The sequence below is a fragment of the Brachybacterium halotolerans subsp. kimchii genome (genome assembly GCF_020792675.1).
Classification (GTDB): domain Bacteria; phylum Actinomycetota; class Actinomycetes; order Actinomycetales; family Dermabacteraceae; genus Brachybacterium; species Brachybacterium halotolerans.
Genome location: NZ_CP086254.1, coordinates 3,572,496 through 3,629,543 on the forward strand (window position 1 = coordinate 3,572,496; position 57,048 = coordinate 3,629,543).

At 72.7% G+C, this 57,048-nt stretch carries 50 protein-coding genes (2 of these 50 running past the window's edge); 30 read left to right on the forward strand and 20 right to left on the reverse strand.

The window, feature by feature from the left end:
• From rplE to Bra3105_RS16040, 18 genes are all read left to right on the forward strand, one after another.
• Positions 1-183, forward strand: the 3' portion of a protein-coding gene (rplE, locus tag Bra3105_RS15955) for a 50S ribosomal protein L5 (RefSeq protein WP_200501865.1). It extends 387 nt beyond the left edge of the window; the window shows 183 of its 570 coding nt (coding positions 388-570); the start codon falls outside the window, past its left edge; its stop codon occupies positions 181-183.
• 1 nt (position 184) lies between these two features.
• Positions 185-370 (forward strand): type Z 30S ribosomal protein S14, encoded by a 186-nt coding sequence (locus Bra3105_RS15960; protein ID WP_152351790.1) that lies wholly within the window; start codon positions 185-187, stop codon positions 368-370.
• A 76-nt stretch (positions 371-446) separates the two neighbouring features.
• Complete coding sequence (rpsH, locus tag Bra3105_RS15965; RefSeq protein ID WP_200501864.1) at positions 447-845, forward strand: 30S ribosomal protein S8; 399 nt, start codon at positions 447-449, stop codon at positions 843-845.
• Positions 846-866: 21 nt separating this feature from the next.
• Entirely contained in the window at positions 867-1,409 is a 543-nt protein-coding gene (gene rplF, locus Bra3105_RS15970) for a 50S ribosomal protein L6 (protein ID WP_152351792.1), read from the forward strand.
• Positions 1,410-1,411: 2 nt separating this feature from the next.
• A complete protein-coding gene (gene rplR / locus Bra3105_RS15975) occupies positions 1,412-1,798 on the forward strand; it encodes a 50S ribosomal protein L18 (RefSeq protein WP_152351793.1) in 387 nt (128 codons plus the stop codon).
• A 36-nt stretch (positions 1,799-1,834) separates the two neighbouring features.
• Entirely contained in the window at positions 1,835-2,533 is a 699-nt protein-coding gene (gene rpsE / locus Bra3105_RS15980) for a 30S ribosomal protein S5 (protein ID WP_152351794.1), read from the forward strand.
• Positions 2,530-2,712, forward strand: coding sequence for a 50S ribosomal protein L30 (gene rpmD, locus Bra3105_RS15985; RefSeq protein ID WP_152351795.1), 183 nt, complete (start codon positions 2,530-2,532; stop codon positions 2,710-2,712). The genes rpsE and rpmD overlap by 4 nt, the downstream gene beginning before the upstream one ends.
• A 3-nt stretch (positions 2,713-2,715) precedes the next feature.
• Positions 2,716-3,171: a 50S ribosomal protein L15 gene (rplO, locus tag Bra3105_RS15990; protein WP_214651121.1), complete on the forward strand. Its 456-nt coding sequence runs from the start codon at positions 2,716-2,718 to the stop codon at positions 3,169-3,171.
• A 107-nt stretch (positions 3,172-3,278) separates the two neighbouring features.
• A complete protein-coding gene (gene secY / locus Bra3105_RS15995) occupies positions 3,279-4,580 on the forward strand; it encodes a preprotein translocase subunit SecY (RefSeq protein ID WP_200501863.1) in 1,302 nt (433 codons plus the stop codon).
• Positions 4,577-5,215 carry an adenylate kinase gene (locus Bra3105_RS16000; RefSeq protein WP_228357671.1) on the forward strand — a complete coding sequence of 213 codons (639 nt, stop codon included), beginning with the start codon at positions 4,577-4,579 and terminating at the stop codon, positions 5,213-5,215. The genes secY and Bra3105_RS16000 overlap by 4 nt, the downstream gene beginning before the upstream one ends.
• A gap of 27 nt (positions 5,216-5,242) precedes the next feature.
• Positions 5,243-6,085, forward strand: coding sequence for a type I methionyl aminopeptidase (gene map, locus Bra3105_RS16005; protein ID WP_228357672.1), 843 nt, complete (start codon positions 5,243-5,245; stop codon positions 6,083-6,085).
• Positions 6,086-6,300: 215 nt separating this feature from the next.
• Complete coding sequence (gene infA, locus Bra3105_RS16010; protein WP_109274698.1) at positions 6,301-6,522, forward strand: translation initiation factor IF-1; 222 nt, start codon at positions 6,301-6,303, stop codon at positions 6,520-6,522.
• 73 nt (positions 6,523-6,595) lie between these two features.
• Positions 6,596-6,709: a 50S ribosomal protein L36 gene (rpmJ, locus tag Bra3105_RS16015; protein WP_087105259.1), complete on the forward strand. Its 114-nt coding sequence runs from the start codon at positions 6,596-6,598 to the stop codon at positions 6,707-6,709.
• A 275-nt stretch (positions 6,710-6,984) separates the two neighbouring features.
• A complete protein-coding gene (gene rpsM / locus Bra3105_RS16020; protein ID WP_200501860.1) occupies positions 6,985-7,359 on the forward strand; it encodes a 30S ribosomal protein S13 in 375 nt (124 codons plus the stop codon).
• A gap of 86 nt (positions 7,360-7,445) precedes the next feature.
• Positions 7,446-7,850, forward strand: coding sequence for a 30S ribosomal protein S11 (gene rpsK, locus Bra3105_RS16025; protein WP_109274700.1), 405 nt, complete (start codon positions 7,446-7,448; stop codon positions 7,848-7,850).
• Between the two features lie 112 nt (positions 7,851-7,962).
• Positions 7,963-8,958, forward strand: coding sequence for a DNA-directed RNA polymerase subunit alpha (locus Bra3105_RS16030; RefSeq protein ID WP_200501859.1), 996 nt, complete (start codon positions 7,963-7,965; stop codon positions 8,956-8,958).
• Positions 8,959-8,991: 33 nt separating this feature from the next.
• A complete protein-coding gene (gene rplQ / locus Bra3105_RS16035) occupies positions 8,992-9,684 on the forward strand; it encodes a 50S ribosomal protein L17, sunset domain variant (RefSeq protein ID WP_228357673.1) in 693 nt (230 codons plus the stop codon).
• 178 nt (positions 9,685-9,862) lie between these two features.
• Positions 9,863-11,365, forward strand: a complete 1,503-nt coding sequence (locus tag Bra3105_RS16040) for a peptidoglycan recognition protein family protein (RefSeq protein ID WP_228357674.1) — start codon at positions 9,863-9,865, stop codon at positions 11,363-11,365.
• A 90-nt stretch (positions 11,366-11,455) separates the two neighbouring features.
• On the opposite strand, the gene rbsK is transcribed toward Bra3105_RS16040, so the two are convergent.
• The 6 genes from rbsK to Bra3105_RS16070 all read right to left on the reverse strand — a co-directional run bounded on the left by rbsK (position 11,456) and on the right by Bra3105_RS16070 (position 20,245).
• Entirely contained in the window at positions 11,456-12,352 is an 897-nt protein-coding gene (rbsK, locus tag Bra3105_RS16045; RefSeq protein ID WP_228357675.1) for a ribokinase, read from the reverse strand.
• Between the two features lies 1 nt (position 12,353).
• A complete protein-coding gene (gene fucP, locus Bra3105_RS16050; RefSeq protein WP_228357676.1) occupies positions 12,354-13,739 on the reverse strand; it encodes an L-fucose:H+ symporter permease in 1,386 nt (461 codons plus the stop codon).
• A 96-nt stretch (positions 13,740-13,835) separates the two neighbouring features.
• Positions 13,836-14,828, reverse strand: a complete 993-nt coding sequence (locus Bra3105_RS16055; RefSeq protein WP_228357677.1) for a sugar-binding domain-containing protein — start codon at positions 14,826-14,828, stop codon at positions 13,836-13,838.
• A 5-nt stretch (positions 14,829-14,833) separates the two neighbouring features.
• On the reverse strand, positions 14,834-17,188 hold the full coding sequence (purL, locus tag Bra3105_RS16060) for a phosphoribosylformylglycinamidine synthase subunit PurL (RefSeq protein ID WP_228357678.1): 2,355 nt from the start codon (positions 17,186-17,188) through the stop codon (positions 14,834-14,836).
• Positions 17,189-17,306: 118 nt separating this feature from the next.
• A complete protein-coding gene (locus Bra3105_RS16065) occupies positions 17,307-19,556 on the reverse strand; it encodes an acyl-CoA dehydrogenase family protein (protein WP_228357679.1) in 2,250 nt (749 codons plus the stop codon).
• A complete protein-coding gene (locus Bra3105_RS16070; protein WP_228357680.1) occupies positions 19,553-20,245 on the reverse strand; it encodes a TetR/AcrR family transcriptional regulator in 693 nt (230 codons plus the stop codon). The genes Bra3105_RS16065 and Bra3105_RS16070 overlap by 4 nt, the downstream gene beginning before the upstream one ends.
• A gap of 256 nt (positions 20,246-20,501) precedes the next feature.
• Between Bra3105_RS16070 and Bra3105_RS16075 the strand changes: the two genes are divergently transcribed.
• From Bra3105_RS16075 to Bra3105_RS16090, 4 genes are all read left to right on the forward strand, one after another.
• Positions 20,502-21,773, forward strand: a complete 1,272-nt coding sequence (locus Bra3105_RS16075) for an acetyl-CoA C-acetyltransferase (RefSeq protein ID WP_267062429.1) — start codon at positions 20,502-20,504, stop codon at positions 21,771-21,773.
• 28 nt (positions 21,774-21,801) lie between these two features.
• A complete protein-coding gene (locus Bra3105_RS16080; protein WP_228357682.1) occupies positions 21,802-23,142 on the forward strand; it encodes a 3-oxoacyl-ACP reductase in 1,341 nt (446 codons plus the stop codon).
• Positions 23,139-24,185, forward strand: a complete 1,047-nt coding sequence (locus tag Bra3105_RS16085; protein WP_228357683.1) for a MaoC/PaaZ C-terminal domain-containing protein — start codon at positions 23,139-23,141, stop codon at positions 24,183-24,185. Before Bra3105_RS16080 ends, Bra3105_RS16085 begins: the two co-directional genes overlap by 4 nt.
• Positions 24,186-24,259: 74 nt before the next feature.
• Positions 24,260-25,522 carry a class I SAM-dependent methyltransferase gene (locus Bra3105_RS16090; RefSeq protein ID WP_228357684.1) on the forward strand — a complete coding sequence of 421 codons (1,263 nt, stop codon included), beginning with the start codon at positions 24,260-24,262 and terminating at the stop codon, positions 25,520-25,522.
• Between the two features lie 86 nt (positions 25,523-25,608).
• Here Bra3105_RS16090 and Bra3105_RS16095 read toward each other — a convergent pair whose 3' ends face one another.
• Positions 25,609-26,571 carry a nucleoside hydrolase gene (locus Bra3105_RS16095; RefSeq protein WP_228357685.1) on the reverse strand — a complete coding sequence of 321 codons (963 nt, stop codon included), beginning with the start codon at positions 26,569-26,571 and terminating at the stop codon, positions 25,609-25,611.
• A gap of 199 nt (positions 26,572-26,770) precedes the next feature.
• On the opposite strand from Bra3105_RS16095, the gene Bra3105_RS16100 reads away from it, so the two are divergent.
• Both Bra3105_RS16100 and Bra3105_RS16105 read left to right on the forward strand, forming a co-directional pair.
• The gene (locus Bra3105_RS16100; RefSeq protein ID WP_228357686.1) at positions 26,771-27,292 is read left to right on the forward strand and encodes a hypothetical protein; all 522 of its coding nucleotides are present in this window, start codon (positions 26,771-26,773) and stop codon (positions 27,290-27,292) included.
• Complete coding sequence (locus Bra3105_RS16105) at positions 27,289-27,606, forward strand: winged helix-turn-helix domain-containing protein (RefSeq protein WP_200501845.1); 318 nt, start codon at positions 27,289-27,291, stop codon at positions 27,604-27,606. Before Bra3105_RS16100 ends, Bra3105_RS16105 begins: the two co-directional genes overlap by 4 nt.
• A 119-nt stretch (positions 27,607-27,725) precedes the next feature.
• Here Bra3105_RS16105 and purQ read toward each other — a convergent pair whose 3' ends face one another.
• Complete coding sequence (gene purQ, locus Bra3105_RS16110) at positions 27,726-28,451, reverse strand: phosphoribosylformylglycinamidine synthase subunit PurQ (RefSeq protein WP_228357687.1); 726 nt, start codon at positions 28,449-28,451, stop codon at positions 27,726-27,728.
• Positions 28,451-28,708, reverse strand: a complete 258-nt coding sequence (purS, locus tag Bra3105_RS16115; protein ID WP_152351815.1) for a phosphoribosylformylglycinamidine synthase subunit PurS — start codon at positions 28,706-28,708, stop codon at positions 28,451-28,453. Before purS ends, purQ begins: the two co-directional genes overlap by 1 nt.
• Before the next feature lie 154 nt (positions 28,709-28,862).
• Between purS and Bra3105_RS16120 the strand changes: the two genes are divergently transcribed.
• Complete coding sequence (locus Bra3105_RS16120; protein WP_228357688.1) at positions 28,863-29,582, forward strand: MBL fold metallo-hydrolase; 720 nt, start codon at positions 28,863-28,865, stop codon at positions 29,580-29,582.
• Positions 29,583-29,716: 134 nt separating this feature from the next.
• On the opposite strand, the gene Bra3105_RS16125 is transcribed toward Bra3105_RS16120, so the two are convergent.
• From Bra3105_RS16125 to purD, 3 genes are all read right to left on the reverse strand, one after another.
• A complete protein-coding gene (locus Bra3105_RS16125; RefSeq protein ID WP_228357689.1) occupies positions 29,717-31,870 on the reverse strand; it encodes an HNH endonuclease in 2,154 nt (717 codons plus the stop codon).
• A gap of 312 nt (positions 31,871-32,182) precedes the next feature.
• Positions 32,183-33,148 carry a phosphoribosylaminoimidazolesuccinocarboxamide synthase gene (locus tag Bra3105_RS16130; protein ID WP_228357690.1) on the reverse strand — a complete coding sequence of 322 codons (966 nt, stop codon included), beginning with the start codon at positions 33,146-33,148 and terminating at the stop codon, positions 32,183-32,185.
• Positions 33,145-34,473, reverse strand: a complete 1,329-nt coding sequence (purD, locus tag Bra3105_RS16135) for a phosphoribosylamine--glycine ligase (RefSeq protein ID WP_228357691.1) — start codon at positions 34,471-34,473, stop codon at positions 33,145-33,147. Before purD ends, Bra3105_RS16130 begins: the two co-directional genes overlap by 4 nt.
• Before the next feature lie 74 nt (positions 34,474-34,547).
• Between purD and truA the strand changes: the two genes are divergently transcribed.
• The 3 genes from truA (at position 34,548) to rpsI (ending at position 36,805) form a co-directional block, all read left to right on the forward strand.
• Entirely contained in the window at positions 34,548-35,402 is an 855-nt protein-coding gene (truA, locus tag Bra3105_RS16140; RefSeq protein WP_228357692.1) for a tRNA pseudouridine(38-40) synthase TruA, read from the forward strand.
• Positions 35,403-35,818: 416 nt separating this feature from the next.
• The gene (gene rplM / locus Bra3105_RS16145) at positions 35,819-36,262 is read left to right on the forward strand and encodes a 50S ribosomal protein L13 (protein WP_200501839.1); all 444 of its coding nucleotides are present in this window, start codon (positions 35,819-35,821) and stop codon (positions 36,260-36,262) included.
• A gap of 51 nt (positions 36,263-36,313) precedes the next feature.
• Positions 36,314-36,805: a 30S ribosomal protein S9 gene (rpsI, locus tag Bra3105_RS16150; RefSeq protein WP_152351821.1), complete on the forward strand. Its 492-nt coding sequence runs from the start codon at positions 36,314-36,316 to the stop codon at positions 36,803-36,805.
• A gap of 131 nt (positions 36,806-36,936) precedes the next feature.
• On the opposite strand, the gene Bra3105_RS16155 is transcribed toward rpsI, so the two are convergent.
• The 7 genes from Bra3105_RS16155 to Bra3105_RS16185 form a co-directional block, all read right to left on the reverse strand.
• Positions 36,937-37,662, reverse strand: a complete 726-nt coding sequence (locus Bra3105_RS16155; protein ID WP_228357693.1) for a 4'-phosphopantetheinyl transferase family protein — start codon at positions 37,660-37,662, stop codon at positions 36,937-36,939.
• The gene (locus Bra3105_RS16160; RefSeq protein WP_152351823.1) at positions 37,659-38,456 is read right to left on the reverse strand and encodes an ABC transporter permease; all 798 of its coding nucleotides are present in this window, start codon (positions 38,454-38,456) and stop codon (positions 37,659-37,661) included. Before Bra3105_RS16160 ends, Bra3105_RS16155 begins: the two co-directional genes overlap by 4 nt.
• Complete coding sequence (locus Bra3105_RS16165; RefSeq protein ID WP_228357694.1) at positions 38,453-39,436, reverse strand: ATP-binding cassette domain-containing protein; 984 nt, start codon at positions 39,434-39,436, stop codon at positions 38,453-38,455. Before Bra3105_RS16165 ends, Bra3105_RS16160 begins: the two co-directional genes overlap by 4 nt.
• Entirely contained in the window at positions 39,433-39,648 is a 216-nt protein-coding gene (locus Bra3105_RS16170) for an MbtH family protein (RefSeq protein ID WP_152351825.1), read from the reverse strand. The genes Bra3105_RS16165 and Bra3105_RS16170 overlap by 4 nt, the downstream gene beginning before the upstream one ends.
• Positions 39,645-50,234 carry a non-ribosomal peptide synthetase gene (locus Bra3105_RS16175; protein ID WP_228359678.1) on the reverse strand — a complete coding sequence of 3,530 codons (10,590 nt, stop codon included), beginning with the start codon at positions 50,232-50,234 and terminating at the stop codon, positions 39,645-39,647. Before Bra3105_RS16175 ends, Bra3105_RS16170 begins: the two co-directional genes overlap by 4 nt.
• Positions 50,235-50,295: 61 nt before the next feature.
• Positions 50,296-50,508 carry a hypothetical protein gene (locus Bra3105_RS16180; RefSeq protein ID WP_228357695.1) on the reverse strand — a complete coding sequence of 71 codons (213 nt, stop codon included), beginning with the start codon at positions 50,506-50,508 and terminating at the stop codon, positions 50,296-50,298.
• 186 nt (positions 50,509-50,694) lie between these two features.
• Complete coding sequence (locus Bra3105_RS16185; protein WP_228357696.1) at positions 50,695-54,060, reverse strand: DEAD/DEAH box helicase; 3,366 nt, start codon at positions 54,058-54,060, stop codon at positions 50,695-50,697.
• A gap of 166 nt (positions 54,061-54,226) precedes the next feature.
• Between Bra3105_RS16185 and glmM the strand changes: the two genes are divergently transcribed.
• Positions 54,227-55,573 (forward strand): phosphoglucosamine mutase, encoded by a 1,347-nt coding sequence (glmM, locus tag Bra3105_RS16190; RefSeq protein ID WP_228357697.1) that lies wholly within the window; start codon positions 54,227-54,229, stop codon positions 55,571-55,573.
• Between the two features lie 76 nt (positions 55,574-55,649).
• On the opposite strand, the gene coaA is transcribed toward glmM, so the two are convergent.
• The gene (coaA, locus tag Bra3105_RS16195; RefSeq protein ID WP_228357698.1) at positions 55,650-56,606 is read right to left on the reverse strand and encodes a type I pantothenate kinase; all 957 of its coding nucleotides are present in this window, start codon (positions 56,604-56,606) and stop codon (positions 55,650-55,652) included.
• 274 nt (positions 56,607-56,880) lie between these two features.
• Between coaA and glmS the strand changes: the two genes are divergently transcribed.
• On the forward strand, positions 56,881-57,048 hold the 5' portion of the coding sequence (gene glmS, locus Bra3105_RS16200) for a glutamine--fructose-6-phosphate transaminase (isomerizing) (protein ID WP_228357699.1). 1,701 nt of this gene lie beyond the right edge of the window; only the first 168 of its 1,869 coding nucleotides appear in the window; it begins with the start codon at positions 56,881-56,883; its stop codon lies beyond the right edge, outside the window.

Consider the following 57,048-nt stretch of genomic DNA (forward strand, 5'->3'; position numbering starts at 1 on the left):
CAGTTCGACGGCAGCGGCAACTACACCTTCGGTCTCACGGAGCAGGTCATGTTCCACGAGATCGACCAGGACGAGATCGACCGGGTCCGCGGCATGGACATCACGGTCGTGACCACCGCGAAGACCGACGACGAGGGACGCGCCCTGCTCAAGCTGCTCGGCTTCCCCTTCAAGGAGAACTGACATGGCAAAGACAGCGCTGATCAAGAAGCAGGAGCGCAAGCCGAAGTTCGGCGTGCGCGCCTACACCCGGTGCCAGCGGTGCGGTCGTCCGCACTCGGTGTACCGCAAGTTCGGGCTCTGCCGCGTGTGCCTGCGCGAGATGGCTCACCGCGGTGAGCTCCCCGGCGTCACGAAGAGCAGCTGGTAAGGACTATCACCACAGGTCCTGCGAAGAGCGCCACGGCGCCGCTGCAGGAAACCAGGTGAGGAAGAAGCACTAAGACATGACCATGACCGACCCGATCGCGGACATGCTGACGCGTGTCAGGAACGCCTCCGGCGCCTACCACGACACCGTCACCATGCCGTACTCGAAGCTGAAGAGCGGCATCGCGAACATCCTGAAGTCCGAGGGCTACATCCTCGGCTGGCACGAGGAAGAGGCCGAGGTGGGCAAGAACCTCGTCCTCGAGCTCAAGTACGGCCAGAGCCGCGAGCGCGCCATCTCCGGCGTCCGCCGCATCTCGAAGCCGGGCCTTCGCGTGTACGCCAAGTCCACCAATCTGCCCAAGGTCCTCGGCGGCCTGGGCGTGGCGATCCTGTCCACGTCCTCCGGCCTCCTGACCGACAAGCAGGCTGCCAAGAAGGGTGTGGGTGGGGAAGTCCTCGCCTACATCTGGTGAGCGGGAGAGGAGCACACCGATATGTCCCGCATCGGATTCCGACCGGTCCCCGTGCCGGCAGCCGTCCAGAACGTCACCATCGATGGCCGCACCGTCACCGCGACGGGCCCCAAGGGCGAGCTCTCGCACACCGTGCCTGAGCCCCTGACCATCGAGCGCAACGACGCCGGCGAGCTCGTCGTGCGCCGTCCCGACGACGAGCAGGAGAACCGTGCGCTGCACGGCCTCACCCGCACGCTCGTCAACAACATCCTCCTCGGCGTGACCGAGGGGTACGAGAAGAAGCTGGAGATCGTGGGCACGGGCTACCGTGTGACCGCGAAGGGCACCGACCTCGAGTTCGCGCTCGGCTTCTCCCACCCCGTCATCGTGAAGGCTCCCCAGGGGATCTCCTTCTCCGTCGAGTCGCCCACCAAGTTCGCGGTGGCCGGCATCGACAAGCAGCAGGTGGGCCAGGTCGCAGCGAAGATCCGCGGCATCCGCCCGCCCGAGCCGTACAAGGGCAAGGGCGTGCGCTACGCGGACGAGGTCGTGCTGCGCAAGGCCGGAAAGGCTGGTAAGTGATCATGGGTTACGCAGAGAAGCACACGACCGGCTCCCGCGGCAGCCGGCTGCGCGCCCGGGGCCGTCGCCACCTGCGCGTGCGCCGCCGCATCGTCGGCTCCGCCGAGCGCCCCCGTCTGGTGGTCACCCGCTCGCAGCGCCACATGTTCGTCCAGGTCGTGGACGACGCCAAGGGCATCACCCTGGCGTCGGCCTCCACCATGGAGCAGGACCTGCGCGGGGCCGAGGGCACCAAGTCGGACAAGGCCCGCACCGTCGGGACCCTCGTCGCCGAGCGCGCCAAGGCCGCCGGCATCGACGCGGTCGTCTTCGACCGCGGTGGCAACAAGTACCACGGCCGCGTGGCCGCCGTCGCGGACGGCGCTCGCGAGGCCGGCCTGGCACTGTGATCGCCCCCCGGACACAGGACGAGAAGAGGAACTGATATGGCTGCACAGCAGCGGAACAGCGGTCCCGCGGCCTCCGGCCGTCGGGGCGAGAACTCCAACAACGATTCGCGCAGCGGCGGCAACGACCGCGGGCGCGGTGGGCGTCGCGGCGAGGGCCGCGGTCGCCAGCAGGACGCGGAGAAGTCCGCGTTCCTCGAGCGCGTGGTGAACATCAACCGCGTCTCGAAGGTCGTCAAGGGCGGCCGTCGCTTCTCCTTCACCGCTCTCGTGGTGGTGGGCGATGGCGACGGCACCGTCGGCGTCGGCTACGGCAAGGCCAAGGAGGTCCCCTCGGCGATCTCCAAGGGTGTCGAGGAGGCGAAGAAGAACTTCTTCCGCGTCCCGCGCATCCAGGGCACCGTCGTGCACCAGGTCCAGGGCCACGACGCGGCGGGCACCGTCCTGCTGCGTCCCGCCGCCCCCGGCACCGGTGTGATCGCCGGCGGCCCGGTCCGCGCCGTCCTCGAGTGCGCGGGAGTGAACGACGTGCTCTCGAAGTCGCTCGGGTCGAGCAACCAGATCAACATCGTGCGTGCGACCATCGACGCGCTCAAGCAGCTCGAGGAGCCGGAGGCCGTCGCGGCCCGTCGCGGTCTCCCGGTCGAGGACGTCGTCCCCGCCCCGCTGCTGCGCGCCCAGGCCGCAGGCCGCGCCGCCGCTCGCGAGGCCAAGGCCTCCGAGAAGGTGGGTGCGTGATGCAGCTGAAGGTGACCCAGACCCGATCCCTCATCGGCGAGAACCAGATCCAGCGTGCGACCCTGCGCGGCCTCGGCCTCAAGCGCATCGGCGACACGGTGGTGAAGGAGGACCGCCCTGAGATCCGCGGCATGATCCGCGCCGTCACCCACCTGGTGACGGTCGAAGAGGTGGACTGACACATGACTGATTCGCAGAACCCGATGAAGCTCCACGACCTGCGCCCCGCGCCCGGTTCCAAGACCGCGCGCACCCGCGTCGGCCGTGGTGAGGCCTCGAAGGGCAAGACCGCCGGCCGCGGCACCAAGGGCACCAAGGCCCGCTACCAGGTGCCCGCGGGCTTCGAGGGCGGCCAGATGCCCCTGCACATGCGGCTCCCGAAGCTGCGCGGCTTCACCAACCCCTTCCGCGTCGAGTACCAGGTCGTGAACCTGGCGACCCTGTCCGAGCTGTTCCCCGAGGGCGGCACGGTCACGGTCGAGGATCTCGTCGCCAAGGGCGCCGTGCGCAAGAACCAGCCCGTGAAGGTGCTGGGGACGGGCGACGTGAGCGTGAAGCTCGACGTCACCGCGCAGAAGTTCTCCGCCTCGGCGGAGCAGAAGATCACGGCGGCTGGCGGGACGGCCCGCACCGCGTGAGCGCGCTCGCGCTTCTTTGACGGGGCGCCGCAGGGGGAAATACTCTTCCTGCGGTGCCCTGTCGGCATGTCCGGGCCCCATCGACGGGCCCCTGAGAAGGGAGTCACGTGAACGCGTTCGTCCGAGCGTTTCGCACCCCCGAGCTGCGGGCGAAGATCTTCTTCACCCTGGCTCTGATGGCGATCTATCGGCTCGGTGTCTTCGTGCCTACCCCCGGGTTCGACTACACCAACGTCACCGTGTGCGCCGAGCAGGCCTCGACGGGCAGCGGCAGCGTCCTGGGGATGGTGAACCTGTTCTCGGGCGGCGCGCTGCTGCAGATGTCGGTGTTCTCCCTGGGCGTGATGCCGTACATCACCGCCTCGATCATCATCCAGCTGCTGCGCGTGGTGATCCCCCGCTTCGAGGAGCTGCACAAGGAGGGCCAGGCGGGCACCGCCAAGCTCACCCAGTACACGCGCTACCTCACCATCGGCCTCGCCGTGCTGCAGGCCACCACGATCATCACGATGGTGCGCACCGGCAGCTTCTTCGTCGGCTGCAACCTCCAGGTGATCCCCGACCAGGCGATCTTCACCCTGGTCCTCATGGTGCTCACGATGACCGTCGGCACCGTGCTGATCATGTGGATGGGCGAGCTCATCACCGAGCGCGGCATCGGCAACGGCATGTCCCTTCTGATCTTCACCTCGATCGCCGCCGCGTTCCCGTCCTCCATGGGCCAGATCTGGCAGCTGCAGGGCTGGATGACCTTCTCGCTGATCATCCTCGTCGCGCTCGTCGTGATGGTGGGCGTCGTCTTCGTCGAGCAGTCCCAGCGCCGCATCCCCGTCCAGTACGCCAAGCGCATGGTGGGACGGCGCATGTACGGCGGCACCTCCACCTACATCCCGGTCAAGGTCAACCAGGCCGGCGTCATCCCGGTGATCTTCGCGAGCTCCATCCTCGCGCTCCCGCAGCTGATCTCGTCCTTCGGCGACCCGTCGGCCGGATGGGTGCAGTGGGTCAACGCCCACCTCGTGATGGGCGCGAGCTTCTCCTGGATCTACGCGACCGTGTACGTCCTGCTGATCATCTTCTTCGCGTTCTTCTACACCTCGATCACCTTCAACGCGGAGGAGATCGCCGACAACATGAAGAAGTACGGCGGCTTCGTGCCGGGCGTGCGCGCGGGCAAGCCCACCGAGCGCTACCTGCAGTACGTCATCAACCGCATCCAGACGCCCGGCGCCCTGTACCTCGCGGTGATCTCCCTGATCCCGCTGTTCGCGCTCGTCTACCTGGGCGCCAACCAGAACTTCCCGCTTGGCGGCGCGTCCCTGCTCATCATCATCGGCGTCGGACTCGACACCGTGAAGCAGGTCGACGCGAAGCTCCAGCAGCACCACTACGAAGGGATCCTCCGATGACCGATCAGCCCACCACGAGCGCGCAGGGCTCCTCCCCGGAGACGTCGGCCGCCGCGGCCGGTGCCCGCCGCCTGCTGATCATCGGCGCACCCGGTGCGGGCAAGGGCACCCAGGCCGGCCGGATCGCCGACGCCCTCTCCATCCCCGCGATCTCCACGGGAGACATCTTCCGCGCGAACGTCTCCCAGGAGACCGAGCTCGGGAAGCTCGCGAAGTCGTACATGGACAAGGGCGAGTACGTGCCCGACTCCGTCACCAACGACATGGTCCGCTCCCGCCTGTCCGAGAAGGACGCCCGCGACGGCTTCCTGCTCGACGGCTACCCCCGCACCCTCGACCAGGTCGAGGCCCTCGACGGCATCCTGGAGGACGGCGGCGAGGGCGGCGTCGACGCGGTGCTCATGCTCGAGGTCGACTACGACGCCGTGATCCAGCGCCTCGTCGCCCGCGGCGCCGAGCAGGGCCGCTCCGACGACACCGAGGAGACCATCCGTCGCCGCCTCGAGGTCTACGCCGAGCAGACCACGCCGCTCGTCGACGTCTACGAGCGACGGGGCATCCTGCACCGCGTGAACGGCATGCGCTCGATCGACGAGGTCACCGAGGAGCTGCTGAGCGTCCTCGGCGCCCGCTGATCCGCGCACGGGAACCGGGTCGATCCCATGGGCCTGCTGCGCCGCGAACGTCCTGAGATCAAGACGGGGGAGCAGATCGCCCTCATGCGACGCAGCGGCCTGCTGCTCTCGCGCGTGCACGACATGCTCGCCGCGCACATCCGTCCGGGCGTCACCACCGGCGAGCTCGACCGCCTCGCCGAGGAGATGATCCGCGACGAGGGCGCACTGCCGAACTTCAAGGGGTACCAGGGGTATCCCGCCACCCTGTGCATCAGCGTGAACGAGGTGATCGTCCACGGCATCCCGGGTGCGCAGGTGCTCGAGGAGGGCGATCTCGTCTCGATCGACGGCGGTTGCATCGTCGAGGGCTGGCACTCCGACGCCGCCCGGACCCATGTGGTCGGGGGCTACCGCTCCGAGGCCGACCGCCACCTTGTCGAGGTGACCCGGGAGGCCATGTGGCAGGGGATCGTCGCGCTCGCGAGCGCGCGCCGCGTCGGGGAGATCGGCGCCGCCATCGAGGACTATGTGGACGCCGAGGCGCTCGGGGAGCTCAGCCACCTCGAGGAGTTCGGCGGCCACGGCATCGGCACGGCCATGCACCAGGCGCCCGACGTCATGAACTTCCGCACCCGCGATCGCGGCCCGAGGATCGTCCCCGGCATGTGCCTGGCGATCGAGCCGATGCTCGTCCAGGGCTCGGCGGAGTGGGAGATGCTCGCCGACGACTGGACGGTGCGCGCGACCGGCAGCGGCCGCGCCGCCCACGTCGAGCACTCGACCGCGGTCACCGAGCAGGGTCTCGTGGTGCTCACCGCCGCCGACGGCGGGGCCTCCGAGCTCGCCGCCCGGGGAGTGGCCGCCGCGCCCGACCCGCTCGCGGCCTGAGCCCGAGCCCGCGGCGTGACGGGGTTCATCCCCTCCGCCCCTCGGTCCTGCGCGACTTCGACGGTAGGATGGTCGATCGGGTGTGCTCCGTTCGCGTTCGGGCGCGCCCAGGCGCCTCTCACCGGATCCGGGTCCGCCCGGCCCGTGTGCGATGCGCCCGGAGACCGACGCGAAACCCCGCCCCGCGACCGCGGCGGCGAGGAGATAGGGGAGGCATGGCCAAGAAGGACGGCGTGATCGAGGTCGAAGGCACGGTCAAGGAGGCGCTCGCCAACGCGCGCTTCCGGGTCGAGCTGGACAACGGGCACAAGGTGCTTGCGCACATCTCCGGGAAGATGCGGCAGCACTACATCCGCATCCTGCCCGAGGACCGCGTGGTCGTCGAGCTCAGCCCCTATGACCTCGACAAGGGCCGCATCGTCTACCGCTACAAGTGATCCCGGCGCCGCGCATCCGTGCGCGGACCGCCGGGTGGGGAAGAGATTCCCCTGAACCCGCGAGAAGGAAGTCATGAAGGTCAAGCCGAGCGTGAAGCCGATCTGTGACAGCTGCAAGGTGATCCGTCGCCACAGCGTGGTCATGGTCATCTGCAAGAACCCGCGGCACAAGCAGCGTCAGGGCTGATCGGGTCCCCCGAGAATCCCTGGCCGCGCGAGCAGCCGCGCCCGCGCCGCATCCCGAGACCCGCGATCCTGCGGATCGACGAGGGAGGCGAGCGGGCACCCCGGTGAACCGGGAGCCCCGGAGCATCCGGGGCACGGGGCCACGGCCCCGACACAACAGAAGAGCCGACACCGCCGACGGGGGAGACCCCGACGGACACCCGCAGACGGAGGCTGCGGCGCACCACGGGTGCGAGGTGTCGTCTCAGGCCTCCGAGACAGTAGGAGAACTGCACCATGGCACGTCTGGTTGGCGTTGACCTGCCGCGCGACAAGCGCGTCGAGGTCGCCCTGACGTACATCTTCGGCATCGGGCGCACCCGCGCCCTCGAGACCATCGCCGCCACCGGCGTGGACCCGAGCATCCGTGTGCGCGACCTCAGCGACGAGGACCTCGTCAAGCTGCGCGATCACATCGAGGCGAACTACCAGCACGAGGGCGATCTGCGCCGCGAGATCGCCGCGGACATCCGCCGCAAGGTCGAGATCGGCAGCTACCAGGGCCTGCGCCACCGTCGTGGCCTGCCCGTGCACGGCCAGCGCACGAAGACCAACGCGCGCACCCGCAAGGGCCCCAAGCGCACCGTGGCCGGCAAGAAGAAGGCCCGCTGATCAGCGCCCCGCGCGCCCTGCAGCAACTCCGCGCCGCCTCTTCACGGCGCATCGATCACCTGAACTGAACCGAGGAGCTCCGCCTCATGGCTACGAAGACCCGCCAGGCGGCGGCGCGCAAGCCGCGCCGCAAGTCCAACAAGAACATCGTGAACGGCCAGGCTCACATCAAGAGCACGTTCAACAACACCATCGTCTCCATCACCGACCCCACCGGCGCCGTGATCTCCTGGGCCTCCGCGGGCCAGGTCGGCTTCAAGGGCTCGCGCAAGTCCACGCCCTACGCCGCGCAGATGGCCGCCGAGGCCGCCGCCCGCCGCGCGCAGGAGCACGGCCTGAAGAAGGTCGACGTCTTCGTGAAGGGCCCGGGCTCGGGCCGCGAGACCGCGATCCGCTCGCTCACCGCGACCGGCCTCGAGGTCGGCTCCATCCAGGACGTCACCCCCCAGGCCCACAACGGCACCCGCCCCCCGAAGCGTCGTCGCGTCTGATGCAGCCGTCGTTCCGGCGCGCTCCCGCTGAGGGAGGGCGCTGGGACGACGACCCGTGGTCATCCACCCCTCATGAGCGTCATATGGCGGACGCTCGCAGAAAGGACACACCGTGCTCATTGCACAGCGCCCCACGCTGACCGAAGAGGTCGTGTCGGAGTACCGCTCCCGGTTCGTCATCGAGCCGCTCGAGCCCGGGTTCGGCTACACGCTCGGCAATTCGCTGCGCCGCACCCTCCTGTCCTCGATCCCCGGTGCCGCGGTCACCTCGATCCGCATCGACGGCGTGCTGCACGAGTTCAGCACCGTCCCCGGGGTCAAGGAGGACATCACCGAGGTCATCCTGAACATCAAGGGCCTGGTCGTCTCCTCGGAGAACGACGAGCCCGTCGTGATGTACCTGCGCAAGGAGGGTGAGGGCGACGTGACCGCCGCCGACATCACCCCGCCGGCCGGCGTCGAGATCCACAACCCGGATCTGCACATCGCGACCCTCTCGTCGAAGGGCCGCCTGGAGATCGAGCTGGTCGTCGAGCGCGGCCGCGGCTACGTCTCCGCCGCGCAGAACAAGGGCGTGGACGCCGAGATCGGCCGCGTGCCGGTCGACTCGATCTACTCGCCCGTGCTCAAGGTGACCTACAAGGTCGAGGCTACCCGCGTCGAGCAGCGCACCGACTTCGACCGTCTGATCGTGGACGTCGAGACCAAGCCGGCCATCTCCCCGCGCGACGCCGTGGCGTCGGCCGGGAAGACCCTGGTCGAGCTGTTCGGCCTGGCCCACGAGCTGAACAACGAGGCCGAGGGCATCGACATCGGCCCCTCGCCGACGGACCAGGCGCTCGCGCAGGACCTCGCCCTGCCGATCAGCGACCTGAACCTCACGGTCCGCTCGTACAACTGCCTCATGCGCGAGGGCGTGCACACCGTCGGTGAGCTCACCTCCCGCTCCGAGGCCGATCTGCTGGACATCCGCAACTTCGGGCAGAAGTCCATCGACGAGGTCAAGGCGAAGCTCGCCGACCTCGGTCTGTCGCTCAAGGACTCGCCGGCCGGCTTCGATCCGTCGGCCATCGCGACCTACGACGACGACTACGGCGACCAGTACTGACCTTCCGTCTTTCCATCTTCTAGGAGAACGACCATGCCTGCTCCCACCAAGGGTGCTCGCCTCGGTGGATCCCCCGCCCACGAGCGGATGATCCTCGCGAGCCTCGCGACCGAGCTGTTCCGTCACAAGTCCATCACCACCACCGAGACCAAGGCGAAGCGGCTGCGTCCGTACGCCGAGCGTCTGGTGACCTTCGCGAAGAAGGGCGACCTGGCCTCGCGCCGTCGCGTCATGCGCACCATCCGCGACCGCGGCGTCGTGCACGTGCTCTTCGAGGAGATCGCCCCGACGTTCTCCGAGCGTCCCGGCGGCTACACCCGCATCACCAAGGTCGGCCCCCGCAAGGGCGACAACGCCCCCATGGCCGTCATCGAGCTGGTCAGCGAGGCGTACTCGCCCAAGCAGGCCGTCGTGAAGGAGGCCGAGGGCGCCGCCAAGGGCGCTGCGAAGGCCGACGACGCGAAGGCCGACGACGCCGCCGCGGAGACCCCCGCGGCCGACGCCGCGACCGAGGCGCCCTACGGCGAAGACTCCTTCCGCGGGGAGAACCCGCCCGAGGGCTTCGACATCAAGGGCAACGAGGACTCGATGAAGTTCCACGCCCCGGACTCTCCCTGGTACGGCCGCACAGTCGCCGAGGTCTGGTTCCGCACCGCCGAGGCCGCCGAGAAGGCCGGCTTCGTCAACGCGGTGAAGAACGCCGACGAGGAGTCCGAGGAGGCCTGATCCAGGCCCCGAGGAGTCCGCGTCGTCCGACGCACGAAGGGCCCGCCGAGCAGCTGCTCGGCGGGCCCTTCGTCATCCCGCGGTCGTCCGCGGTCGTCCCAGGGGCGGCGCCGCGTCGCCCGCATCCGCTAGCGTGGGCGGCGTCCGAGCCGGAACCCTTCCCCCCAGGAGACCTGCCATGACCCCGCGTCCCACGACCCCTGAGCCCACCACCCCTGAGCCCATGACACCGGGCATCGACCGCCGCGGACTGCTGCGCGCCGGCGCCCTCACCCTTCCCCTCGCGCTCGCCGGCGGCGGCGCGCTGGCCCTCGCCGCGCCGGTCCACGCCGACCCCTCGGTCACGGGCGGCGAGACCCGCACGCGCGACGTGCCCCTCGCGGACCTGCCCCGGCGCGCGAGCGACCAGGGCGCCCGAGCCCGCGTGATCGAGGGCGCCGCCGCCACGATGGTCGGCGCCAGCTGGAGCGGTGCGGAGCCCGACGTCCTGCGGGTGCGCGGCCGCGCGAGCGGGGCGGAATGGACCTCCTGGTTCCCGCTCGAGATCGCCGAGGATCCCGAGGACGGCACGTCGCTCGGCGCCGCGGAGCCCGCCTGGCTGGGCGCGGCCGACGAGATCGAGCTGGTCGCGGTCCGCGACGGCGAGGACGTCAGCGACGAGCTCACCGCCCATGTCCTCACCACCTCCCCGCGCGAGGAGGAGAAGGACGGCGCCGCCCCGTCGGCCCCGACGCGCATGAGCACCCGGGCGGTCGCCGCGGGCGACGCCGTGGAGCTCGGCCCCGGCGCCCCCACGATCGTGCGCCGCAGCGCCTGGGGCGCCGACGAGTCGCTCGTGGGCTCGGTGAGCTCCGCGAGCGAGCTGCGGGCCGTGGTCGTCCACCACACCGCGGGCTCGAACTCCTACGCGAAGGCCGACGCGCCCCAGCTCCTGCGCGGCATCCTCAGCTACCACACGAAGACCCTGGGCTGGGCGGACATCGGCTACAACCTGCTCGTCGACCGCTACGGCACGATCTACGAGGGACGCCACGGCGGCCTGCACAAGCACATCATCGGAGCGCACGCCTACGGCTTCAACACCTTCAGCTGCGGGGTCAGCGTGATGGGCACCTTCACCTCGAGCGCCCCGCCCAGCGCCGCGATCTCCGCGGTGCAGAAGGTCGCCGCCTGGAAGCTGCTCGGCGCCTTCCGCACGAACGCGAGCCAGCAGTTCGACTGGGTCTCCACCGTGACCGGCGGTGGCAGCCTGTACGACGAGGGCGAGACGGCGCACCTGCGGCGCATCTTCGGCCACCGGGACGTGAACGCGACCGAGTGCCCGGGGAACGCCTTCTACCCGAAGCTCTCCGGGATGCGCAGCGCGACGACCTCCGCGATCTCGAGCGCGTGGCGCCTCCACCTGGACGCCTTCGCGAGCCCGGGGGAGAAGACGCTGGGCACCGTCACCCAGCTCGTCCACGTCGAGGGGGCCTACTACGTCACCCGGCTGACCAAGGGCTTCGTCGTCTCCAGCGCGTCCGGCGCGAAGGACGCCAGGGCGACCCAGTTCCGCACCTGGACCACGGCTTGGGGTCTCCCGCTCGCCGCCTCGCGGGTCGTGGACGGCCGCCGCATCCAGGACTTCTCGAACGGCCAGGCCGTGCGCGAGGACGGCAAGGAGACCTTCACCCGTTCCTGACCCGAGCACAGGGGTGCCGGGGCGTCCCCGACCCGGGCCCGCGCGTGGGCGTCAGGCCCGCGCTGTGGCGTCAGGCGCGCGCACAGGATGTCAGGCCCACGCGTAGGAGGACTGCGTGCCCTGACGGGTGACCGAGTCCGCCGCGTAGGCGGTCCCGGCGCGGATCGCCCCGGCGACGTCGCGCGTGCGCACCCACTGCGTCGCGAAGCAGCCGATGAACGCGTCCCCGGCGCCCGTGGTGTCGACGGCCTGCACCGCCGGGGCGTCGATGAGCTCGCGACCGCCCTCGTGGATCCACAGGGCGCCGCGCGCGCCCAGGGTGACGATGACGTTGCGGATCCCCGCGGCGAGCAGCACCTCGGCGGCGCGCTGGATGTCCTCGAGACCGTCGACCGGCATCCCGGTGAGCAGCTCGAGCTCCGACTCGTTGGGCACCAGGAACTCCACCCCGGTGATGCGGGAGAGGTCCAGGTCGGGGGAGGCGGGGGCCGGGTTCAGCAGCACAGGGATGCCGAGCTCGGCCCCCAAGGCCATCGCGGCCGCGACGGTCTCGAGCGGGATCTCGAGCTGGAGGACGATGAGCTCGCAGCGTGCGATCGCGTCCCGGGCGTCCTCGACGTCCTGCGGGGTGAGCAGAGCGTTCGCCCCCTTGATGATGAGGATCGAGTTGCGCGACTCGGGGTCCACGAAGATCGGGGCGACCCCGGAGGAGGCCCGTGTACGCAGCACGTGCTCGGTGCCGATGCGGTTGTCCTCGAAGTTCTTCAGCGTGGTCTCGGCGAAGACGTCGTCGCCCACGCGCGTGACCATCACGACCTCGGATCCCAGCCGCGCCGCGGCCACCGCCTGGTTCGCTCCCTTGCCCCCGCAGCCCATGCGGAAGTCCGGCGCCTCGACCGTCTCGCCCTCGCCCGGCATCCGGTGGATGTAGGAGATGAGGTCGACCATGTTCGAGCCGACGACGGCGATCCTCGCCTCGTGCGCCATCTCAGTTCTCCTCGTCGGTCGTCGTCCGTCGGCCGCGCCGACGCAGGATCAGAAAGTACACGAGCACCGCGGCGAAGCAGAACAGGTTCACGATGAAGCTGAAGCGCATCGAGCCCGTGGTGTCGGAGATCAGGCCCTGCACGGCGGGGATCACGGCGCCGCCGATGATCGACATGACGATGATCGCCCCGCCGGTCTCGGTGAAGCGCTTGTCCTCGATGACGTCGAGGTTGCGGGCGAAGACCGTCGCCCAGCACGGGCCCAGCAGCGCGGAGGCGACGATCGCCGCGTACACCGAGGTGAAGTTCGGGGCCGTGACCACGTAGAGGATCGTGACCATGCCGAGCGCCGAGTAGACGATGAGCACGAGGTCCTCGTCGAAGCGGGTCATCAGCAGGTTCGCCACGAACTTGCCGACGAAGAAGGCGATGAACGCGGCGATCAGGTACGAGGCGGCCGCGCGCTCGTTGAGGGAGTCGTCGAGGACCAGGGCCAGGCGGATCGTGAAGGACCACAGGGCGGTCTGCATGCCCACGTACAGGAACTGGGTCACGATGCCCGCGCAGAAGATCCGGTTGCGCAGCAGGTACGCGAGGGTCTCGCCGATCGAGGCCTTCTGCTCGGTGGCGTCGTCCCGCAGCGGCTTGGAGTGGGGGTACTGGGTGATCGCGATGAGCGCCACGAGCACGAGCAGCAGCACGAGGATCACCTTGTAGGGCTCGAGCGTGCGGCCGAGCGCCTCCGAGGTGATCGCCAGGCGCTCGGACTGCGAGGAGGCGTTCGCGACGCGCTCGTGCAGCGCGTCGCCGTCGGTGAAGACGAGGAACTTGCCCAGCAGCGCGCCGCCCAGGAAGCCGAAGGCGGTGAAGGTCTGGGAGATGTTCAGCCGCAGCGTCGCGCGGCGCCGGGGGCCGATCATCGAAGAGTAGGTGTTCGCCGAGGTCTCCAGGAACGACAGCCCGATGGCGATCGCGAACAGCGAGCACAGGAACACCGAGTACGTCGCGACCTGCGAGGCGGGGAAGAACAGCACGCAGCCCAGCACGTAGACGCTGAGCCCGATCAGCAGCCCCGTCTTGTAGCTGGTGCGGCGGATCACCCGGCTGGCGGGGATCGCGACCAGGAAGTAGCCGCCGTAGAACGCGGACTGCACGAAGGCGGAGGCGAAGTCCGAGAGAGTGAAGACGGCCTTGAACTGGGTGATCAGGATGTCGTTCATGCTGGCCGCCATGCCCCACATGGGGAAGCAGATCGACAGCAGGATGAACTGGAACAGCGGCGTGCGGTCGAGGTAGCCGTCCTTCAACTGACGGGAGCGATCCTTGATGATGCCCCAGGACGTGTTGGGCACGCCCTCCTCGCCCACGGCGGTCTTCGCGGTGGTCATTCCAACTCCTTTGTTCGGACACCTCAGTGAAGGTGTCCCCTGCCCACCGGTGCAACGACGAAGCGGCACATATGTGCCGATGCGGGGGCGGGGCCGTCAGACCTCGTCCGCCAGCAGCTGCCTGGCCGTGGCGAGGTCCGTGACCAGGTGGTGCGCGTAGCGCCGGGCGAGCGCAGCCCGGATCACGCCGACCTGCTCCGCGCCGCCCGCGACGAGCACCGTGCGGAACCTCCTGCGCAGGTCGGTGAGGGTGGGGCCCGCGGTGCGCTGGCTCAGCGTGGGTGCGACGATGCGCCCGTCGGCGTCGAGGAAGCGCCCGCAGATCCGGCCGACGGCGTGCTCCCGGATCTGCGCGCGCTCCGCGTCCGTGAGGAGGTCGGGACGGGCCAGCGCCCGCGGATCCGCGGCTGCGGCGCCGAACAGGAGGACGCCGGCCGCGCGCACGAGCGCCTCGTGCGCCCGGGCGTCCGCCTCCTCCTCGCGGGCGATCCGCGCGGCGAGCGAGGCGTGGACGGAGTCCGCGGGACCGCGGTGGACGGGGAACGCGGTGCGGGCGGCGAAGGCCTCGAACGCGGGGTCGGGGCCGTCGGCCCGTCCCTGGCCGCCGAGCACGACGAGGGAGCCGGGGCGCGCACGCAGGCGCCCGAGCGCCGACTCGAGGGTCGCGCGCACGGCGCTCGACCACCACGCCGCGAGCGCCGCGTCCTCCAGGGCGCCGGCGGCGTCGAGCATCTCGGCGGCTCCGACGCCCAGGGCATGGTCCAGATCGGCGGGTCCGCGGCCCGCGGGCACGACGAGGCGCACGTCGCCCAGGCCGAAGCGCTCGCGCAGGCCCTGGGTGAGGGTGCGGTCGGACTCCCGCGGATCGAGTACGAGGGTGCGCACGAATCCCTTCGCGCGCGCGGTCGCCAGCAGCTTCGAGACCTGCGGACGGGAGACGTGCAGGGCCTCGGCGATCCGCTGCTGGGAGAGACCGCGGCCGTGGGCGAGCTTGGCCGCGTCCAGGGCGAGGGCGTCACGGGCGCTCAGCGGCTGCTCCCCGCCGGACGAAACCTCTCCGTCGGAAGCCCTGCCGTCGGCCCCGTGCATCGTGCTCAGCCGAAGTGCTGCGGCAGCGTCCCCTCGCGCAGGGAGCGCAGCTCGGCGAGGGGGAGTGCCGCGAGGGAGGCGATCGAGAGGTCCTCGCCGCCGGTGGTGCCGATGACCAGCGCCGGCACGCCGTGCTCGCGCGCGAGGTCGAGCAGCTCGCTCTCGCGCGCTCCCTCGACGGCCACGAGGGCGCGGGCCTGGGACTCGGAGACGAGCGCCGTGAACAGGTCGATCCCGTCGCGCGCGAGCACGTCCGCGAGGTCGACCTGCGCACCGACGCCGAAGCGGGTGGTCGACTCGACGAGCGCCTGGACGAGCCCGCCCTCGGAGAGATCGTGCGCGGCGGCCGCGAGACCGCTGGTGCCGGCGCCGATCAGCACCTCGGCGAGCGCCCGCTCGGCCTCGAGGTCGACCTGCGGAGGCATCCCGCCCAGGTGGTCGTGCGCGACCTGCGCCCACGCCGAGCCCGAGAGCTCCTCGCGCGTGGCGCCCAGCAGCACGACGGACTGACCGGCCTCGTGCCAGCCCGAGGGCGTGCGCGCGGTGACGTCGTCCATCACGCCGAGCACGCCGACGACGGGCGTCGGGTGGATCGCGGAGTCGATGCGCCCCGCCTCTCCCGTCGAGTTGTACAGCGAGACGTTGCCGCCGGTCACGGGGACGCCGAGCGTCTCGCAGGCCTCGGCGAGCCCGTGGATCGCCTCGACCAGCTGCCACATGGGGCCCGGGTCCTCGGGGGAGCCGAAGTTCAGGCAGTCCGTCACCGCGAGCGGCCGTGCGCCCACGGTCGCGACGTTGCGGTAGGCCTCCGCGAGGGCGAGGCGCGCACCCGTGCGGGGGTCGAGCTTCGTGTACCGGCCGTTCGCATCGGTCGCGATCGCGACCCCGCGGTGCGTGGTCTCGTCCACGCGCAGCACGCCCGCGTCGTCGGGCATGGCGAGCGCCGTCTGCCCGCCCACGTAGCGGTCGTACTGGTCGGTGACCCAGTGGGAGGAGGCGAGGTTCGGGGAGGCTACGAGCGCTCGCAGGGCGGCGCCGATCTCCTCGGGCGAGGCGGGACGCGCCAGGTCCTCGGCGCGGTCGGCCTGCAGCGCGTCCTGCCAGTCGGGGCGGGCGAACGGCCTGTCGTAGGTCGGGCCGCCGTGCGCGACCGTCACCGGATCGACGTCCACGATGCGGCGGCCGTGGTGGTCGATGGTGAGGCGGCCGTCGCCCGTGACCTCGCCGATCACCGCCGTCTCCACGTCCCACTTCGCGGTGATCGCGAGGAACGCCTCGAGGTTCTCGGGCGTCACCACCGCCATCATGCGCTCCTGCGACTCGCTCATGAGGATCTCGCCGGCGTTCAGGGTGGGGTCGCGCAGCAGCACGTTCTCGAGGTCCACGTGCATGCCGGAGCCGCCGTTGGAGGCGAGCTCGCTGGTCGCGCACGAGATGCCGGCTGCGCCGAGGTCCTGGATGCCCTCGACGACCCCGCCGTGGAACAGCTCGAGGCAGCACTCGATGAGGACCTTCTCCATGAACGGGTCGCCCACCTGCACGCTCGGGCGCTTGACCGGGCCGCCCTCCTCGAAGGTCTCCGAGGCGAGGATCGAGGCGCCGCCGATGCCGTCGCCGCCGGTGCGGGCGCCGAACAGCACCACCTTGTTGCCGGTGCCGGTGGCCGAGGCCAGGTGGATGTCCTCGTGGCGCAGCACGCCCACGGCCAGCGCGTTCACGAGCGGGTTCGTCTGGTAGGCGGCGTCGAACACGGTCTCGCCGCCGATGTTGGGCAGGCCCAGGGAGTTGCCGTAGCCGCCCACGCCGGAGACCACGCCGTGCACCACGCGCGCGGTGTCCGGGTGGTCGATCGCGCCGAAGCGCAGCTGGTCCATGACGGCGACGGGACGCGCGCCCATGGCGATGATGTCGCGCACGATGCCGCCGACGCCCGTGGCCGCGCCCTGGTGGGGCTCGACGTAGGAGGGATGGTTGTGGGACTCGACCTTGAAGGTCACGGCCCAGCCGTCGCCGATGTCGACGACGCCCGCGTTCTCGCCCATGCCCACCAGAAGGTGCTCCGTCATGGCGGGCGTGATGTGGTCGCCGAAGGTCTTGAGGTGGATCTTCGAGGACTTGTACGAGCAGTGCTCGGACCACATGACCGAGTACATGGCGAGCTCGGCGTTGGTGGGACGGCGGCCCAGGATCTCGCGGATGCGCGCGTACTCGTCGTCCTTCAGGCCGAGCGCCGCGAAGGGCTGCTCCTGCGCGGGCGTCGTGACCGCATCCTCGACGGTGTCGATGTCGGAGCGGGCATCGGCCGCATCGAGCGGGTCGTGCGGGTCGTGGTGCTCGGAGAGGGGTGCTGGGGCGGTCATCGCTTCGTCTGCGTCCGTTCGTCGCGCACGGTGGAGGGAACCCGGCCAGTCTACGGGCGCGCCCGTGCGACGGGCGCGCCCGCCCACCGCACGGGATCGGTCTCCTGCGCGGCCGGCCTCAGCGCCGGGCGCTCTTGTGCGCCTGCTTGTCCCGGGCCTTCTTCTCGGCCTTCTTCTCGGCCTTCTCCTTGGCGCGCAGCGCCTTCTCGCTCACCGGCGCATCGGCCGACGCGCGCTGCGCGCGGAAGAAGGCCGCCGCCTCGTCCTGCCGCTGCTGCTCCGCGCCCAGCGCGATGGGGGCGCGCACGTGCCCCGGCCGCACGTCGAAGGCGTCGACGAGGTCCAGCACGTGCGGGCGCAGGCGCCACAGCAGGCGCTTGATGTCCGCCGAGACCTGCCGGCCCCGCTGCGCGGAGAGTTGGCCGTTGAGCAGGTACCAGGCCAGATCGTCCTGCAGGAGGGAGAGGCCGAAGAGGTCGCGCACGTCGGTGAGGATCTCGCGCGATCCCTCGTCCTCGAGGGAGTCGATGCCCGCGGTGAAGGCCCGCCAGCGCACGAGGTCCGCGTGGGCGCGCGCCGCATCGAGCATCTCCACCTGGTGCTTGTTCACGAGGGCGGCGGCATCGGCCGGATCCATCCGGGCGCCGGGGCGCAGCGCGAGCGCGACCTCCTCGACCTTCACACGAGCGCGCTCGGCCAGCAGGTGCTCCTGGACGTCCGCCTGCCGCAGCGTCTCGGAGGACCGGCGGGCGTTGCCCGCGTCCGAGGCGGTCTGGACGAGGCGGCCCCAGGGGGTGTGGCGGTGGGCCAGGACGTCGGCCCGCTGCGCGATGAAGCGGCCGATGCCGGCGCGGTCGATGCTGCGCAGCTCGCTCGTGTAGTCGGCGAGCAGGCGCTTGGCGACCAGCTGCAGCAGCACCGTGTTGTCGCCCTCGAAGGTCGCGTACACGTCGAGGTCCTGGTGGAGGCCCACCAGCTGGTTCTCGGCCATGAAGCCCTGCCCGCCGCAGGCCTCGCGGCACTCCTGGATGGTGTCCAGGGCGAGCCGGGTGGAGGTGGGCTTGAGGGTGGCCGCGAGGGTCTCGAGGTCCTCGCGGCCCTCGGGGGTGTCCCCGCGGCCCGAGAAGACGTCGTCGAAGGCCTGCAGCAGCTGCTCGTGGGCGAAGGCCCCCGCAAAGGTCGCGGCGAGCTTCGGGAGCAGGCGCGCGAGGTGGCTCTGGTAGTCCAGCAGCACCGTCTCCTGGGTGGGCGAGGCGGCCGTGAACTGCCGGCGCTGGGAGGCGTAGGTCAGCGCGATCGTGAGCGCGAGCTGGCTCGCCCGGTTCGCCGAGCCGTCGAGCGAGACCCTGCCCTGGACGAGCGTGCCGAGCATGGTGAAGAAGCGCCGCCCGGGCGACTCGATGGGGGAGGAGTAGGCGCCGTCGGGGGCGACGTCCCCATAGCGGTTCAGCAGGTTCGTGCGGGGCACGCGGACGTGGTCGAAGGCGAGGCGCCCGTTGTCGATCCCGTTCAGGCCGCCCTTCTCGCCGTCGTCCTCGCTGCGCACGCCCGGGAGCAACTCGCCCGCCTCGTCGCGCACGGGCACGTAGAAGCAGTGCACCCCGTGGTCGACGCCGCGCGTGATCAGGCGCGCGAACACGGTCGCGGCCCGCGCGTGGACCGCCGCGTTGCCGAGGTAGTCCTTGGTGGCGGCGCGGAAGGGCGTGTGGATGACCCATTCCCCGTCGTCCCCGCCCTCGGGGTCGAAGGTCGCGGTGGTCCCCAGCGACTGCACGTCCGAGCCGTGGCCGATCTCCGTCATCGCGAACGCGCCGGGGATCTCCAGGCTCATGGCGCCGGGCACCCAGCGCCGCTGCTGGTCCTCGTCGCCGAGCTGGACGATCGCCGAGGTGAACAGGCCCCACTGCACGCCGGCCTTGATCTGCAGGGACGGGTCGGCGACGACGAGCTCCTCGAAGCCCGCGACGTTCGCGCCGTTGTCGTTGGGGCCGCCCAGGTGCTCGGGGAGCATGGGCAGCGATACCTGCTCCTCGGCGAGGGTCCGCAGCTGCCCGAACACCCGGTCACGGTGCTCGGCGACGCTCGCGTCCAGCGGCCGGTGCATCTCCGGGCGCGCCGCGCGCTCGCGGGCCTCGAGGCGGGTCTCCGCCCACTTCCCGAGCAGCGCCCGGGTCACGGCGTCGACGTCGAGGCGCGGGTCGCCGTCGCGGGGGACCGGGATCGGCCCCGTCGGCGTGGCGGACCGCGCCGCTGCACGCCCAGAGGTCGAGCCCGTCACCGGGCCTGTCGTCGGGCCTGTCGCCGGGCCCTGGGCGGGATCCGAGGGATCGGTGGGGTTCTGGGTGTGGTTCCGGGTCGAGGTGGTCATCGCATGCCCTTCATCAGCCATGTCACGAGGTGGTCGGAGAGGTCGTCGGCACTGGGACGGGAGTCGTCCTCGCCGCGCATCCAGCGGTCCACGGCGCGCTCGACGAAGCCGACGGCGCCGGCCGCCCAGATGCCGGGAGCGGGGTGGCCCGCGGGGAGCGCGGCGGCGGCGAGGCGCGTCGCGGAGTCCAGGAAGTGGTTCAGCCCGTCGCTGGGCCGGGTGACGAACGCGTAGACGTGCGGGGACCGCTGCGCGGTGTCGACGTAGGTGGAGATCATCGCCCGCAGATGGGCCTCGGGGGAGACGCCGCGCTCGCCCGCGCTCGCCGCGGTGCTCGCGAGCTCCCGCACCTCCTCGGTGAGGCGCTTCTGCATCGCGCTGAGGATGTGCAGGCCCAGTGCCCGCTGCAGATGGGCCTTGTCGGAGAAGTAGCGGTAGATGATGGACTTCGAGGTGCCCGAGGCCGACGCGATCTCCTCCATGGTCACGTCGGGCCCGCGCTCGTGGATGAGGTGGCGGGCGACGTCGAGCAGATCGGCCCGGCGCTGCTCGCGATGGCGCGCCCAGCGGGCCGTGCGCCCGTCGCTCTCCGCCGGGGCCGACGGGGAGCCGGCCGACGGGGAGCCCCCGGCGGGCGGGGCCGTCGGGAGAGTCGTGGCGGCCTCGGCCGCGTGCATCCTTGCGTTCACGAAACCAAAGGTATCAAGTACCGGCGGTTGCATGTAAAGTCTTCGTCGAGGCGCAGCGGTGCGGACACTCGTCCGCCCGCGACGGCGCCGCTCCCGACTCGCAGACCCGAAGAGGTGTCCCGTGACCGACGCTCCCGCGTCCCCGACCGACTCCGCCCGCAGCGACGCCACCCGCTCCGACTCCGCCCGCTCCGACTCCGCCCGATCCGGGTCCGCCGGATCCCCGCGCGACGCCGTCGTCCTCGGCGGCAACCGACTGCCCTTCGCCCGCTCCGGAGGCGCCTATGCGGGCGTCTCCGAGCAGGACATGCTCACCGCCGCGCTCGACGGTCTCGTCGCCCGCTTCGGCCTCCAGGGCGCGCAGCTCGGCGAGGTCGCCGGCGGCGCCGTGCTCAAGCTCGCCGGGGACCTCAACCTCACGCGCGAGTGCGTGCTGGGCACGCCGCTGGACGCGCGCACCCCCGCCATCGACATGTCGAAGGCATGCGCGACGGGCCTGGAGACGGTGATGCACGTCAGCAACCGGATCCGGCTCGGACAGATCGACGTGGGCGTCGCCTGCGGCGTCGACTCCGCGTCCGACGCCCCCATCGAGGTCTCCGTGCGCCTGCGTCGCCTGCTCCACCGCCTGAGCCGCGCCCGCACGCCGATGCAGCGCGCGAAGACCCTCGCGGCGCTCCGCCCCGGCGACCTCGCCCCTCTCCCTCCGCGCAACGCCGAGCCGCGCACCGGCATGTCGATGGGCGAGCACCAGGCCATCACCACCTCCCAGTGGGGCATCACCCGGGAGGCGCAGGACGAGCTCGCGCTCGCCAGCCACCGCAGCCTCGCCGCCGCCTACCAGGCGGGTCTCCTCGACGACCTGGTCACGGGCTACCGCGGGCTGGGACGCGACGAGAACCTGCGCCCCGACTCCTCGATGGAGAAGCTCGCGAAGCTGAAGCCCGTCTTCGGCACCTCGAATCCCGCCGTGGCCGAGCCGACGATGACCGCCGGCAACTCCACGCCGCTGTCCGACGGCGCCTCGAGCGTGCTGGTCTCCAGCCGCGAGTGGGCGGCCGAGCACGGGCACACGCCGCTCGCGCGGATCGTGGACACGCGCGTCGCCGCCGTCGACTACGCGCACGGTGACGAGGGGCTGCTCATGGCCCCTGCCTATGCCGTCCCCGCGTTGCTCGACGCGCACGGTCTGACCCTCGACGACCTCGACCTGATCGAGATCCACGAGGCCTTCGCCTCGACGGTCCTGACCACCCTCGCCGCCTGGGAGTCCGAGGAGTTCGGGCGCGAGCGCCTCGGCCGCGACGGCGCCTTCGGCACCGTGGACCGCAGTCGGCTGAACACCGCCGGATCCTCGCTGGCCGCCGGCCACCCCTTCGCCGCGACCGGCGGCCGCATCATCGCGACCCTCGCGAAGCTCCTGCACGCCCGCGCCCGGGAGAAGGGCGCCGTCCAGCGGGGCCTGGTCTCCGTGTGCGCCGCCGGCGGGCAGGGGACCGTGGTCCTGCTCGAGTCCGACGGCGAGTGACCCGCCGCGCACAGAGAGGAGAGCGTCGATGACCGACGCCTACACCCGATTCACCCGCTCCGCCCTGGGGCGACCGCTCGTCAAGCGGACGGGACTGCCGAACCCGCCGCGCCTCCCGCGGCACGCCGATCGGCCGCAGCCGGTCCTCGGCCCCGTCGTCGTCCTCGGCGGATCGCCCGGGGCCGACGAGGTCGCGGCTCTGCTCCTGGACTGGGGCGCCGACGTGCGCCGACGCTTCGAGGAGACCTCGACCGTCGGCTCCGTGGTCGTGGTGCTCGACGACCTGGCGAAGCCCGCCGACCTCGGCACGATCGTGCTGCCGCTCGCGGGAGCCATGCGCTCCCTGCTGCCCGGATCACGGGTGGTGACGATCTCGCGTCCGCCGACGGGCGAGGACCTCGCCCGGGACGCCGCGCGCGGCGGCGTCGAGGGGTTCGTGCGCACGCTCGGCCACGAGATGCGCAAGGGCGGCACCGCCAACGGCATCCAGGTCGCCGACGGCGTGCCGCTGACCGCGCCCGGAGTGGTGAGCACCCTGCGCTTCCTGCTCTCGGCCCGCAGCGCCTTCGTCGACGGGCAGATCGTCGGCGTCGCGAGCGAGGACGGCACCCTCCCCGAGGACTGGGAGCATCCCCTCGCGGGCCGCACCGCCCTGGTCACCGGTGCCGCGCGCGGCATCGGCGCGGCCATCTCCCGCACCCTGGCAGGTCTGGGCGCCGAGCTCGTGCTCCTGGACGTCCCCGCCTCCGGCAGCGAGCTGAGCGCCGTCGCGAACGATCTGCGCGCGACCCCGCTGCAGCTCGACGTGACCTCGCCCCAGGCCGGCGACCGCGTCATCGCCTTCCTGCGCGAGCGAGGCATCGTGCTCGACGTGCTCGTGCTGAACGCGGGCATCACCCGCGACAAGATGTTCGCGAACATGACGCCGGACCGCTGGGACGCCGTCATCGCCGTGAACATCTCGAGCCAGATCGCGCTCGCCGAGGCGCTGCTGTCCACCGATCAGACCGTCGTCGGCCCCGATCTCCGGGTCGTCTCGCTCGCCTCGACGAGCGGCATCGCGGGCAACCGAGGACAGGCGAACTACGCGACCTCGAAGGCCGGCGTGATGGCCTTCGTCGCCGCCCTCTCGCACCGGCTCGGCGAGCGCGGGACCGCGAACGCCGTCGCGCCGGGCTTCATCGAGACGGACATGACCGCGAAGATCCCGCCGCTGCAGCGCGAGGTCGCCCGGCGTGCGAACTCTCTGCAGCAGGGCGGCCTCCCGCTGGACGTCGCCGAGACCATCGGCTTCCTCGCCTCGCCCGGCGCGGGCGGCGTGCGCGGCCAGACCGTGCGCGTGTGCGGCCAGAACCTGGTGGGCCGATGAGCACGCACGACACGAGGAGCACGGGCAGCTCGAAGAGCACGGGCGGCTCGAAGAGCACGGAGAGCACCGCGCGGGAGGGGAAGGACGCTCTGCAGCAGGGGGAGCGCATCCGGGACCTCGCCGACGTCCCGTCCTTCCCCGCCGTCTACGCGGCGGCGCTCAGCCGTCGGCCGGGCGCTCGGCGCTCGCGCGAGCTGCCCGAGGTCGCCCACCGCGTGCGCCGTGTGCGGATCGACCCGGCGCGGGCCGCGGCCTTCGACCACCTGATGGGCGGTGCGGCGACCGACCTGGTCCACCCGGGCGTGCTGCACGTGCTCGCCTTCCCGGTGAGCCTCTCGCTGATGGCCCGCTCGGACTTCCCCGTCGGTCTGCTCGGACTCGTGCACACCGAGAACCGCCTGCTGCAGCATCGGCCGGTGCGGGTCGGGGAGCTCGTGGACGTCGAGTGCCGCACCCGCGACCTGCGGCCCCACCGCCGGGGCCGCACCTTCGAGGCGGTGACGACGTTCCTCTCCGCGGACGGCGAGATCGTCGCGACCGACGTCTCGACGTACCTGGCCAAGGGCGGGGGCTCGGGTTCCGGTGAGGGATCCGGTCACGGCGGCGCGTTGGGATCGGGGAGCCGGTCGGGATCGGGCGACGGGTCCTCCGGCCGCTCGCGCCGCGACTTCGTGCCGCCGACCCCGACGGGGCGCTGGCACCTCGATGCGGGGACGGGACGCCGCTACGCGGAGGTCTCGGGCGATGCGAACCCGATCCACATGTCCGCGCTCTCGGCACGCGCCTTCGGGTTCCCCCGCGCGATCGCCCACGGGATGTTCACCGCCTCGCGCGCCTTCACCGAGACGCGTCCCGACCTCACCCGGCCCCTGCAGTGGGACGTGCGCTTCGAGGCGCCCGTGACACTGCCCGGCACCGTGCTCGTGCGCTACGAGGACGACGAGGACGGCACCACCCGCTGCGTGGGCTGGAAGTCGGCGCGCAGCGGGAAGCCCGCCCGTCGGCACTTCACCCTCGAGGTGAGTCCGGCCGACCGCGGATGAGTGCCTGAGCACCTCCCGCCGGCGGCCGGGCCGCGGGAGTGGACCAGGGTCCACCGAGGCGACAGACTGACCGGATGGACTCCACCTCTCCCGCACCCTCTGCCCCGTCCGCTCCCGGCGACGACCGTGCAGATCAGACCGATCGCGTCATCCTCGAGAGCGCCCGGGCGGAGCTGGGGCCGCTGGACCGCGGTGACCTGGTGGTCCTGGACGACGCGACGGGTGCCCTGACATCCGCCGCCCTGGAGGAGGTCGCGGGCGGAGCCTTCCGGGTCCTCGTGCACGAGGCCTCCGCGCAGCGGGCGCTCGCGCTCGCCGAGTCGCACCCGGCGGCGCGCCGGGAGGGGCGGCTCGTGATCGCGGGACTCGACGGGACGCCCCAGGACCTCGGCGGACTGCTCGAGGGGAGCGCCCCGCAGGTCGCCCTGGCGCGCCTGCCCAAAGCGCTCGCCGCTCTGGACCACCGGGCGCACGCCCTCGCCCGCGCCGGCGTTCCCGCCCTCGTCGCGGGAGGCCGCGTCAAGCACATGATACGCACCCAGAACGAGGTCCTCGCCGGCGCGTTCGACGAGGTCCACGCGACCCGCGGCATCGGCAAGTCCCGGGCGCTGGTCGGCCGCGGTCCGCGCGCCGGGGACCGGTCGGCGCCCGTCCTCGAGGGCGGTGCCGACATCCGCATCCGCGGCGAGCAGGTACGGGTCCCGCTGCGCGGCGTCGGAGGCGTGTTCGGGGGAGCGTCGGCCGATGCGGGCAGCCTGCTGCTTCTCGCGGCCCTCGACCGCGCGGTGGTCGCGGGCGGGGCCCCCTGGGCGGCGGACGCGGCGAGTTCGGCGGACGCGCAGGCCGCGTCGAGCACGGCAGATGCGCCGGGTGCCGCAGGCGGTGACTCCCTGGCCGCCGTCGACCTGGGCTGCGGCAATGGACTGATGAGCGTCTACCTGCGGCGCGCGTTCCCCGAGGCGCGAGTGCTCGCGACCGACGACGACCTCGACGCGGTCGCCTCGACCCGTGCGACGCTGGATGCGGATGCGGATGCGGATGCGGATGCGGGACCCGGCGTGCGCGTGCTCTGGGAGTCATCGCTCGCGGCGCAGGCGCCGGGCAGCGCGGACCTCGTTCTGCTGAACCCGCCGTTCCACGACGGCACCGCCGTGGACGCGACGCTCGTGCACGGCCTGCTCGACGCCGTCTCCCGCGTGCTGCGGCCCGGTGGCGAGCTGTGGTTCGTCCACAACTCCCATCTGCGCTACCGCAGCGAGGTCGAGCATCGCGTCGGCCCCGTCCGCCAGCGCGCCCGGGACCGGCGCTTCACCGTGCTGCAGGCCACCCGCGGCTGATCGAGGCGCGGGAGAGCCGGCGCGCCTGATCGGGGCACGGCTGGTCCGAGCGCGGCTGGTTCGAGCGCGGGGAGGGTGCGCGCGGCTCAGGCGCCGAAGCGCGCCCGGAGCACCGCCAGCAGGTGCGCGACGAAGCAGTCCGCGTCGACCTCGGTCATCACATCGACGTTCGGCTCCCTGTTCCAGCGGCCCAGCCAGTCGCCGACGGTCTGCCCCCGGGTCAGCGTGCCCTCGAGCTCGACGTCGACGGCGAGCGGAGTGGTCCGCGCGAGCTCCGGCACGAGGGCGTGCGCCGCGACCAGCGGATCGTGCACGTGCGCCATCCAGCCGAAGCCGTCGGCCTCATGGAACTCGAAGTACCAGCGCAGAGCCTCTGCGAGCGCCGTGATCACCGGGTGGTCGGAGATCGCCCGCAGGGCGTCGAGGGTCTCCTGCGTGAAGCGCACGGACTCGGTCGCGTCGAGCGGCGCGAGGACCGGTCTCCGGGGCGCCGAGGCGAAGGCTGCGAGCACGCGCTGGGCGGCCTCGGGGTCCACGGCGATGTTCCACTCGGTGGTGGGCAGGGTGTTGCCGCGGTGGTTGATCGCGCCGCCCATGATGTGCAGTCGCGAGAGCAGGCGCGGCAGCTCGGGTTCGATCTCCAGGCCGAGCGCGAGGTTCGTGTGCGGGCCGAGGACCAGACCGACGAGCTCACCGGGATGCGCGCGAGCGGCGTCGACCCAGAGCTGCGCCCCGCTGCGGGGATCGGCCGTGCGGGTCGTCGCGGGCAGCTGCGCGTGGCCCATGCCGGTGGGGCCGTGGGTGTCCTCGGCCGTCATCAGCTCCTGCGCGAGCGGGCCGTCGGCGCCGCGGGCGACCGGGACGTCGAGCCCGAGCATGTCGGCGAGCGCGAGATTGTTGCCGAGCACGTGCTCCGTGGTCACGTTCCCCGCCGTCGAGACGATGCCCGCGAGCTCGACCTCCGGCCTGCTGGCCAGGTACGTCAGGGCGATGGCGTCGTCGATGCCGGTGTCGCAGTCGAGCAGGAGCGGGATGTGAGGGGAGGTCACCGGGTCATCGTACGGGCCGCACCCCGGGAGCCCGGTGGGGAACCTGGGCGGCGCGCGCCCGGGAAGTGATCGCAAGAAAGTACTTGACGAAACGGAAAGTACTTGATGTGATGTCTGCATCGGCGGTCGCGAGACCCCGAGCGATGACGCCGCAGCCCCGCCCCAGGGCGCGGGAGGACCGAGACGAGAGGAACCAGCCATGAGCACCACGAACGACAGGAACCCGGACACCGTCCCGAGCGGCGCGTCGGGCGCGCCCGACGACCACCAGGCCCGTCGGCTCCTCGCCGAGGCCGAGGGTCGCTCCCGCACCCTCCCGGCCACGATCCCGGCGGCCTTCATCACCTTCGGCATGCTGTGCGTGATCGGCGCCTTCGCGGTGATCGGCCTGCACCTGGCGGCGCTCGTGCCCGAGTCGGCCGACGTCGCCCCGAACCTGCTCGTGCTCGTGTTCTCCCTGGTCTGGGTGGGCGTCGCGATGGTCCCGCTGTGGATCTTCCGCGACCGCTGGCGCCGCGGGCTCGGCCGTCGCTGGATCGCGCTGATGGCGGTCTGGGGCGTGCTCTGGATCGCCGGGATGTTCCTCGCGACCACGACGCTCGCCTTCGTCATCGCCCCTCTGTTCTTCGTCCTGTTCGTCGTCGCCGTCACCGGTGAGGCGGCGGCCCTGAAGGCGCGGAGCCGTCAGGGAGCCGGGCGCGGGGAGGTGCAGGCGCGATGAGCGCGACCGCGAAGGACCACCCCCGCTTCCGCCTCGAGTCCGAGCTCGCGCACCCAGTGCGGTTCTCGATCGTCGCGGCGCTCGCCTCCGTCGAGTCCATCGCCTTCGGCGAGCTGCGCGACGAGCTGCAGGTCAGCGACTCGGTGCTCTCCAAGCAGATCGCCGAGCTCGAGGGTTCGGGATTCGTCAAGGCCGCGAAGGGATTCGTGGGCAAGCGCCCGCGCACCACCCTCTCGCTCACCAAGGACGGGCTGCGTCGCTGGCGCGATCACCTGGCGAACCTGCGGGCGATCGCGGGGTCGCCCGGGGAGTGAACCGGGGAGAGCCAGGGAGGGTCAGGGAGAGACAGAAGGGCGCCGACGGATCGTGGGATCCGTCGGCGCCCTTCCTCGCTCGCGACCTCACGCAGGCGGTCGCGGCGGCACTCGTGCGCTCAGGCGACCAGTGACCCCAGCACCGAGGTGAAGAAGCGACGGCCGTCGGTCCCGGTGCGGGTGCCACGGCCGGGCTCGTCGGGCCCGAAGCCGGGTTCGACGGCGTGCTCGGGATGCGGCATGAGGCCGACGACGTTCCCGCGCTCGTTGCGGACCCCGGCGATGTCGTGCCGCGAGCCGTTGGGGTTCTCCTCGAAGCCCTCGGGCCCGTGGGTGGCGCCGGCGACGTAGCGGAAGACCACGCGGCCCTCCTCCTCGAGCTGGGCGAGGGTGCGCTCGTCGGCCACGTACTGGCCGTCCTGGTTCTTCAGGGGGATGCGGATGACCTCGCCCTCGGCGAACTCCGAGGTCCACGCGCTCGCCGTGCTCTCCACGCGCAGCGGCTGATCGCGGCAGATGAACGCGCGGTGGGCGTTCTTGATCATCGAGCCGGGCAGCAGGTGCGTCTCGCAGAGGATCTGGAAGCCGTTGCAGATGCCGAGGACCGGCATGCCGCCGTTCGCGGCGTCGACCACGCGGTCCATGACCGGGGCGAAGCGGCTGATGGCGCCCGCGCGCAGGTAGTCGCCGTAGGAGAAGCCCCCGGGCAGGACCACCGCGTCGACGTCCCGCAGGGAGTCCTCGCCGTGCCAGAGCGCGACGGGCACGCCGCCCACCTGCGCGATCGCGCGCAGCGCGTCGCGGTCGTCCAGGGTGCCCGGGAAGGTGACGACGCCGATGCGCATCAGGCCTGCTCCTCGACGGTCTCGACGGCGACGACGTCCTCGATGACGGGGTTCGACAGCAGCGTCTCGGCGGCTTCGCGGACCCGCGCGAGCGCGGCCTCGTCGGCCGGCCCCTCGAGCTCGAGCTCGAAGCGCTTGCCCTGTCGCACGGAGGCGATCCCCTCGAAGCCCAGCCGGGGGAGGGCGGCGGCGACCGCCTTGCCCTGCGGGTCCAGGATCTCGGGCTTCGGCATGACGTGGACCACGACGCGTGGCATGGGTTCTCCTGTCGGGGTGGCGGGCTCCGGCGGACCAGCGAGAGCGCGCACGTGCGCGCCCGCGCGGCGGTGTGCGAGCCTTCATCCTAGAGGCGCACGGGCCGCGGACGCGCATGGTGTCCGCGGGGCGTCCGCCAGAACGCCGAAGGAGCACATGATGAAGATCCGTCACCTGGGACATTCCTGCCTCGCGGTCGAGACCGGGGGCCTGCGTCTGCTCGTGGACCCCGGTTCGTTCAGCGATCCGGACGCGGTGCTGGCCGCGGGGCCGTACGACGCGGTCGCCATCACCCACCAGCACGCCGACCACGTCGCTCCCGCGCTGCTCGCGCGCGTGCTCGAGGCCTCGCCCGAGGCGCGCGTGCTGGCGGAGCCGCAGACCGCGGCGGGGCTGCGCGGGGAGCGGGAGCTGCCGGGAGGCGCGTTCGAGGGCGCGCTCGGTGCGGATCAGCTCCTCGAACTGCCCGCCGGGGCCGTGGAGACGGTCGGCGAGGTCGAGGTGGGGGCCGTCGGCGGTGAGCACGCGATCATCCACCCGGACATCCCCCGGGTCGGTAACTCGGGCCTCGTCATCTCCGCCCCGGGCGAGCCGCGGCTCGGCGTGACCGGTGATTCCCTCGAGGTGGTGCCGGAGTTCGCAGGCATCGATGTGCTCGCCTTCGCCGTGGTCGCCCCCTGGTCGAAGATGCAGGAGACCATCGATTTCCTGCGTGCGGTGCGTCCGGTGCTCGCGCTTCCGGTGCATGACAACGTCGTCAGCCCGCAGGGGAGGACGATCTTCATCGCCCAGTCCACGAACCTCGCGCCCGAGGGCACCGAGGTCCGCGACTGGCCCGAGGGCGATCGGGTCGTGGAGGTCGCTGCCGCGGGGTGACCGGTCCTCGGGGTGGGACGGGGACTGGGACGCGGGGCGGGAGCAGGCCCTGTTCCTCTGTCGGCGTCGCGTCGTTCAGTCGGCGTCGCGCCGTCGGACCGACGTGCCGGGCTCCGGAGCCGACTGCTGAGCGCTCAGGCCGACGAGCGGAGGCTTCCCAGGTCGTCGTCGGGCCGGCCGAGGGCGTCGAGCCGGTCGAGCTCATGGAGGATGTCCTGCTCGTCCCAGTCGGCATCGCAGCCGGAGAAGGCCGGGGCGAAGGCGTCCATCGCCGCCTGGTGCATGCGGTCCTCGTCGGAGGCGGAGCGCCCTGCGCAGGGATCGCACGCGATGAGGCCCTCGACGGGCTCGAGCTCGGGCTCCTCGATGAGAAGGCGCAGGTGGGAGCGGCCTTTCCCGCGGGTATGGCCGTCGGCCGAGGCGCGATCGAACCAGGGTCGGGGATCCGCGTCCAGCGCGTGCGCCTGCGCCGCGGTCCGCGACATCGGAAGCCCGGTCTGGGAGCCGGGCGTCACGGTCGCCGTGGCGCCGAGGCGCGAGGTCCAGGTGACGCGGTGGCTGCCGTCCTCGGCGGGGACATGCTCGGCGCTGCCCAGCGTCTCCTTGGTGAGGTTGCAGTGCGCGCACAGAGCCTGCCCGTTGAGCGCGCTGGTCAGCCCGCCCTCGGCGTGGGGGCGGATGTGGTCCGCATGCCGGATCGAGGTGTCGCAGTACGGCCCGACGCAGAGGATCTCGCGGATGCGCATGTAGCGAGCGAGACCCTGTGGGAAGGCGCGTGAGCGCGACTCCATCGCCACCAGCTCGCCGGTGCTGGGGTGCGTGTACAGGCGGCGCAGCTCATCGGCCATCCCCTCCTCGGCCTCCAGCACCTGGAGCGCGCGCCGGTACCGCTCGCCGGGGCTGAGCCCGACGGCGTCGGTGCCGGAGCGGCCCGCGTCCGGATGCGGAGCGTCGGAGGGGGAGGGGCGGTCGTTCGACGGCGACGTCGTCGACGAGCTCGATCCCGGCGGGCCCTGGGCCCGCAGATCCTCCGCGGGCGGGGCGCCCCGCGCCGCGCGCAGGTGCGCCGTGATCGCGTCGACCTGCTGCGTGCGGCGCTGCGCGGGCGCCTCGAGGTCCGTGAGGTCCGTGAGGTCCGCGATGGCGTCCGGCAGTGGGAGGTCCTCGTCGAGGGTCGGCTGCTCGGGCTCGGCCTGCGGCGGCTCGCCGAGCAGGGAGTGATGCGCCCGCTCGCGTCGGGTATCGATGTCCTGGCCGAGCACGTGGTCGCGCACCTGGCCGGCGTCGATCACTCCGTAGCCCTCGATCATGGCGGGCTCGCCGTGCGCGGGGGAGAAGAGGGCGCGCTCGGAGATGACGACGCCGATCTGCAGCGTCACCGGATCCACGGCGCCGTGGCGGCCCAGGATCGTGTCGGAGAGCAGATCGGCCATGAGCTGGCCGTGCGTGCGGTCATCGCCGGCGGCGCGCATCTTCTCCGCCTCGAGCGAGAGCCGCCGACGGATCGCCCGGCAGTCGAGCCCCGAGAGATGCGCCGTCACGGTGCCCATCCCGTGCGCTCCGGCGCGCACGGTCACGGATCGCTCCTGCTCGGCGCGACGGCGGCGGCGCGGAGCGCCCTGCGGATCGAGGGTCTGTGCGAGCGCATCGACCTCCCGGGACCAGCGCGAGGTGCTCGCGCCCTCGAGGTCCGGCAGGTGCTGGTCAAGGACCTCGTCGACCTCGGAGCGGAGATCCGGCTGGATCGGACCGGCCGCACGGCCGATCGCGTAGGCGGACTCGGAGGTGATCGCACCGGTCGCGAGGGCCTCGAACATGCGCGGCATCTCCCGAACCAGGCGCTCTCCGGCGCGCAGGCGGCGGGAGGCCAGGGCGGGGGAGATGCGCGATGCCATCCGGACCTCGTCGGCGGTGCGGCGGCCCTGGTCACGGGCGGGCGCGCCCTCGGCGATGTCCTGACCGCGCACGGCGGTGTCGAGTGCGGTCATGGTCCGCATCTCGAGCGCGGAGAGCGCCGAGTGCGCGCGGTCGATCACGGAGAGGACCTGCGAGAGCGCTGCGGCATCGAGGCCGGATCCGGTGCCCGTGAAGGACGCGTCGGTCGAGAGCGCGACCCGGCCGAGCGCGTCGGCGACGGCGCCGAGGTCGAGGGGCTCGTCACGGGTGGGGGAGGCCGCGTCGGCGGCCGACGGAGCACCGGCTGAGAGGACATCGGCAGAGGCGACAGGACGGGGATGCAGGAGCACCCGACCGTCGACCGCGACCGAGGCCGAGGAGGCGGTGGTCATCCCGCTGCTCCTCGGTGCCCGCGCGGTCGCCGCGCTCCGGTCTTCCTCGTCCATGCACCCATGCTCCTCGGGGGCACCGACATACGAAGGGCTGAGGACGGGGATGCGAAATGTGAACTGCATCACATACCCGAAGTTGCCGAAGGGACGCCAGGGTGGGGGCGAGGCGGGAACGGAACGGCGTGGGAGGCGAGCGATTCGGAGCGTGCGGGGCGGAGGAGGTGAAGCGGGCGGCGGCGGTGAAGCGGGCGGCGGACCGAAGGGGCGTGACGGTCCGAGGGAGCCGACTCACGCCCCCTCATCCCGCATGCCTCACTCCGCGGAGGCGAACTCCCGGCCGGTCAGGCGCTCGAACGCCTCGACGTAGCGGTCGCGGGTCTGCGCGACCACGTCGGCCGGCAGCTCCGGGGGCTCCTGGCCGGAGGTCCGGTCCCAGCCCGAGGCGTCGGAGGTCAGCCAGTCGCGCACGAACTGCTTGTCGAGGTTGGGCTGGGTGACGCCCTCGCGATAGGCGTCGGCCGACCAGAAGCGCGAGGAATCAGGGGTGAGCACCTCGTCGCCGAGCGTGAGCGTCCCGTCGGCCCGCGAGAAGCCGAACTCGAGCTTCGTGTCCGCGAGCAGGATGCCGCGCTCGGCCGCGATCTGCTGCGCGCGCACGTAGACGGCGCGCGTGAGCTCGTCCAGCCGGTCCACGAGCTCGCCGCCCAGGCGCTCGCGCGCCTGGTCGACGGTGATGTTCTCGTCGTGCTCCCCCTGCTCGGCCTTGGTCGACGGGGTGAACAGAGGGCGCGGCAGGCGCGAGGCCTCCACGAGGCCCGCGGGCAGCGCATGGCCGCCCACGGCGCCGTCGCGCTCGTAGTCCGCGCGGCCCGAGCCCGTGAGGTAGCCGCGCACCACGCACTCGAGCGGGACCATGTCCAGCGCGCGGCAGCGCAGCGCGCGGCCGCGCACCTGCTCGGGGACGTCCTCGGCCGAGATCACATGGTTCGGGACGATGTCCGCCAGCTGCTCGAACCAGAACAGCGAGATCCCCGTGAGCACGCGTCCCTTGTCGGGGATGCCGGGGGCGAGGGAGAAGTCGTACGCGCTGATGCGGTCGGTCGCGACCACGAGCACCTCGCGAGCCTCGGCGAGGTCCTCGCCCGCGGGCACGTAGAGCTCGCGGACCTTGCCGCTCACCGCGTGGTCCCAGCCCGGCAGGACCGGGGCGGTGATCAGCGGCGCGGAGCCCGGGGCGCGGTCCGGGGCCGACGGGACCTCCGAGGCCGACGGGCTCATGCTCCCGCCGCCTCTGACCCGGCCGCCTCGTCCGCGGCGCCCTCAGACCTGCCCGCCTCGTCCACGGCGGCCTGCTGCGCGATGTCGGTGCGGTGGTGCGAGCCGGGCAGGTCGATCCGGTCGATGCCCGCGTAGGCGATCGTCCTCGCGGCCTCGAGCGTCGGCCCGACGCCGACGACCGAGAGCACGCGCCCGCCGGAGCTCACTAGGTGGCCCTCGGGGTCGACGTCGGTGCCGGCGTGGATCACGACCGCGCCCTCCGCGGCCGCCTCGTCGAAGCCGGAGATGTGATCGCCGGTCCGGGGGCGACGGGGATAGCCGGGGGCCGCGAGGACCACGGTCACCGCGGCGTCGTCGGACCAGGTGGGCTCGGCGACGGCGCCCAGGTCGCCGCGCGCGGCCGCGAGCAGCAGCTCGCCGAAGGGGCTGGTGAGGCACTCGAGGACGACCTGCGTCTCCGGGTCGCCGAAGCGCGCGTTGAACTCCACCACGCGCACGCCGCGAGCGGTCAGCGCGAGGCCGCAGTAGAGGATGCCGACGAAGGGCGTGCCGCGTCGGGCGAGCTCGTCGATCGTGGGCTGGGCGACGGTCGCGACGACCTCGCGGGCCAGGTCCGCATCGGCCCAGGGCAGGGGCGAGTAGGCGCCCATGCCGCCCGTGTTCGGACCCTCGTCGCCGTCGAGCGCGCGCTTGAAGTCCTGCGCGGGCGCGAGCGGCACCACGCGCGTTCCGTCGCTCACGCAGAAGAGGGAGACCTCGGGGCCGTCGAGGTACTCCTCGACGACGACGGATCCGCCGGCGCCGATGACGGCGCGGCCGTGCGCGATCGCGTGCTCGATGTCGTCGGTGACCACGACGCCCTTGCCAGCGGCGAGGCCGTCGGCCTTCACCACGAAGGGCACGTCGCGCAGCGGGTTCACCCGGTCCAGGCCCGCGAGCACCTCGTCGCCGGAGGAGACGGACACGGAGCGGGCCGTGGGCACGCCCGCGGCCTCCATGATCTCCTTCGCCCAGGTCTTCGATCCCTCGAGGCGGGCCGCCTGCGCGGACGGACCGAAGACGGCGATGCCGTCCTCGCGCAGCACGTCCGCGAGGCCCGCGACCAGCGGCGCCTCGGGTCCCACGACGACCAGGTCGACCTCGAGCTCGCGGGCGAGGGCGAGCAGGCCCTCGTGGTCGTCGAGCGCGACGTCGTGGCAGGTCGCGTGGTCGCCGATGCCGGGGTTCCCGGGAGCGGCGTGGAGGACCGGGGCAGGGGAGTCGCGGGAGAGGCGGCGCACGATGGCGTGCTCGCGGCCCCCGGAGCCGATGACGAGGATCTTCACGCGCCACACCCTACCGGCCGACCGGTGACCGGCCCGGGGCGGTGCCGGGGAGCGGGACGACTACGCTCGCTTCCATGCGTCTGCGCCTCGATCTCGCCTACGACGGCACCGACTTCCACGGCTGGGCCGCCCAGCCCGGGCAGCGCACCGTGCAGGGGGTGCTCGAGGAAGCGCTGCAGCGCGTGACGCGCACGGAGGTCCCGGTCACGGTCGCCGGGCGCACCGATGCAGGGGTCCACGCCCAGGGGCAGGTCACCCACCTCGATCTCCCGGACCGGGCGGTCGCGGCGCTTCCCGGGCGCAGCGACCGCGCTCCGGCCGACGCCCTCGTCGCGCGCCTGGGAGGAGTGCTGCCGGCGGACGTCGTCGTCCGCTCCGCGCGCGAGGTCCCCGAGGCCTTCGACGCGCGCTTCGGGGCGCTCGCCAGGATGTACCGCTACCGCATCTCCGACGGGCCGCGCGTCCACGACCCGCTGCGGCGCGACGTGCTGCGCCACCGGCGCGCGCTCGACGTCGACGCCATGGGGGAGGCGAGCGCGGCCCTCCTGGGGGAGCACGACTTCCTGTCCTTCTGCCGCCCGCGCGAGGGCGCGACGACGATCCGCACCCTGCGCGAGCTCTCCTGGCAACGACCCGGCGAGGACCGGCGCGACCAGCACCTGGTGGTCGCGACCGTCCGGGCCGATGCCTTCTGCCACCACATGGTGCGCTCCCTGGTGGGCGCGATGATGGCCGTCGGCGAGGGCCGACGGGACAGCGGCTGGCCACTCGAGATCCTCCGCGCCCGCACCCGCGAGGCCGCGACCCGCACGGCGCCCGGTGCCGCCCCGATGGCGCCGCCGGAGGGACTCACCCTCGAGAGCGTCGAGTACCCGGCCGACGGCGATCTCGCCGCGCAGGCCGAGGCGGCCCGCCGGCTGCGCGGATGACGGCCCGGCGGCTGCGCGGGTGACGGCCCGGCGGCCGCGCGGGAGACAGCTCGGAGTGGAATCGACCACAGCGAGCGTTCTCGCAGGTCGGCAGGCACGCGCGGCATTGACCGGCCCTCATCCGCCCGGCTATCATGGCGAGTCGTCGTGCCCAGATGTGCACCCGAACCGCAGCCGAAGCTCACGCCGGCGCGAGCAGGGTTCCTCACACACATCGAGGGTCTCACCGTCAGCAGCGATCCGCGCTTCATCACCGCGGCCCGCGACCGACGGGGCGGGATCCAGGCGCGACGAGACGGCCATGCTTTAACCGAAGGAAGCGTGTCCACGGTCCAGATCGAATCGTGCCCCCGGGGGCGTGCATCCGCGCGCCCCTGATCCATGCGGGGCACACACGACGAGAGAAGAAGGCACGAGTGCGTACGTTCACCCCGAAGCCCGACGATGTCGAGCGCTCCTGGTACGTCATCGACGCAACGGATGTCGTCCTCGGCCGGCTCGCTTCCCAGGCTGCTCAGCTCCTGCGGGGAAAGCACAAGCCGGTCTTCGCACCCCACGTGGATGCAGGCGACTTCGTCATCATCATCAACGCTGACAAGGTTGCCCTGACCGGCAACAAGCGCGAGGCCAAGCTGGCATACCGCCACTCCGGCTACCCGGGCGGCCTCCGCGCCATCCCCTACTCCGAGCTCCTCGAGACCTACCCCGAGCGCGCGGTCGAGAAGGCTGTCCGCGGGATGCTCCCGAAGAACAAGCTGGCGACCCAGCAGCTCAAGAAGCTCAAGGTCTACGCCGGCCCGGAGCACCCCCACAAGGCACAGCAGCCCACCGAATTCACCTTCGACCAGGTGGCGCAGTAAGCGGGCGCGCCCCGCGCTCGCCCTGCCGCACGGAACATACTGAGGAGAACCGTGACAGAGACCACCGAGACCGTCGAGACCCTCGACGAGACCCCGACCAACTTCACGACCGAGTCCACCGCTGAGGCGGCTGTCGGCACCGGCCAGTCGATCACCGCCCCCGGTGGCGGCACCGGTCGCCGCAAGCAGGCCGTCGCCCGCGTCCGCCTGGTGCCCGGCACCGGCACCTGGACCGTGAACGGCCGCAGCCTCGAGGAGTACTTCCCGAACAAGGTGCACCAGCAGGAGGTCAACGAGCCCTTCAAGGTGCTCGACCTCCAGGGCCGCTTCGACGTCGTCGCCCGCATCAACGGCGGCGGCGCCTCCGGCCAGGCCGGCGCCCTGCGCCTGGGCGTGGCCCGCGCGCTCAACGAGATCGACCGGGACAACAACCGTCCCGCGCTCAAGAAGGCCGGCTTCCTGAGCCGCGACGCCCGCGTCATCGAGCGCAAGAAGGCCGGTCTCAAGAAGGCCCGCAAGGCCCCGCAGTACTCGAAGCGCTGATCGACCCGATCACGTCTTCTCACAGGACCCCGGCACCGCTTCGGTGCCGGGGTCCTGTGCGTCCGGCGACGGTGGACCCGTGCGGGCGGCGAGAACGAGCTGCGCGTGCGGAGCGGTGCACCTGGGGCCGGTCATCGTGCAGCGGGCACGAGCGGGCCGAGGTCGTGCGCGCGCGTGGGCCGACGGATGTCGGCGCGCGTCGCGAGCGCACAGGGGACCTCCCCGGGCAGGTCCTCGACGACGAGACCGGTGGTCGGGCGGGGAGAGCACTCGTGCACTGCCCACTGCCGCACGCCGCGCGTCCGGCGGGGCACGAGGCGGAGCCGGTGCGGTTCGATGCGGAGGCCGACGCCCGCGGCCTTCAGGACGGCCTCCTTGCGGGTCCACAGGTCCACGCGGGCCCGCGGACCAGCGGGTTCTGTGAGGTGCTCGTCCGGGTGCAGGACCGCGGCGTCGAAGCCGTCCCACAGCGCCCGCGGCAGCTCCTGGATGTCCACGCCGAGCGGAGGCGGTTCCTTCGCGCCGTCCTCGCACGCCGCCACGGCGACGAGGACATGCGGGCCGGAGGTGGATCCGGAGAGAGAGGCACCGGCGGTCCTGGGTCGGCCATGGGGTTCGCCGCACACGTCGCATGTGCGATCGATCGGCAGCAGCGGCGCCTCCGCAGCAGGAGCGCCCAGCACGTGCGCGAGCAGAAGACGCAGCGCGACGCGACCGGCCAGGGTGCGCTCGGCATGGGCCCCTTGCCGTGCGCCCGCTGCGACGAGGTCCTCGGGCGCGGCGAGCGACGGCAGGCCGCCGAGGGGGAGCGCAGCCTCCGCGACGGCGCCGACCGTGGTCCGCAGGGTGGCGATCACCGACGGCCGATGCTCCGATAGCGCACGACCGCCAGGGGCGCGAACACCGCGATGAGGGCGATGCAGCACAGCGTCGCGTAGAGCGCGGGATGGTCCGCCGGCCAGCCGCCGGGCGCCACGAAGCCCGCAGGGGCCGAGTTCCCGAAGCCGTCTCGTGCGGCGGTCGCGACCGCCGTGACGGGGTTCCAGCGGGCGACGGCCTGCAGCGCGGAGGGGAGCATGTCGGCCGAGACGAACGCGCCCGAGACGAAGCACACGGGGAACAGCCACAGCAGGCCCACGCTCTGGGCGACCTCCACCGAGCGCGCCGTCAGGGCGATCAGCGCACCCACCCAGGAGACCGCGAAGGCGAACAGCATCAGCAGGGCGCAGGTGAGCAGGATCGAGCCGATCCCACTGGTGGGTCGCCAGCCGATGGCGAGCCCGCAGACGAGGATGACGAGGACCGAGATGGCGCTCGTGGCGAGGTCCGAGACGGTCCTGCCCAGGATGACCCCGACGCGCGACATGGGAAGGGCGCGGAATCGGTCGATCAGGCCGGACTGCAGATCCTTCGCGAGGTACACCGCGGTGAACGACGAGTTGAAGGTGAGGGTCTGCGCGAGGATCCCGCCGATCAGGAACTCGCGGTACTGGTCGCCGCCGAGCGCGCCACCGAACACGAAGGCGAGGATGAGCACAAAGAGGATCGGTTGCGCGATCCCGGTGACGAGGGCGCCCGGCGTGCGCCGCAGACCGATGAGGTTGCGCCGGGCGATGACGCCGCCATCGCCGAAGGCCCTCAGGGCCCTCATCGTGCCGGCTCCGATTCCGGCGACCGCCGGGAGCCGCTCGGGCGGCCGCCCGACTCCTGATCCCCGGTCAGGGCGAGGAAGACCTCGTCGAGCGTGGGCTGTCGCAGGGACGCCTCCTCGACGTCGATGCCTGCTTCCTCGAGAGCGCGGAGCACGCGGCCGAGGCCGCCGACGCCCTCCTCCGTGCTCAGGGTGAGCCGATGCCCGCGGTCGTCCGCGTCGGCCTCGAGACCGTGCCGGGCGAGAGCCGTGCGGGCGGTGCGCACCTGGTCGGCCCTCGTGCACGAGACGTCGATGCGCGAGCCCCCGGCGCGGGACTTGAGCTCCCTGGCCGACCCCTCCGCGACGATGCGGCCCCGGTCGATCACCGAGATCGAGTCGGCGAGCCGGTCCGCCTCCTCCAGGTACTGGGTGGTCAGCAGGACCGTCACCCCGTCCGCCGTGAGGGAGTCCACCGCATCCCACGTGTCGCGCCGCCCTCGCGGGTCCAGGCCCGTCGTGGGCTCGTCGAGGATGACCACCGGCGGGCGCGCGATCACCGCACCGGCGAGGTCGAGGCGTCGGCGCATGCCACCGGAGTACTGGCCGGCCAGCAGAGTGTCGGCGACGTCCTCGAGGCGGAAGTCGGCCAGTAGTCCCCGGGCCCGCTCGACGGCCGTGCGCCGGGGCATGCCGTAGAGCCGTGCCACCATCCGCAGGTTCTCGAAGCCGGTCAGGCGCTCGTCGACCGCGGCGTACTGGCCGGAGACGCCGAGACTGCGCCGCACGTCGTCGGGATGCGAACGCACGGAGCGGCCGGCGACGAGGGCGTCGCCGGCGTCCGGGGAGAGGAGCGTCGTCAGGACCCGCACGATCGTGGTCTTGCCCGCGCCGTTGGGCCCCAGCAGGCCGTGCACCGTGCCGGCGGGGACCTCGAGGTCGACGCCGTCCAGTGCCGTCCGCCCGCCGAACCGCTTGACGAGGCCGTGCAGGGCGATCACGAGGCCTCTCGCGCTCCGTCCTCGGACCGGGCGGGAGTGATGTCGGACCAGGAGGCCGAGACGTGGCCGAGGCAGTCGGCGCGCGAGCCGGGCCCGAAGACCGCGACCCAACCGCGGGGGAGGTCCGCGGACTCCGGCCACAGCGAGTGCTGGCCGCGCTCGTTCACGAGAACTCGGAAGGTGCCGTCGGGATCGTCGAAGGGGTTGGTCATCGTGCGCTTCCTCTGCCGTCGTCAGGTCGGGTTCGAGAGTGGTTCGGAGCGCTCGGCGATCCGGTTCGGTGCGATTCCGCGCCGGGGAGGATCGAGTCGAGCCACGCCGCGACCTCGCGCGCCGCTGGATCGGACAGGAGATCGGAATGCCGTGAGGCGACCTGCTCGACGGTCACGGCGCCACGCACGTACTGAGCCCACGCCTCCGGTGCGGGTCGGCCCTGCGGCACCTGGGCGGTGGCCTCGATCAGCTCCAGGTCGCCGTCGACGACCGGCAGCGCGGCGTCGTCCAGGAGCGCCGCCACCTGCGGGAAGCGGGCCGCCATGCGCCGGGCCGCCGCGGCGGGGACGTTCCCCAGGGTGTTGCCGGCCGCCCTGAGGGTCGCGAGGACGGTGGAGACGTCCAATCGGCCCTCCGGTATCGGCGTCCCCTGGGCGTCGAGGAAGGCGCGCCAGCGCTCCTGCTCGTCGCGGACGCCGTGCAGCGCGTCCTGACCCGGGTAGGCGTCGAGGACCGCGAGGAGTGCGACCTCCTCGCCGGCGCTCTGCAGGCGGGCGGCGATCCGATGGGCGATGCGCCCTCCGAGCGAATACCCCAGCAGGTGGTACGGGCCGTGACTCTGGACGGATCGGATGGCGCGCACATAGTGGTCCACCAGGTCGTCGATGGTCTCGTCGGCATCCGCCGCGTCGTCCCCGTCGGCCGACGGGGCGAGGCCCGGGAGCTGCAGCCCGATCACCGGCCGGGTCGTGCTCAGATGGGGCAGGAGACCGGAGAAGGCCCACGCGAGACCGCTGGCCGGATGGACGGCGAACAGCGGATCGCCCCGGCCGTCGGGCCGCAGCGGCAGCACGACGCCGAGCGCGTCGTCCTCGGCCGCGGGCCCTGAGGCGGGCTCGGCGGCTTCGAGCGCCGCGGCGAGTCCCGCCACGGTCGGGGTGCGCAGGAGGGCGTGGATCGGGACCTCGCGCCCCAGCGCCCTGCCGATCGCCGCCGTCGCGGGACGGGCGACGAAGGAGTGCCCTCCCAGTGCGAAGAACGAGTCGTCAGCGCGGACGTCCTCGACCTCCAGCACGTCGGCGAAGGCCTCGGCGATCACGGTCTCGGTGCCCGGCCGCGGGGCGCGCCCCTCACCGCCGGAGAATGTCGGGTCGGGAAGGGCGCGCGCGTCCACCTTGCCGTTCGACGTCAGCGGGATGTCCTGGATCGTGGTGATCGCCGAAGGGAGCATGTACTCGGGAAGCCGCGCGGCGAGCGCCTGCTCGAGCCGATCCCGCAGGCCCTCGGCCTTCACGCCGGGCGCCGGCACCACCCACGCGGCGAGTACGGTGCCGCGGGCGCCGTCGACCGTGCGCACGACCGCCTGCGCGACGGTGTCCTGCGCCGTGATGACGGCGGCGATCTCGCCGGGCTCGATCCGATGTCCACGGATCTTCACCTGGTCGTCGATGCGCCCGAGGGCGATGACGGGCGCTCTGTGCCCCGGTTCCGCGTCCCGCACGGAGACGAGATCACCAGTGCGGTACATGCGGCTGCCGTCCCCCGCGAACGGGTCGGCGACGAAGCGCCCGGCGGTCGCGGCCGGATCGCCGAGGTATCCGTCGGCGAGCTGAGGGCCGCTGAGCCAGAGCTCGCCGATGCTGCCGACGGGCACCGGACGCAGACCCGCGTCCAGGACCCGGGCGACGGTTCCGCAGGTGGGTGCTCCGAGGACGGGCCGCATGCTGTCGGCGAGGGGAGCGACCAGGGTGTCGACCCCTGCCTCGGTGGGTCCGTAGAGGTTCCACCCCTGGACCGCGTGGCGCTCGCGCACCCAGTCCCACAGACCGGGGTCGACGGGCTCCCCGCCCAGCAGCAGGAGGAAAGGATCCTCCGGGTCCCGGCCATCGAGCAGGTCCGTGAGCCCGGTCTGCCCGCGCAGGGCGTCGACATGGCCCGGAGTGGCCTCCCAGGCGTCGATCCGCTCCCGCGCGAACAGGGAGACAAGGGCCTCGGGGTCCCTGCGCACGAGGTCGTCGACCACGTGGACCTCGTGCCCCGCGACGCACCACAGGACGGGATCGAGCGAGGCGTCGAAGCCGACACCCGTGGTGTGGGCGAGCCGTGCTCGGCGGCGTGCGGGATCGGGGAGAAGAGTCGAGCGGTGGCTGGTCAGGAGTCGCGTGAGGGCACGGTGGGGAACCCGGACGCCCTTCGGCGTCCCGGTGGTGCCCGAGGTGAAGATGATGTAGGCGCCGTCCTCGGGTCCCGGCAGGTGCTGCGGAGGCTCCCCGGCGGGGAGGGCGTCGATCGGCAGGATGCGGTCGGCGTCGAGCCCCGACGCACGCGCGCTCGCCGCGGCGTCCTGCTCGTCTGCATGCCCGGCGTGCAGCAGAAGGCGTGGCGCCGATGCCCTCATCATGGCCATGACCCGCTCGGCGGGCAGGCCGATGTCGAGCGGGACCGCGACCCCGCCCGCCCTCCAGATGCCGAGCATCCCGGCCACGGAGTCGCTGCCGCGACGCACGGCCAGAGCGACGCGGTCCCCGGTCCCGACGCCGGCGGCGCGGAGGCCTCCGGCGATCCCGTCGACGCGAGCGGCGAGCTCGGCGGTCGTCAGGGCTCGATCCGGGCCGACGAGCGCCGACGCGTCCGGGCGCGAGGCGGCGGAGTCCGCGAGAGCCGCGAGCACGCTCTGCGCGGGTGCCGTCGCGGGCCAGGGGGTCAGAGGCGTCGACGGCGGCCCCGCGGGGATCCTGTCGACGCGCGACCCGGGGTCCCCGGCGATGCCGCCGAGGAAGGTGAGCCAGCGGTCGATGAGACCGCGAGCGGCCAGGTCGCTGAACAGCTCGGCGTCGTACTCGAGGATCCCTTCCATGCCGCCCTCGGCGTCCGGTCGGAGCGTGAACGAGAGGTCGACCTTGGCCGCGCCCGTCGTCTCGGGGTCACCGCGGGTGACGGCGACGCCCGGCAGGTCCAGGACGGCCCCGTCCGTCTCCTCGAGGGAGAGCATGGTCTGGAACAGCGGATGACGTCCGAACCGGCGTGCAGGGGCCACGGCCTCGACGATGCGCTCGAAGGGGATGCCGTCGTCCTCCATCGCGGCCAGAGCGGCCTCGCGGGCGCGCCCCACCACGTCGCCGAACGTCATGGCCCCGTCGACCTGCATCCGGAGCGGAAGAGTGGTGACGAAGAACCCGACGAGGTCGGCGAGGTCGGGGTCGTCCCGCCCGGCGGAGGGCGCCCCGATCACGATGTCGTCGCCAGCCCCGATGCGCTGCAGATAGGAGACGAGAGCGGCGAGCCAGGTGTGGAACCCGGTGCCGCCGGCGGCGCGTCCCTGATGCAGGAGAGGCGCGGCGACCTCGGCGGGGATCGTGAAGACCAGGGAGTGCGCGGGACGGGTGCCGGCCTCTCCCCGCTGGCCGTCCGCAGGCAGGTCCAGCTCCTCGGGTGCACCCTCGAGCCGATCCGCCCAGGCGGCGGGACGAGGGTCCTGCGCCGGGTCCTCGGCGTGGCGCATGCGCTGGTGACGGGCGTGATCGGCGAACTGCACGGCGAGGGGGCGGATCGCCGAGCGCATGCCGCCGGAGCGGGCGCTGTAGGCCGTGGACAGGTCGCGCGTGAGCGGTCTCAGCGAGGCACCGTCGGTCGCGATGTGGTGGATGGCGAGGGTCAGGTGCCAGCGTTCGGCGCCCGTCCGTTCCAGCCCGGCGCGCAGGGGGATCCGCGCGGCGAGGTCGAATCCCGCGGTGACGTCGATCAGGCCGTCCTGGAGGATGCCGACGGGCGGGTCGAGGACGCGCTGGACTCCTCGGCCCTCCACCTCGGGGAAGACGGTGCGCAGGATCTCGTGGCGGGCCACGAGATCGTCGATCGCGCCGCCGAGCGCCTCGACGTCGAGGTCCCCCTCGAGGTCGCACTCGAGCAGCACCGTGTACTCGGCCGACGAGGGGTCGAGGCGGTGCAGGAACCACAGGCGCTCCTGGTCGGGAGAGAGCGGGAGCTCCTCGTCGCGAGGGCGCGGATGGTCCCGCACCCACTCCCGCAGCCGCCCCGACACGGCGGTGCCCTCACCCGAGGACTGGGCATCGGACGAGTCCTGGTGCCGCGGGGCCACGCCCTCGGTCCCGGCCCCCTGCGCCCTCACGTCGGCCAGCAGCTGTGCCGCGGTGGGGTGATCGAAGACTGCACGCACGGGGAGCGCCGCGCCGAACTCCTCCCGGATCCTGCCGACGAGGCGGACGGCGAGGAGCGAGTGGCCCCCCAGCTCGAAGAAGTCCTCGTCCGGGCCGGGCTCCGTCACGGCGAGCACCTCTGCCAGCACGTGGCACATCCGCTGCTCGGCCTCGTCGCGAGGACCGCGATGCGGGTCTGCGGAACGCTGGGGATCCGGGAGCGCCGGGACGTCGACCTTGCCGTTCGCGTTCAGCGGCAGCTCCGGGAGAACGAGCACGCTCGTCGGGACCATGTAGGCGGGCAACTCGTCCCGGGCGCTCCGGCGCACCTCCTCCGGGTCGGCCTCACCGCTGACCCAGGCGGCGATCCGCTCCGTGCCCTCCCCGCCGGGCGCCACCACCCGGACGACGGCGGCGCGCACGCCGGCAGAGCGCTCCAGGGCGCTCTCGACGTCCCCGGTCTCGATGCGGTAGCCCCGCAGTTTGACCTGGCCGTCCGTACGGCGCACGAAGCGCAGCGAGCCGTCGGCGCCACGGCGGACCACGTCGCCCGTGCGGTACATCCGCTCGCCGTCGCCGGTGGGGTCGGCGATGAAGCGGGAGGCGGTCTCCGCGGAGCGGCCGCGGTAGCCGTCGGCGAGGGTCGCGCCCGAGAGGTAGAGCTCCCCCTCGACACCGGCGGGGACGGGACGCAGCAGATCGTCGAGCACGCGGATCGCGACCCCGTCGACGGGGCGCCCGAGGACCACGTCCCCGGAGCGGATCGGCGCGACCAGGGCGTCGACGGTGGCCTCGCTCGGGCCGTACAGGTTCCGCCCCTCGAGGACCTCGCTGCGGGCGATCAGGTCCCAGAGGGACGGAGGGACGGCCTCGCCGCCGAGCGCCAGCAGCAGGGAGCCGGACCCGCTGAGCACGGCGTCCTCGAGGCCGGCCTCGACGAGCCGCGTCGCGTACGAGGGGGTCGTCTCGAGCACGTCGATGCGCTCGCGGGCGATCGCGTCGAGGACCGCCTCGGCGTCGGCCTGGACGTCCCCGTCCGCCATGATCAGCGTGCTGCCGGCGACCAGCCAGAGGACCGGGTCCCAGGCGGCGTCGAAGGCGAGGCCCGAGACGTGCAGCATCCGGGGTGCTCGGCCCAGACGGCCCCGCAGGGGGCCGATGAGCGCCCTCTCGTGGTGACGCAGAAGGGTGCCGAGCGCGGCGTGCGAGACCTGCACGCCCTTGGGATCGCCGGTCGTCCCGGAGGTGTGGACCAGGTAGGCCGTGTCCTCGATGCCCGGCTGCGCGGGAGCCGATCCGTCCGACGGCAGATCACCCGGCGCGAGGACGATCATCGTCGCGCCGGGATCGGACGGGCCGTCGGACACATCGGCACGGCCCGACCCGAGGGGGCCGTCGGCAGGGTGGGGCACCTGCTGACGCAGGGCGCGGAACCGCGCGGGATCGCCGGTCAGCAGGACCCGCGGGTCCGCCGAGACCAGGACGCGTGCGAGGCGCGCATCGGGGTGGGAGGCGTCCAGCGGGACGGCGACGGCGCCGGCCCGGAGCACGCCGAGCAGGACGACGATGGCGTCCCTGTCGCGCGGGAGGGCGAGAGCGACCCGGTCGCCCCGCGCGATCCCGATCCCGGCCAGTCCCACTGCGACCTCCTCGACGCGCGCGAGCAGCTCCGCCGCCGTGAGCGCACCATGGGCGTCGACCAGCGCGGGTTCCTGGGGGCCCTGCGGCCGGGTCCATGCGGCGGCGGCGAGACGCTCCAGGATCGTGAGGGGCGCGCTGAGCTCCGGGCCGCGGTCGCGTGCCGTCAGGGCGCGCAGCTCGGCGGGCGAGGCGGTGGGGAGATCGCTCAGGCGGGTCGACGGGTCCGTCACGAGCTGTGCGAGCACGCGCTCCAGCGAGTCGCGCATCCTCTCGACGGTGGAGGCGTCGAACAGTGCCCGGTCGAAGCCGAGCGCCACGGTGAGCGGGCCGTCCTCGCCCTCCGGGGCGGTGACGTCGATCAGGAGATCGGCCTTGACCCCTGAGCTCGTGGAGGGGGCGGGGACGTCGACGTCGACGCCCGGCAGGTCGAGCCGGGCCGCCGGTGCGTTCTGGAGCGTCAGCAGCACCTGCACGAGAGGAGGGCGGTCGGGGCTCCGCGGAGGGCGGACGGCGTCGACGACGGCGTCGAAGGGGAGGTCCTGGTGCGCGTACGCGTCGGTGTTCGCGGCGCGGACGCGCTCGAGGAGCTCGTCGAGGCGCGGGTCGCCGTGCAGCGAGGTGCGCAGCGCGACGGTGTTCACGAAGAATCCGACGAGGTCCTCCAGCCGGGCGTCGCCGCGCCCGGCGACAGGGGTCCCGAGCACCACGTCATCGCCGGTCCCGTGCTGATGCAGCGCCGCGGCCAGGGCCGTGTGCAGCACGAAGAACAGGCTGGTGCGGTGCGCGGCGGCGAGCTCGCGCACGGCGGCGTGGCGCCGTGGGGACAGGTCGAGGCGGATCTCGCCGAAACCCTGCTGGGCCGTGTCCCCCGGGTTCGCGGCCCCGCGGGGGCGATCGCGAGGCAGGGAGATCTCCGGGGGCGCGCCCGCGAGGGTCCGCTCCCAGAACGCCGTGAGGGTCGCGCGCTGGCTGTGGGGGTCCTCGGTGTCGCCGAGCCGGTCCTGATGCCAGACGGCAGCATCCGCGAAGTCCACGGGGAGCGGCTGCAGCTGGGGAGCCCGTCCCTCGTGCCGCGCCGCGTACGCGTCGCCGAGGTCACGGGCGAACGGGGCCAGGGACCAGCCGTCGGTCGCGATGTGATGCATCGTGATCACAAGGGTCGCGCGGTCCGCGGCCGAGCGCAGCAGCACGGCGCGCAGCGGGATCTCCCGGGTGAGGTCGAAGGGACGCCGGGTCTCCGTCGCGATCACGGCGTCCACCTGGGCGGGCGGCACCTCGACGCAGAGGAGGGGCGAGGGCACCTGATCGGCGGGGAGGATCCGCTGGACGGGTTCGCCGTGCTCCGCGGGCAGGAGGGTGCGCAGGGGCTCGTGGCGGGAGATCACGTCGTCGAGGGCCGCCCTCAGAGCGCCGACGTCGAGGGCTCCTTCGAGGTGCAGCACGATCGGGACCGCGTAGGCGGCCGAGTCCGGCTCCAGCTGGTGGAGGAACCACAGGCGGCGCTGGTTGGGGGAGGCCGGGACCGGATCGGGGCGCGCGCCGCGCTCGGGGCGCGGGGGGACGGCCGCGCCGGGGGAGTCCTGCAGGGCGCGGGCGAGGGCGGCGACCGTCGGGTGCTCGAAGACGTCCCGCACGGTGACGGCTCGATCGAGGTCGGCGCTGAGCCGGGAGGCGAGCCTCGTGGCCAGCAGGGAGTGGCCGCCGGCGGCGAAGAAGTCCTCGTCGACGCCGATGTCGGTGCGCTCCAGGACGGCGCCGAAGCCGGCGGCCACGGCGCGCTCGGCGGCGGACCGGGGAGGGCGGGAGGCGCCGCCGCCGGTGACCGTGGCGGGATCGGGCAGGCCGGAGCGGTCGATCTTCCCGTTGGCCGTGGCCGGGAGCCGGGGCAGCGCCAGAACCACCACGGGCACCATGTAGTCGGGAAGGTGCTCGCGCAGAGCGCCGCGGATCGACTCCGCCGCCTCAGCTCCCTCACCGGCGCCGGGGCCGGCCGAGGATCCGGTCCCGCCGGTCGACACGTAGCCGATGAGCCGCGCGGACGGCCCGTCCCCGCGGACGATCGCCGCGGCGGCCACGACGCCCTCCTGCCGGCGCAGAGCGGCCTCGACCTCGTCCAGCTCGACCCTGTAGCCGCGGATCTTCACCTGGTCGTCGGTGCGTCCGAGGAACCTCAGCGTGCCGTCATGGCGGCGCCTGACCCGGTCGCCCGTGCGGTACATCCGGGAGCCGTCGGCGGCGAAGGGGTCGGCGACGAAGCGCTGGGCGTCCAGGTCCGGTCGGCCGATGTATCCCCGTGCGACCCCGTGCCCCGCCAGATACAGCTCGCCCACCCCACGGTCGGGGACCGGGGACAGCGCGGCGTCGAGGACGTAGTGGCGGCTGCCGCCCACGGAAGCGCCGAGATGCGGGCGGCGGCCGGTCGCGATGGGGGCGACCATGCTGTCCACCGTCGACTCGGTGGGCCCGTAGAGGTTCACGGCATGCACGTCGTCACGGGCCGCGAGAGCGGCCCAGAGCTCCTCGCCCACGGCCTCGCCGCCCAGGGCGATCTCGCTCGGCCGGTGCTCGCGGTCCAGCATCCCGGCGTCGATCAGCGCCTCGGCGAAGGAGGGGGTGGTCTCGAGGGCATCGATCCGCTCCCGGTCCAGGAGGGCGGCGAGGCGCTCGGGGTCCCGGCGGGTCTCGTCGTCGACGATGTGGAGTTCATGGCCGGAGATCAGCCACAGCAGCGGGTCCCAGGAGGCGTCGAAGGAGAGGCCGGCGGTGTGGGCGGCGCGCACGGGCCTCCCGAGCCGCTGGGAGGCCGGGTCGTGCCACGTGAGTCGATGGTGCTCGTGCAGGGCATGCAGGGACAGGTGCTCGACGGCGACCCCTTTCGGGCGCCCGGTGCTGCCCGACGTGAAGATGACGTAGGCGAGGTCGTCCGGGCCGATCGCGGGAAGGGGCGTCGAATCCTCCGTCCGCCGGCACCAGGTCGCGGTGTCGGTGTCGATCACGGTGGTCGGGACGTCGAACGCGGCCCCGTCCTCCTGGTCGCGGGCCAGCTGCTGCGACGTCGTCAGCAGCGCGGCGGGCTCGGCATCGCTGATCATGTCCGCCACCCGGGCGACGGGATAGGCGGGGTCCAGGGGCATGAAGGCGCCCCCTGCCCGCAGGATGCCGAGGACCAGCACCGGGAGCTCGACCGTGCGGCCGATCCTCACGGCCACGCGATCACCCGGACGGACGCCCTCGCGGACCAGATGGCGCGCCATCAGCGTCGCGCGGACGTCGAGCTCGCGGAAGCTGAGCTCGCCGTCGGGTGCGGTGACCGCGAGCTGCTCGCCGCGGGCGCGCAGGGTGGCGGCGGCGGAGTCCAGGAGCGTCCCCGGGGACACGGGGGCCCGGGAGCCTCTGCCCCCGTCCAGGAGCCGCTCCCGCTCGGCGGCGCCGACCACCGGCGCGGCGGCGACGGTCGTCGCGGCGGGCGCCTCGAGCGCGGCGTCGATCAGACGGAGGATCCGATCCCCGTGCTTCGACAGGGACTCGACCGTGTGCAGGTCGGCGTCGCCCTCCATCCGCAGCACGGGGTCGGAGGCCTCGCGGCGGGGATCGCCGAGGACGATGGACAGATCCCGCACGGGGCCGGTCGAGAGGATGTGCACCGTTCCCCGAGCGCTCCCGAAGCGGAGTTCGTCGATGACGGGCAGCAGGTTCACCGAGGGGCCGGGATCGGCCGGCGAGTCCTCGATGTTCTCGATGCGGAAGCGCTGGTGGGCGACAGCATCGCGGACGATCCGCCCCGTTCCGGAGACCACGTTCGCCAGGGTGTCGGAGGGCGATACCGGGATCCGCAGCGGCAGGACGCTGGAGAGCATGGAGGGAGTGGTCCGGGCGATCCGTCCCCGCCGGGCGGTGACGGGCAGCCCGACGGGGACGATCTCGGCCCCGGTCATCCGGGACAGGTAGACGGCGACCGAGGCGATGAGCGTCTTGGGCAGCTCCCGGTCGAGTCGAGCCAGGCGGCGTGCGCGCTCGGAGCCGAGGGGCACGTCGATCCGGACCACGTCGCGGGCGATGCCGTCGGAACGGCCCTCGAGGCCCACCGGGGGCGCCTCGCGGGCGATCGCCCGCTCCCAGTGCTCGGCGTCGGCCGCGTGCTGGTCTGAGGCCTCGTAGTCACGCAGCTCCCGGTGGAGGTCCCCCAGGGCGGGCAGAGGCGAGGGGAAGCTCGCCCCGACGCGGGCGAGCGCCGGTGCGAGCGCTCGGGGGACGTGCGTCCCGGGGACGAGGCCGGCCAGCCTCGAGTAGGCCCCGGCGATGTAGCGCAGGGCGACCACGGCCGAGTAGCCGTCGATCAGCACGTGGTGGACGCGCAGGAAGAAGAGCGACCGGCGCTCGCCGACGAGGAACAGGGTCGCCCCCAGCAGGTCCCCGCCGTCCATGGCGCGGGCGGTGGACATCTCGCGGTCCATGATCGCGTGCGCGATCTCCTCCGCCTCGTGGCGCGGCAGGTGCGACAGATCGCGGACCTCCACGAGATGCTCACCGGGTCGCGGCCGACGGATCTCTCCGAACGGCCCGTCCTCGTCCTCCAGGATCCGCATGCTCAGCGCGTCGAGGTCCGCGGCCGCCTTCACCAGGGCGATGTTCAGCAGGAGGGGGTCGATGGGGCCCTCGAGGTCGAGGTACTGCCCGATCTGGAACGAGGGATTCTCCGGATCCAGCTTCTGTGCGTACCAGATGCCGCGCTGGGCGGGCGTGAGCGGGATCCGCTCGGGTGACTCGGGGGCGATGTTCCTGCGCATCCTCACAGGGGCGTGCTCCTCGTGACGCTGTGGGAGTGTGTCGACGTGCCCGGTGCTCCGCTCACTGCTGGAACTGGCCCAGCTGGAGCGTCTCGAGCAGATCGTCGATGTCGATGAGGGGCCCGTCGATCAGAGGCCCCTGGACGAGGGAGCTCGACGCAGCGGTCTCGTCGGGCCCGGTCTCCTCGGCGTTCGCAGCGGGCACGGCGAGGCCCATGCCCACGAGCGCGAGGGCGGCAGCGGTGAGGGTGGTGCGACGGAAACGGTGGAACATGAGCGGTGCCTCCTCGGCGTCGGGATCCGGTCCTGGCCCGCGCGGCGGCGCCGCGCCGGACACCACGGGTTCGGAAGCCTCGCGGAGGCGGATTGGTCCGAGATGCGGAGGGATGACGGCATCCCGCGATCAGGCCGGGGCCCGGCGCGATCGCCGGGTGGGTCCCGAGGCGGTGGAAGCCGGGGACTAGCTCAGCAGCTCGCGGATGTCCTGCGCGGTGATCCCCGAGCGGAACGCCTTCCCGCCGTCGGTCAGGGAGTCGAAGAGCGCGGCCTTGCGCTGCTGCAGGGCGAGGACCTTCTCCTCGATCGTGTCCTCGGCGACCATCCGGAACACCATCACCCGGCGCTCCTGGCCGATGCGGTGGGCGCGATCGACGGCCTGGTTCTCCGCCGCCGGGTTCCACCACGGATCCAACAGGAACACGTAGTCGGCCTCCGTGAGGGTCAGGCCGAAGCCGCCCGCCTTCAGCGAGATGAGGAAGACCGGCGCATCGCCCTCGCGGAACTCCCGCACGGCGGCGTCGCGATCGCGGGTCGAGCCGTCCAGGTAGCTGAAGTCGACCCCTCGCATCGTGAGCTCGTCGGCCACGTGCCGCAGGTGGGAGGTGAACTGGCTGAACAGCAGCACCCGGTGGCCGTCGCCCAGGACCTCCTCGAGACGGTCGAAGAGCGCCTCGAGCTTCGAGCTCGGCACGTCGCCGTGGGCCTCGGCGTCGACGATCGACGGGTCCAGCGCCATCATCCGCAGCAGCGTCAGGGAGCGGAAGACGATGAAGCGATTGCGATCGAGGTCCGTGTCGATGAGGCCGAGCACCTTCTTGCGCTCGCGCTGGAGCACCGAGTCGTAGAGCGCCCTGTGCTCGGGGCCCAGCTCGACCTTCACGACCTGCTCCTGCTTCTCGGGGAGCTCGGAGGCGACCATCTCCTTGGTGCGCCGCAGCATGAACGGCCGCAGCCGGGAGCGCAGCACGTCCATCCGCTCGGGGTGCTCGCCGCTCTCGATGGGCAGGGTGAAGCGCTGGCGGAACCCGATGGCGGGGCCCAGCAGGCCGGGCGCGGCGATCTCGAGGATCGACCACAGGTCGTCCAGGGAGTTCTCCATCGGGGTGCCGGTGATCGCGAGGTGGAACGAGGCGCGCACGTTCTTCGCCGCCTGGTGCGTGCGCGAACGGCGGTTCTTCACGAACTGCGCCTCGTCGAGCACGAGCCCCTGGAACTGCTCGCGCGCGAACTCGTCGTCATCGATGCGCAGCACGGTGTAGCTCGTGACCACGAGGTCCGCGCCGCGGACCGTCTCGGCGAGGTCCTCGCCGCGGGCGCGGGACGTGCGGTCGACGATCCGCACGTCGAGGTCCGGGGCGAAGCGCTCGGCCTCGGCCCGCCACACCGGGAGCACGGAGGAGGGGGCGACGACGAGGAACGGCGGCGGCGCGTCGGAGACCGAGCCGTCGGCCCCGTCGACGACGACCGGAGCGCTCTCGCGCGCGTGGGCGATGAGGGCCAGGGTCTGCACGGTCTTGCCCAGGCCCATGTCGTCGGCCAGCACCCCGCCCAGCCCGTGATGGAAGAGGAAGGCGAGCCAGGAGTAGCCGTCGCGCTGGTAGTCGCGCAGGTCAGCCGTGAGGGCGCGGGGGAGCGGGGGCGGGGTCAGGTCGCCCGCGTCCTGCAGGGCGCCGACGGTGCGCTCCCACTCCGCGCTCGCCTCGGCGGACTCCGCGATCTCCTCGAGGTCCTCCCACATGCCGACCTGGAAGCGGCTGATGGACTGCTGCTGCGGGTCCCACTCGGCGAGGGCCTCGCCCTCGGCGATGAGCTCGCGCAGGGCGTCGAAGGCGGGGTTGTCCAGGGAGAAGTACGTCTTGTCCGGGAGCATGATCCGGGTCCTGCCCTGCGCGAGCGCGACGAACAGGGTGGGGAAGGGGATCTGCCGGCCGTCGATGGTGATCTCGAAGCCCAGGTCGAACCAGTCGTGCTTGCCGGGGGACTGCTGCTGGGTGATGCGCACCTTCGGGGCGCCGTCGAGCTCGCGGTAGGCGTGGCGGGTGCCGACGATCTCGGTGCGCACGTGCGGCAGACCGCCGAGCTCGTCGAGCACGTGCTCGGAGAAGCGGGCCGTGTCCGGGCCGCTCAGCTGCTCGGGGGCGTCGCCGCCGGCCGTCGGCCACAGCGTCCTCACCCGGGCGAGCACCTCGTCCTCGTGGGCCACGTCGCGGCGCACGCCCTGGCGCTGGTCCATGGGCAGGGTGCGGGCGGGGTCGTGGTAGCGCCAGGTCCAGGTGAGCGAGAGGCGGTCGTCGGGGGCGTAGGCGGCGGCCAGGTGCAGGGTCGCGGGCTCGATCGCCGGCATCTCGACGCTGCCGTCGCTGCTGGTCACGCGCGTGACCGTGCGCAGGCGCGGGTATGCGTCCTCGAGGAAGTCCTCGCGGTCCTCTCCGGGCACGACGAGCGGCTCGGGCCGCTGGAAGAGGCGCTGCAGGGCCGTCGGGATCGGAGAGCCGACGGGCGCGATCCGCGCCGAGAAGCCCGTGGCGCGCGGGCGCGAGCCGTCGTCCGTCGGCGCCGAGGGGTCGTCCAGGGCGATCACGCCCGCGGTGCCCAGCGGCCGGGCCTGCGCGACGTCCTGGCCCTCGAGCGTGATGCGGGGGAGGACCTGGAGGTCGCTGCCGCCCTCGGGGATGCGCAGGTCCACCTCGACCGCGCCGACGGACGCGAGCTCGATCGCGCGCAGGCCGTCGCCCGGCAGGAACTCGACGCCGGCGTCGCGCGCGTACGCGAGGGACTGCCAGATCAGCGGGGAGCCGATGGAGTTCAGCCAGAGGTGCTCGATCGAGCCGCTCGCGTACGAGCGCTCGGCCGTGGCGGAGGCGAACATGCGGGTCAGGGCCTCGGCGTGGCCCGTGTGGTAGGCGCGGCCGGCCATCCGGAACTCGAAGGTGCGCCAGGAGAGTCCGCCCTTGATCCAGGTGCCCTTGCGCCCCATCGTCATCGGCCGCAGGCCCAGCCAGAGGTCGCCGCCCTCGGCGAGCAGCGCGGGGGTCGCGGTCTCGCGGCGCAGGCGGGAGACCCCGGGACCCACCCGCGAGACCTCGAGGTCGAAGCGGATGGCGAGGGGCTGGGGGACCTCCTCGCTCGGGGACTCGGTGAGCAGGGGGCGCAGCACGCTGCGCCACTCGGCGGGCGTCTCGCGCCTCTCCTCGGCCGCGCCGAGGTCGTCGAGGTGGTAGAGCACCGCGGCGACGTGCTTGCAGTCCGCGCCGATCGGGCACGAGCAGCGGGAGCGGCGGGGACGCCACAGGCCCCCCGGCTCGGCGGGCAGGAAGCGGCGGGAGACCGCGTCCTCCTCGTACTCGGCGAGGGTGACGACCGTGCGATAGGGGGAGCCCGCGCTGCCCTGGACGTCGGCCGTGACGGTCCCGCTGTCGACGTCCCAGACCAGATCCTCGACGCGGCCCTCACGGGCGTAGGCGAGGCCGTGGCCCGCGGCCCGGCTCCCCACCTGGTGGGTGATCACCGTGGGCGGCACGTGGGGCAGCAGGTCCGCAGTGGGCATACCCTCCAGGCTACTGCCGCACGGGCTCCCGCGGCGCCCGTCCACAGCGAGCGACGCGCCACGTCGGGGGCGTCGCCCAGAGGACCGCGAGCCCATCGCGGTACCCTGCCCGGGCGGCGCCTCGCGCCGGCACCCGGCTTCCAGCATCCATTCCGAGGAGACCCCTGTGGCACGACTGTTCGGCACCGACGGGGTGCGCGGCACCGCGAACGTGGACATCACCGCGGAGCTCGCGGTCGACCTCTCGGTCGCCGCCGCCCACGTGCTCGCGACCTTCGGCGCCTTCGACGGCGTGCGTGCCCGGGCGATCGTGGCCCGCGACACCCGCCCGTCGGGCGACTTCCTGAGCGCGGCCGTCTGCGCGGGCCTCGCCTCCGCGGGCGTCGACGTCGAGGACGCCGGGATCCTCCCCACCCCCGGGCTCGCGCATCTCGTGAAGACCTCGGGCGCGGACCTCGGCGTGATGATCTCCGCCTCCCACAACCCCTCTGCCGACAACGGCATCAAGTTCTTCGCGCGCGGCGGCACCAAGCTGCCCGACGAGGTCGAGGACGCGATCGAGGCCCGCCTCGGCGAGCAGTGGCAGCGGCCCCTGGACACCGAGGTCGGCACCATCCGCGACTACGGCGGCGCGGTCGAGCAGTACGTCGAGCACCTGGTCTCGACGCTCGACGGCCCGCTGACCGGCCTCACCGTCGTCGCCGATTGCGCGAACGGCGCCGCCTCCGAGACCGCCCCTGCCGCCCTGCGCGGCGCCGGCGCGACCGTGCACGTGATCGGCGACCGCAGCGACGGCAAGCAGATCAACGAGGACTGCGGCTCGACGCACCTCGAGAAGCTGCAGGCGGCCGTCGTCGAGCACGGGGCGGATGTCGGCGTGGCCTTCGACGGCGACGCCGACCGCTGCCTCGCGGTCGACGCCGCGGGGCGCGAGATCGACGGCGACCAGATCATGGCGATCCTCGCCCTGGACCTCAAGGAGCGCGGGCAGCTGCACGACGACGTCCTCGTCGTCACCGTGATGAGCAACCTGGGCCTGAAGATCGCCATGAAGGAGCACGGGATCACGCTCGGGCAGACCTCCGTGGGCGACCGCTACGTGCTCGAGGAGATGAACCTGGGCGGCTACTCGCTGGGCGGGGAGCAGTCCGGGCACGTGATCATGGCCGCGCACGCCACCACCGGCGACGGCGAGCTGACCGCCCTGCACCTGCTGCAGCGCATCGCCACGACCGGCAGCAGCGCTCGCGAGCTCGCCGATGTCATGACCCGCCTCCCGCAGGCGCTCATCAACGTCAAGGGGGTCGACAAGGCCCGCGCCTCGATCGACCGGGGCGTGCTCGACGCGGTCGCCGCGGCCGAGGCCGAGCTCGGCGAGAGCGGCCGGGTGCTGCTGCGCCCCTCGGGCACCGAGCCCGTGGTGCGCGTGATGGTCGAGGCCCCGAGCGACGAGGTCGCGACCAAGGCCGCCGAGAAGCTCGCGGCGGTCGTGCGCGAGCGCCTCTCGCTCTGAGCGCCTGTTCGCTCTGAGGGTCTGAGGAAGGGGCCGACGGGAAACCGTCGGCCCCTTCTCCGTCCTCCCGCGGCTCTCAGACCCTGCGCAGCAGGACGCTGCGCACGCGGTGCTCGGCGTCCTTGCGCAGCACGAGGTCCGCGCGGCCGCGCGTGGGGGCGACGTTCTCCGCGAGGTTCGGGCCGTTGACGTCGTCCCAGATCTTCTCCGCGGTCGCGCGCGCCTCCTGATCGGTCAGGCGCGAGTAGCGATGGAAGTAGGAGCGCGGATCGGAGAAGGCCGTCTGCCGCAGACGCAGGAAGCGCTCGATGTACCAGCGGCGGATGTCCTCGGTGCGCGCGTCGACGTAGACGGAGAAGTCGAAGTAGTCGGAGATCGCGACGCCCAGGCGGCCGTCGCTGCGCGGCCGCGGGGGCTGCAGCACGTTGAGGCCCTCGATGATGAGCACGTCGGGACGCTCCACGACCACCTTCTGATCGGGCACGATGTCGTAGACGAGGTGGGAGTAGACGGGCGCCTCGACGCGGTCCGTGCCCGCCTTGACCTCCGCGACGAAGCGCAGCAGTGCCTTGCGGTCGTAGCTCTCGGGGAAGCCCTTGCGGTGCAGGATGCCGCGGGCCTCGAGCTCCGCCGTCGGCAGCAGGAATCCGTCGGTCGTCACCAGCTGCACGTTCGGGGTGTCGGGCCGACGCGCCATGAGCTCGCGCAGCAGACGACCCGTCGTGGACTTGCCGACCGCGACCGAGCCCGCCACGCCGATCACGTAGGGCGTGCGCTGCAGACCCTGGTGGAGGAAGCCGCTGCGCGCCCGTCGCAGCTCCTGCGCGGAGCCGACCTGGATGTTGAGCAGGTGCGTGATGGGGCGGTAGACCGCGTCGATCTCCGCGAGGTCCAGCTTGTCGCCCAGTCCCCGCAGCTTCTCGGCGTCCTCGGCGGTCAGGGGGAGGGGTGTCTGGTCCGACAACCGGGCCCAGTCCTCGCGGCGGATCTCGTCGAAGGGGGTGAACGATCCGTGGACCGCATGGGATCTCATGGTCAGCCATTGTTCCATCGGCCGCGGGGCCCGCGGGCGCGAATGGCCGGGTCGCGGAGGCGAACGGCGGGGCACGGGGACCCGACGGACGCGGACGAGCGGCACCGCATGACCGTTCCGCTCAGGACCGCGCAGAGGTCGGTGCGCGAATCTGACAGGTCGTGAGCACTCCCCGTCAGGGCCGTGCACGGGCCCCGGCGAAGGTGAGCGAGGCCTCCCTCGGACCCGCGCCGCAGGGGGCGCCGAGGGGTCCGCGACCGCTAGCGTCGGGGCCATGTGTGGAATCGTCGGCTACGTGGGCTCCGCCCCCGCCTCCCCCTCTCCCCGTCCTCTCGAGGTCGCCCTCCAGGGCCTCGCGCGCCTCGAGTACCGCGGCTACGACTCCGCGGGCATCGCTGTGATCGACGACGGCTCGGTGCGCGTCGCCAAGCGCGCCGGGAAG

Coding starts and splice junctions, on each gene's coding strand:
- Bra3105_RS15960 (WP_152351790.1), top strand. CDS start 185: ATGGCAAAGACAGCGCTGATCAAGAAGCAGGAGCGCAAGCCGAAGTTC.
- rpsH (WP_200501864.1), top strand. CDS start 447: ATGACCATGACCGACCCGATCGCGGACATGCTGACGCGTGTCAGGAAC.
- rplF (WP_152351792.1), top strand. CDS start 867: ATGTCCCGCATCGGATTCCGACCGGTCCCCGTGCCGGCAGCCGTCCAG.
- rplR (WP_152351793.1), top strand. CDS start 1,412: ATGGGTTACGCAGAGAAGCACACGACCGGCTCCCGCGGCAGCCGGCTG.
- rpsE (WP_152351794.1), top strand. CDS start 1,835: ATGGCTGCACAGCAGCGGAACAGCGGTCCCGCGGCCTCCGGCCGTCGG.
- rplO (WP_214651121.1), top strand. CDS start 2,716: ATGACTGATTCGCAGAACCCGATGAAGCTCCACGACCTGCGCCCCGCG.
- Bra3105_RS16000 (WP_228357671.1), top strand. CDS start 4,577: ATGACCGATCAGCCCACCACGAGCGCGCAGGGCTCCTCCCCGGAGACG.
- map (WP_228357672.1), top strand. CDS start 5,243: ATGGGCCTGCTGCGCCGCGAACGTCCTGAGATCAAGACGGGGGAGCAG.
- infA (WP_109274698.1), top strand. CDS start 6,301: ATGGCCAAGAAGGACGGCGTGATCGAGGTCGAAGGCACGGTCAAGGAG.
- rpmJ (WP_087105259.1), top strand. CDS start 6,596: ATGAAGGTCAAGCCGAGCGTGAAGCCGATCTGTGACAGCTGCAAGGTG.
- rpsM (WP_200501860.1), top strand. CDS start 6,985: ATGGCACGTCTGGTTGGCGTTGACCTGCCGCGCGACAAGCGCGTCGAG.
- rpsK (WP_109274700.1), top strand. CDS start 7,446: ATGGCTACGAAGACCCGCCAGGCGGCGGCGCGCAAGCCGCGCCGCAAG.
- rplQ (WP_228357673.1), top strand. CDS start 8,992: ATGCCTGCTCCCACCAAGGGTGCTCGCCTCGGTGGATCCCCCGCCCAC.
- Bra3105_RS16040 (WP_228357674.1), top strand. CDS start 9,863: ATGACCCCGCGTCCCACGACCCCTGAGCCCACCACCCCTGAGCCCATG.
- rbsK (WP_228357675.1), bottom strand. CDS start 12,352: ATGGCGCACGAGGCGAGGATCGCCGTCGTCGGCTCGAACATGGTCGAC.
- fucP (WP_228357676.1), bottom strand. CDS start 13,739: ATGACCACCGCGAAGACCGCCGTGGGCGAGGAGGGCGTGCCCAACACG.
- Bra3105_RS16055 (WP_228357677.1), bottom strand. CDS start 14,828: ATGCACGGGGCCGACGGCAGGGCTTCCGACGGAGAGGTTTCGTCCGGC.
- purL (WP_228357678.1), bottom strand. CDS start 17,188: ATGACCGCCCCAGCACCCCTCTCCGAGCACCACGACCCGCACGACCCG.
- Bra3105_RS16065 (WP_228357679.1), bottom strand. CDS start 19,556: ATGACCACCTCGACCCGGAACCACACCCAGAACCCCACCGATCCCTCG.
- Bra3105_RS16080 (WP_228357682.1), top strand. CDS start 21,802: ATGACCGACGCCTACACCCGATTCACCCGCTCCGCCCTGGGGCGACCG.
- Bra3105_RS16085 (WP_228357683.1), top strand. CDS start 23,139: ATGAGCACGCACGACACGAGGAGCACGGGCAGCTCGAAGAGCACGGGC.
- Bra3105_RS16090 (WP_228357684.1), top strand. CDS start 24,260: ATGGACTCCACCTCTCCCGCACCCTCTGCCCCGTCCGCTCCCGGCGAC.
- Bra3105_RS16100 (WP_228357686.1), top strand. CDS start 26,771: ATGAGCACCACGAACGACAGGAACCCGGACACCGTCCCGAGCGGCGCG.
- Bra3105_RS16105 (WP_200501845.1), top strand. CDS start 27,289: ATGAGCGCGACCGCGAAGGACCACCCCCGCTTCCGCCTCGAGTCCGAG.
- purQ (WP_228357687.1), bottom strand. CDS start 28,451: ATGCGCATCGGCGTCGTCACCTTCCCGGGCACCCTGGACGACCGCGAC.
- purS (WP_152351815.1), bottom strand. CDS start 28,708: ATGCCACGCGTCGTGGTCCACGTCATGCCGAAGCCCGAGATCCTGGAC.
- Bra3105_RS16120 (WP_228357688.1), top strand. CDS start 28,863: ATGATGAAGATCCGTCACCTGGGACATTCCTGCCTCGCGGTCGAGACC.
- Bra3105_RS16125 (WP_228357689.1), bottom strand. CDS start 31,870: ATGACCACCGCCTCCTCGGCCTCGGTCGCGGTCGACGGTCGGGTGCTC.
- Bra3105_RS16130 (WP_228357690.1), bottom strand. CDS start 33,148: ATGAGCCCGTCGGCCTCGGAGGTCCCGTCGGCCCCGGACCGCGCCCCG.
- truA (WP_228357692.1), top strand. CDS start 34,548: ATGCGTCTGCGCCTCGATCTCGCCTACGACGGCACCGACTTCCACGGC.
- Bra3105_RS16160 (WP_152351823.1), bottom strand. CDS start 38,456: ATGAGGGCCCTGAGGGCCTTCGGCGATGGCGGCGTCATCGCCCGGCGC.
- Bra3105_RS16170 (WP_152351825.1), bottom strand. CDS start 39,648: ATGACCAACCCCTTCGACGATCCCGACGGCACCTTCCGAGTTCTCGTG.
- Bra3105_RS16175 (WP_228359678.1), bottom strand. CDS start 50,234: ATGCGCAGGAACATCGCCCCCGAGTCACCCGAGCGGATCCCGCTCACG.
- Bra3105_RS16180 (WP_228357695.1), bottom strand. CDS start 50,508: ATGTTCCACCGTTTCCGTCGCACCACCCTCACCGCTGCCGCCCTCGCG.
- Bra3105_RS16185 (WP_228357696.1), bottom strand. CDS start 54,060: ATGCCCACTGCGGACCTGCTGCCCCACGTGCCGCCCACGGTGATCACC.
- coaA (WP_228357698.1), bottom strand. CDS start 56,606: ATGAGATCCCATGCGGTCCACGGATCGTTCACCCCCTTCGACGAGATC.